Origin of the sequence: Prescottella equi (genome assembly GCF_002094305.1) — a bacterium.
In the GTDB taxonomy this organism is placed as follows: domain Bacteria; phylum Actinomycetota; class Actinomycetes; order Mycobacteriales; family Mycobacteriaceae; genus Prescottella; species Prescottella equi.
Window position 1 is genome coordinate 1 of record NZ_LWTX01000015.1, and the last position, 57671, is coordinate 57671.

At 68.5% G+C, this 57671-nt stretch carries 35 protein-coding genes (1 of these 35 running past the window's edge); 29 read left to right on the forward strand and 6 right to left on the reverse strand.

Features of this window, described 5'->3' with window-relative positions; all coding sequences use genetic code 11:
• The 10 genes from A6I89_RS23220 to A6I89_RS23265 form a co-directional block, all read left to right on the forward strand.
• The coding region (locus tag A6I89_RS23220; RefSeq protein ID WP_139811877.1) for an Ig-like domain-containing protein at nucleotides 1–2344 on the forward strand (2344 nt) is incomplete at its 5' end.
• A gap of 182 nt (nucleotides 2345–2526) precedes the next feature.
• Complete coding sequence (locus tag A6I89_RS23225) at nucleotides 2527–4833, forward strand: Ig-like domain-containing protein (RefSeq protein WP_162149951.1); 2307 nt, start codon at nucleotides 2527–2529, stop codon at nucleotides 4831–4833.
• 62 nt (nucleotides 4834–4895) lie between these two features.
• Nucleotides 4896–6923 (forward strand): Ig-like domain-containing protein, encoded by a 2028-nt coding sequence (locus A6I89_RS23230; RefSeq protein ID WP_044990283.1) that lies wholly within the window; start codon nucleotides 4896–4898, stop codon nucleotides 6921–6923.
• A 234-nt stretch (nucleotides 6924–7157) separates the two neighbouring features.
• On the forward strand, nucleotides 7158–8399 hold the full coding sequence (locus tag A6I89_RS23235; RefSeq protein WP_022593341.1) for an Ig-like domain repeat protein: 1242 nt from the start codon (nucleotides 7158–7160) through the stop codon (nucleotides 8397–8399).
• 311 nt (nucleotides 8400–8710) lie between these two features.
• A complete protein-coding gene (locus A6I89_RS23240) occupies nucleotides 8711–10153 on the forward strand; it encodes an Ig-like domain-containing protein (protein ID WP_022593343.1) in 1443 nt (480 codons plus the stop codon).
• A gap of 112 nt (nucleotides 10154–10265) precedes the next feature.
• On the forward strand, nucleotides 10266–12245 hold the full coding sequence (locus tag A6I89_RS23245; protein WP_044990266.1) for an Ig-like domain-containing protein: 1980 nt from the start codon (nucleotides 10266–10268) through the stop codon (nucleotides 12243–12245).
• Nucleotides 12246–12387: 142 nt separating this feature from the next.
• On the forward strand, nucleotides 12388–15540 hold the full coding sequence (locus tag A6I89_RS23250; protein ID WP_044990268.1) for a beta strand repeat-containing protein: 3153 nt from the start codon (nucleotides 12388–12390) through the stop codon (nucleotides 15538–15540).
• 273 nt (nucleotides 15541–15813) lie between these two features.
• Complete coding sequence (locus A6I89_RS23255; RefSeq protein WP_022593349.1) at nucleotides 15814–17349, forward strand: Ig-like domain-containing protein; 1536 nt, start codon at nucleotides 15814–15816, stop codon at nucleotides 17347–17349.
• 119 nt (nucleotides 17350–17468) lie between these two features.
• Nucleotides 17469–18227, forward strand: coding sequence for a lysophospholipid acyltransferase family protein (locus tag A6I89_RS23260; protein ID WP_022593351.1), 759 nt, complete (start codon nucleotides 17469–17471; stop codon nucleotides 18225–18227).
• Nucleotides 18228–18308: 81 nt separating this feature from the next.
• The gene (locus tag A6I89_RS23265) at nucleotides 18309–19133 is read left to right on the forward strand and encodes a Cof-type HAD-IIB family hydrolase (RefSeq protein WP_013414504.1); all 825 of its coding nucleotides are present in this window, start codon (nucleotides 18309–18311) and stop codon (nucleotides 19131–19133) included.
• 76 nt (nucleotides 19134–19209) lie between these two features.
• On the opposite strand, the gene A6I89_RS23270 is transcribed toward A6I89_RS23265, so the two are convergent.
• A complete protein-coding gene (locus tag A6I89_RS23270) occupies nucleotides 19210–21255 on the reverse strand; it encodes an N-acetylmuramoyl-L-alanine amidase (RefSeq protein WP_022593353.1) in 2046 nt (681 codons plus the stop codon).
• A 373-nt stretch (nucleotides 21256–21628) separates the two neighbouring features.
• Here A6I89_RS23270 and A6I89_RS23275 point away from each other — a divergent pair, with 373 nt between their 5' ends.
• The 15 genes from A6I89_RS23275 (at nucleotide 21629) to A6I89_RS23345 (ending at nucleotide 45551) form a co-directional block, all read left to right on the forward strand.
• A complete protein-coding gene (locus tag A6I89_RS23275) occupies nucleotides 21629–23347 on the forward strand; it encodes a SpoIID/LytB domain-containing protein (protein WP_044990273.1) in 1719 nt (572 codons plus the stop codon).
• Nucleotides 23348–23490: 143 nt separating this feature from the next.
• Nucleotides 23491–24249 (forward strand): MerR family transcriptional regulator, encoded by a 759-nt coding sequence (locus A6I89_RS23280; protein WP_022593357.1) that lies wholly within the window; start codon nucleotides 23491–23493, stop codon nucleotides 24247–24249.
• A gap of 82 nt (nucleotides 24250–24331) precedes the next feature.
• Nucleotides 24332–25549 (forward strand): UDP-galactopyranose mutase, encoded by a 1218-nt coding sequence (gene glf / locus A6I89_RS23285; protein ID WP_005516324.1) that lies wholly within the window; start codon nucleotides 24332–24334, stop codon nucleotides 25547–25549.
• A complete protein-coding gene (locus A6I89_RS23290; RefSeq protein ID WP_013414509.1) occupies nucleotides 25546–27396 on the forward strand; it encodes a glycosyltransferase in 1851 nt (616 codons plus the stop codon). The genes glf and A6I89_RS23290 overlap by 4 nt, the downstream gene beginning before the upstream one ends.
• On the forward strand, nucleotides 27380–27895 hold the full coding sequence (locus tag A6I89_RS23295; protein WP_022593358.1) for a phosphatase PAP2 family protein: 516 nt from the start codon (nucleotides 27380–27382) through the stop codon (nucleotides 27893–27895). Before A6I89_RS23290 ends, A6I89_RS23295 begins: the two co-directional genes overlap by 17 nt.
• A complete protein-coding gene (locus A6I89_RS23300; RefSeq protein WP_005516321.1) occupies nucleotides 27892–28797 on the forward strand; it encodes a decaprenyl-phosphate phosphoribosyltransferase in 906 nt (301 codons plus the stop codon). The genes A6I89_RS23295 and A6I89_RS23300 overlap by 4 nt, the downstream gene beginning before the upstream one ends.
• The gene (locus A6I89_RS23305; RefSeq protein WP_022593360.1) at nucleotides 28775–30691 is read left to right on the forward strand and encodes an arabinofuranosyltransferase AftB family protein; all 1917 of its coding nucleotides are present in this window, start codon (nucleotides 28775–28777) and stop codon (nucleotides 30689–30691) included. The genes A6I89_RS23300 and A6I89_RS23305 overlap by 23 nt, the downstream gene beginning before the upstream one ends.
• 291 nt (nucleotides 30692–30982) lie before the next feature.
• Entirely contained in the window at nucleotides 30983–31981 is a 999-nt protein-coding gene (locus tag A6I89_RS23310; protein WP_005516318.1) for an alpha/beta hydrolase, read from the forward strand.
• Nucleotides 31982–32196: 215 nt separating this feature from the next.
• Nucleotides 32197–34086, forward strand: a complete 1890-nt coding sequence (locus A6I89_RS23315) for an alpha/beta hydrolase-fold protein (RefSeq protein ID WP_013414512.1) — start codon at nucleotides 32197–32199, stop codon at nucleotides 34084–34086.
• 115 nt (nucleotides 34087–34201) lie between these two features.
• On the forward strand, nucleotides 34202–34759 hold the full coding sequence (locus tag A6I89_RS23320) for a DUF732 domain-containing protein (protein ID WP_013414513.1): 558 nt from the start codon (nucleotides 34202–34204) through the stop codon (nucleotides 34757–34759).
• A 6-nt stretch (nucleotides 34760–34765) separates the two neighbouring features.
• Complete coding sequence (locus A6I89_RS23325) at nucleotides 34766–35752, forward strand: cutinase family protein (protein ID WP_172504551.1); 987 nt, start codon at nucleotides 34766–34768, stop codon at nucleotides 35750–35752.
• A gap of 162 nt (nucleotides 35753–35914) precedes the next feature.
• The gene (locus tag A6I89_RS23330; RefSeq protein WP_005516313.1) at nucleotides 35915–36916 is read left to right on the forward strand and encodes an LLM class F420-dependent oxidoreductase; all 1002 of its coding nucleotides are present in this window, start codon (nucleotides 35915–35917) and stop codon (nucleotides 36914–36916) included.
• Nucleotides 36917–37153: 237 nt separating this feature from the next.
• A complete protein-coding gene (fadD32, locus tag A6I89_RS23335) occupies nucleotides 37154–39049 on the forward strand; it encodes a long-chain-fatty-acid--AMP ligase FadD32 (protein ID WP_005516312.1) in 1896 nt (631 codons plus the stop codon).
• A gap of 31 nt (nucleotides 39050–39080) precedes the next feature.
• Complete coding sequence (gene pks13, locus A6I89_RS23340; RefSeq protein ID WP_022593366.1) at nucleotides 39081–44006, forward strand: polyketide synthase Pks13; 4926 nt, start codon at nucleotides 39081–39083, stop codon at nucleotides 44004–44006.
• Nucleotides 44007–45551 (forward strand): acyl-CoA carboxylase subunit beta, encoded by a 1545-nt coding sequence (locus A6I89_RS23345; protein ID WP_022593368.1) that lies wholly within the window; start codon nucleotides 44007–44009, stop codon nucleotides 45549–45551.
• A gap of 67 nt (nucleotides 45552–45618) precedes the next feature.
• Here A6I89_RS23345 and A6I89_RS23350 read toward each other — a convergent pair whose 3' ends face one another.
• From A6I89_RS23350 to A6I89_RS23365, 4 genes are all read right to left on the reverse strand, one after another.
• The gene (locus A6I89_RS23350) at nucleotides 45619–46587 is read right to left on the reverse strand and encodes a hypothetical protein (protein WP_044990275.1); all 969 of its coding nucleotides are present in this window, start codon (nucleotides 46585–46587) and stop codon (nucleotides 45619–45621) included.
• A gap of 154 nt (nucleotides 46588–46741) precedes the next feature.
• Complete coding sequence (locus A6I89_RS23355; protein WP_022593372.1) at nucleotides 46742–50062, reverse strand: arabinosyltransferase domain-containing protein; 3321 nt, start codon at nucleotides 50060–50062, stop codon at nucleotides 46742–46744.
• A 73-nt stretch (nucleotides 50063–50135) separates the two neighbouring features.
• Entirely contained in the window at nucleotides 50136–53459 is a 3324-nt protein-coding gene (locus A6I89_RS23360; protein WP_044990277.1) for an arabinosyltransferase domain-containing protein, read from the reverse strand.
• 28 nt (nucleotides 53460–53487) lie between these two features.
• Nucleotides 53488–55293 carry a glycosyltransferase family protein gene (locus A6I89_RS23365; protein WP_022593375.1) on the reverse strand — a complete coding sequence of 602 codons (1806 nt, stop codon included), beginning with the start codon at nucleotides 55291–55293 and terminating at the stop codon, nucleotides 53488–53490.
• 254 nt (nucleotides 55294–55547) lie between these two features.
• Between A6I89_RS23365 and A6I89_RS23370 the strand changes: the two genes are divergently transcribed.
• The gene (locus tag A6I89_RS23370) at nucleotides 55548–55997 is read left to right on the forward strand and encodes an SRPBCC family protein (protein ID WP_005516305.1); all 450 of its coding nucleotides are present in this window, start codon (nucleotides 55548–55550) and stop codon (nucleotides 55995–55997) included.
• On the forward strand, nucleotides 55984–56319 hold the full coding sequence (locus A6I89_RS23375) for an ArsR/SmtB family transcription factor (protein ID WP_022593377.1): 336 nt from the start codon (nucleotides 55984–55986) through the stop codon (nucleotides 56317–56319). The genes A6I89_RS23370 and A6I89_RS23375 overlap by 14 nt, the downstream gene beginning before the upstream one ends.
• Here the strand turns inward: A6I89_RS23375 and A6I89_RS23380 are convergent.
• A complete protein-coding gene (locus tag A6I89_RS23380) occupies nucleotides 56285–56566 on the reverse strand; it encodes a helix-turn-helix domain-containing protein (RefSeq protein WP_005516303.1) in 282 nt (93 codons plus the stop codon). The two genes, A6I89_RS23375 and A6I89_RS23380, sit on opposite strands and share 35 nt — an antisense overlap.
• 47 nt (nucleotides 56567–56613) lie before the next feature.
• Between A6I89_RS23380 and map the strand changes: the two genes are divergently transcribed.
• The gene (map, locus tag A6I89_RS23385; protein WP_022593379.1) at nucleotides 56614–57384 is read left to right on the forward strand and encodes a type I methionyl aminopeptidase; all 771 of its coding nucleotides are present in this window, start codon (nucleotides 56614–56616) and stop codon (nucleotides 57382–57384) included.
• 9 nt (nucleotides 57385–57393) lie between these two features.
• Nucleotides 57394–57671: the 5' portion of an FAD-binding and (Fe-S)-binding domain-containing protein gene (locus tag A6I89_RS23390; RefSeq protein ID WP_022593381.1), read on the forward strand. The gene runs 2530 nt beyond the window's last position; only the first 278 of its 2808 coding nucleotides appear in the window; its start codon is at nucleotides 57394–57396; the stop codon falls past the right edge of the window.

Here is a 57671-nt window from a genome sequence, read left to right on the forward strand (position 1 = left end):
GTCGGCGACGACGGGTAGCTCGGTGGATTTGTCGGCGACGGTGAACCCGTCGAACGCGGTCGGCACTGTTCAGTTCACGGACAACGGTGCGCCGATCGGGTCTCCGGTTGCGGTGGTGAGTGGTGTTGCGACGCTGTCGCATACGTTCACGTCGGCTGGTGCGCACAGTGTCGGTGCTGATTTCGTTGCGGGCGCGGGTTTCACGAATTCTTCGGCTGCCGCGCAGTCGGTGACGGTGGCTGATCCGGATGTGGAGACGTCGCTGACGGTGTCTGCTCCGGCTTCTGCGACAACTGGTGAGTCGGTGAGCTTGTCGGCTCAGGTGTCTCCGGTGGCCGCTCAGGGTTCTGTGCAGTTCAAGGTGAACGGGAGCCCGGCGGGCGCAGCGGTTCCGGTATCCGGTGGTGAGGCTGTGCTGCCGTACACGTTCAATGCTGCTGGTTCGTTCGCGGTGACCGCGGAGTTCACGGGCGGTGCCGGGTTCACGAACTCGAGTGCGTCGGCGCAGAACGTGGTGGTCAGCGATCCGAACGTGTCCACGTCGTTGTCGGTCACTGCTCCCGAGTCGGCGACGACGGGTAGCTCGGTGGATTTGTCGGCGACGGTGAACCCGTCGAACGCGGTCGGCACTGTTCAGTTCACGGACAACGGTGCGCCGATCGGGTCTCCGGTTGCGGTGGTGAGTGGTGTTGCGACGCTGTCGCATACGTTCACGTCGGCTGGTGCGCACAGTGTCGGTGCTGATTTCGTTGCGGGCGCGGGTTTCACGAATTCTTCGGCTGCCGCGCAGTCGGTGACGGTGGCTGATCCGGATGTGGAGACGTCGCTGACGGTGTCTGCTCCGGCTTCTGCGACAACTGGTGAGTCGGTGAGCTTGTCGGCTCAGGTGTCTCCGGTGGCCGCTCAGGGTTCTGTGCAGTTCAAGGTGAACGGTTCTCCGGTGGGGTCTCCGGTTCCGGTGACTGCGGGTGCGGCGACTCTGCCGCACACGTTCGCCGCTGCCGGTTCGTTCGCGGTCACGGCCGAGTTCACCGGCGCCGCCGGCTTCACGAACTCGACTGCGTTGGAGAAGAGCGTGACGGTCTCCGATCCGGATGTGACCACGTCGCTGGCGGTGACTGTTCCGGGTTCGGCCACGACCGGTGAGTCGGTGAGCTTGTCGGCTCAGGTAACACCGGCGACCGCTCAGGGTTCTGTGCAGTTCAAGGTGAACGGTTCTCCGGTGGGGCCTCCGGTTCCGGTGACCGCGGGTGCAGCGACTCTGCCGCACACGTTCGACGCTGCCGGCTCGTTCGCGGTCACGGCCGAGTTCACCGGCGCCGCCGGCTTCACGAGCTCGTCTGCGCAGGCGCAGAACGTGACGGTTTCCGTTCCGGTTGTTCCCGATGAGGACACCACCATCACGGTGACCGCTCCATCGACTGCGGAGACAGGCCAGCAGGTGACCCTGTCGGTGGCGGTGTCACCGGTTCCCACCGGCGGAACGGTCCAGTTCTCGGTGGCCGGCACCGATGTGGGGGCTCCGGTCTCCCTAAACGGCAGCGGTCAGGCGAGCATGCCGTACACCTTCGGTGCGGCCGGTTCTTTCTCAGTGGCGGCCGTGTATTCCGGCACAACAGGTTTCGCTGGTTCGACCGCCGCGGCCCACACCGTCGTGGTGAGCGACCCGGCACCGGTCGATGTTGCAACGGCGACGCTGGTCGGAGTTCCGGAATCGGCGATAACGGGTGCGCCGACGACGCTGTCGGTGACGGTGCAGGCGCAGTCGGGTTCGGCGGTGCCGACGGGTTCGGTGCAGTTCCGTGACAACGGCAACCCGATCGGATCCCCCGTGGTTCTGGAAAACGGCTCCGCCACTGTCACTCACAACTTCGGCTCTGCCGGGACACACCAGATCACAGCCGAGTACCTGCCCGGTGCCGGATTCCTCGCGTCGACCTCGACGCAGTATCCGGTGGCGGTGTCGGCTCCGAATCCGTCGGATGTGGTGTCGTCGATCTTGATGTCCTCGGCTCAGTCGACCACGGTCGGAACCGCCTTCACCCTCGAGGCTCAGGTGACCGGTGCGCAGACGTTGCCTGGGACAGTGCAGTTCTTCGACGGTGGCGTCGAGATCGGCTCGCCCGTGGCTGTGGTGGACGGTGTCGCCACAATCGTGCACACATTCACGTCGACCGGGCCGCACCATGTTCATGCCGTGTACTCGGGTGGCACGGGTGTGGCCGGTTCGACGTCACCGGTCCAGGTGCTCGACGTGAGCGAGGCCGGCGGCGGCACCGGTGGTGCTGGGTCACTGGACTTCGGATCGCTGGGGAGTTCGAACGGGTTCCGCTTCGGCTTCTGATCCATTGACCGACGGGTGGCCCCTGCCGTGGAGGCAGGGGCCGCCCCTCGTTTGGGGGGCGTCACACTCAACTGGACATTTGTCCGGCAAAACTGACACGCGTTGCAGTTTTCCGGTCTATGGTGACTCACTCGGAGCGCTGTATCCATAGCGCCGGTCAAACCGTTGTTTCAGGGAGTCAGATGAGTTCCTCGTTACGGAGGCGCTGCACCGTGGCGTTCACCGGGTCCGCGTTGATCGCCGGATCGTTCTTGGTTGCCCAACCGGCCACGGCCGCGACGACGACGGTCGACTTCACGACGACATGCCGTGCGTCCGCGACGATCAACGTCACCAAGACCCCCGCCGCGTCGGTGACCGTCGCTGCTCCCGACACGGTGGCCCCGGGGGAGACCTTCACGTTCCGGATGCAGACGAACGCGCAGTCGTTCCCCGACTCCGATTCGGGCGCGAGCACGACGAACCTGTCGAGGCTGAAGAACGACTTCGAGATCCCGTCGAACGCGACCTTCGTCAGCGCGGTGATCGTGCCGGGTTCCTCGGCGAACCTGAGTGGGGTCGCGCCGAGCGTCATCCGCGTCAACGACAACGGAACCGCCGACGCCAGCGGCACGATTCTCCGGATCTCGGGCAACAACGAGGTGATCGGCAACGGAGCGTTCACCAGCACCAGTAGCGAAGGCGGCATCGTCGCGCCCAAGCTGAAGAAGAACATCGACGGTAGCAACAACGGGAGCGGTGATTCCTGGTTCCGGCTGCCGGCGATCGACGTGACGATGGTGGCCGGCGAGTCCGGTGTCATCCAGCCGAGGATCCGAACGAGCGGAGCGGCGGGCAACTTCAACAACGACAAGAACTTCAGCACGCAGCTCGCGAAAGCCTCATTCCTGGGCGTGCAGTGGGCGCCCACGCGCTGCAGTCCGCGCAACTCCGAGAGCGCCGCCCTCAATGCCGGCGCGGGCCCGCTGGCGACCGTCCGGATCGCAGTACCGGACACCGTCACCTCGACGACGCTGAGCGTGCCCGACTCTGCGGCGACCGGCACTGCCGTGCAACTCGCCGCGACCGTGGCGCCCGCAGGGGCGTCGGGCACGGTGCAGTTCAGGGACGGTGGCGCGAACATCGGTGCTCCGGTCCCCGTGGTCGACGGGTCCGCAAGCCTGTCGTATGCGTTCGGATCGCTCGGCGCCCACAGCATCACGGCGGTGTACTCGGGAGGGGCGGGATTCGCGTCGTCCACGTCGGAGGCACGGACTGTGACGGTGACGCCGCCGGTCGTGGCCACGTCGACGACGGTCACGGTACCGCCGACCGCCACGACGGATCTCGCAGTGGACCTGGTCGCCGCCGTGACCCCCGTCGGCGCCAGCGGCACGGTGCAGTTCAAAGACGGTGCTTCCGAGATCGGTGCACCGGTTCCCGTCACCGGCGGAGTCGCGACGCTCCCGCACGCCTTCACGACAACTGGCGCCCACAGCGTCACCGCGGTCTACTCGGGCGGCGCGGGTTTCGGGCCGTCCACCTCGAGTGCGCGGACGGTGACCGTGTCCGAGCCCATGCCCGACGCCGTTGCCACCGTCACCACGTTGACGGTCCCCGGCACCGCAGAGGTCGGAAGCCCGGTCACCCTCTCGGCCACGGTGTCTCCGACACCGGTCGACGGCACCGTTCAGTTCCGGGACGGAGCGACGAATCTCGGTTCTCCGGTGCTCGTTTCGGGCGGAGTCGCAAGCCTGTCCCATACCTTCACCCGGGGTGGCTCGCACGTGATCAGCGCGGTCTTCAGCGGTGGATTGGGAACGCTCGGTTCCTCGGCTGCGCCGGTGACCGTAGCCGTCATCGCGTCGAACATCGGTACCGCCACCCTGTTGAACGTGCCCGGTGAGGCGAAGTCCGGCCGGCCGGTCGACCTCTGGGCGAGCGTGTTCGACTCGGTCGACGGTGTCCCGGTGCCGGCCGGTGGAACCGTGCAGTTCCGCGACGGCGCCTCGGCGATCGGCAACCCGGTAGCCGTGATCGACGGTTTCGCCAAGCTGACACACGTTTTCGATGCGACCGGTGCGCACTCGATAACGGCCACGTTCCACGGAACGGGCGCCTATACGGCGTCGAACTCCGACGCCCAGGACGTCAACGTGGCGCTCGCTTCGGTCACGGACCTCGCGACGGCCACCGAGTTGGTGCTGCCCGGTGGTGCAGTTCCGGGAACGCCGGTCAGCCTCTCGGCGCGCGTGGTCGCCCCACGGACCCCGCACGGCACCCTGCAGTTCTTCGACGGCGACAAGCCGATCGGCGAGGCAGTCGATCTCGTCGACGGGCGGGCGAGTCTTACGCATTCCTTCAGTGGAACGGGGTCGCACACGATCGTCGCGAAGTACAGCGGTGCAGAGGGATTCATCGAATCTTCCTCGATCGCGGGAGTGCTCGTGATCGCTGAACCCGGCGGACCGACGGGCGCCGGCACCGGCAGCCTCTCCTTCGGTTCGTGAGGGCGGGAACGACCATGCGACAGCGAAACGCCGACATGGCGAGAGAAGAATGGACGATCAGCATGACGAGCAGGACGGGGCGGAGATTGGCCGCCGCTGCGGGGGTGGCCGCGTTGACGGTGGGCCTCGTCGGAGCCGGCGCAGGATTGGCCGGTGCCGCTGCGGATTCGACGATGTGGCAGGACGGAAGCAGCAAGTTCACTCGAACCGTCAGCGACACCACCCCGAATGAGGGCGACGTCGTCACTGTGTCGACGAAGTTCGAGCGAACCGCCATTCCTGGCGAGTACATCTACACGGTCAAGGACGTCCATCCGACGTGTCTGACGTATGTGGACGGTTCCGCGAAGGTCAACGGCTCCACACGGGCCTTGGAGAGCCAAGGCGCCGACTTCGCGCGCGTCAAGGGAACTGTGACGGAGTGGCCGGTGGGCGCTCTGATCGGTGGAAAGCCACACACATTCGAGTTCTCGTACCGGGTCGGCGCGGACTGTGCGCGAGGCGTGGCGTTGCCGACGACGATGCACTACACGAGCAGTCTCGGGAGCGGCACCTATTCCGACAAGGGACCGGCTCTCACGGTCGGCAAGAACGTGTCGTCGACTTCGTTGGCGGCGGTGCCGGCTGCACAGGTCGGCAAACCGGTGACGCTCAGCGCGACGGTGACCGGCGGCAAGCAGGACGATCCGGTCGACTTCTACGACGGCTCGACGAAGATCGGCACGGGTCGACTGAATGCATCAGGTGCGGCCACGTCCTCGTGGACACCCACGACGGCGGGTACGCGGTCGGTGCAGGCGCGGTTCGCGGCCACGGCGTTCGCCAACGGATCGGATTCCGCGGTGCAGTCGGTCCAGGTGGCGGAGGCCGACGTGGTCACGTCGCTGACGCTGCAGGCGCCCCAGTCCGCGCTCACCGGAACACCGGTGACGCTGTCCGCCACCGTCGACCCGAGCTCGGCGTCGGGCACGGTGCAGTTCAGGGACGGGAACACGAACCTCGGTGCGCCTGTTGCCGTCTCGAATGGTGTGGCCATGTTCCCGCACACGTTCACGACGGCAGGTGCGCACTCGATCTCGGCGGTGTTCACGGGTCCGGGCTTCGTCTCGTCCACGGCGCCTGCGCAGACGGTGACCGTCTCGGTTCCGGACCTGGCCACGGTCACCACGGTCGACGCGTCCGTGACGGCGCAGACCGGAGCGCCGGTGACGCTCTCCGCGTCGGTCACCCCGGCGCCGAACGGTGGAACAGTCCAGTTCAAGGACGGCGTCGCCGCGATCGGCGGAGCGGTCGAGGTCGTCAACGGAACAGCCACACTCGAGCACACGTTCTCATCCGTCGGCAGTCACTCCATCACCGCGACATACTCTGGTGCAGCAGGATTCGAACCTTCGACTTCATCGGTCCGGTCCGTGTCCGTCACCGATCCGGTGGTGACGCCGCGTGGCACGGTGACTCTGCTGAGCGTCCCCGGTGAGGCCAAGACCGGTGCAACCACCGACCTCTGGGTGACCGTGCGCGACTTCTCCGGAGCTGCGGTCGACGGCGGTACCGTCCAGTTCCGCGACGGCGGGCAGGATATCGGCGACCCGGTCGCGGTGAGCTCGGGTGTCGCGCGGCTTCCGCACACCTTCACAGTGGCGGGAACGCACGCCGTCTCTGCGGTCTTCTCGGGAGTCCCTGCGTTGGACGGCTCGGTGGCAGCTACCCGGAACGTGAACGTGACGGTTGCGGCCCCGACCGACGTCGAGACCGCGACGGCGCTGACTGTGCCCGCCTCGGCGACCAGTGGCACCGAGGTGACGTTGTGGGCATCGGTGGTGTCGTCGGGTCCGGTTCGCGGGACGATCCAGTTCTTCGACGGCGCCACCCCTATCGGTGAGGCTGTGGAACTGGTCGACGGTGCTGCGACGCTGCAGTACTCGTTCGTCACACCCGGTGCGCACCCGATCACCGCGGTCTACTCGGGAGCGGAAGGATTGAGTGGATCCACCTCCGAGGCTCGGACCGTCCAGGTCGCAAGCGTCGACTCGACGCCGGGTGGTGGCACGGGAACCGGAAGCCTCAGCGGACTGCCCTTCGGTTCCTGACGGGTCGGGGCGGGCGCGCAAGCGGCCGCCCCGGATCCGCTGTAGCGAAAACCGTCCGAAGTTGGACGTTTGTTCTATAAAGTCCGAAAGGCTCGGTGCGCCGTGATCGTGGGACGCCGGGCCCTGTCGAACAACCGGAGTCGGGCCGGATGCCGACAGGAACGCACAAGCATGCGTACTGCGCTGTGTCGGTGGGACGTCCATCGGTACACGAACGCTTTGGAAGGAGTCGGAATGGCCCGATCGGTCATGCGGCGAGCTGTGTCGAAGGTACTCGTGGGCGCGATGGCTGTCGCCGCGCTCGGAGTCGGGCAGGCCGTTCTCGGTAGCGGCGTCGCGTCCGCGGCGCCGGTGTCCCAAACGGTGACGACGTCGAATATCAGCGCCACCAAAACCGTCGACAACGCAAACCCTTTTCCCGGAGACACCGTGGTGTCGACTGTGACGTTGAGTGCCAGCGGAGTCGACCGCTACATGCAGACCTTCACCGATCTTCCGCCGACGAATTACGTACTCCAGAGCGTCAACGCCGACGTGTGGCGCGGTGACGGTGTATCGGGCGGCCGCAACAAGTCCGGGCCGTTCGACGGCACCGCGTCACAGGATCCGGTTTCGGGCGCCGTGCGGCTCGACTGGAAAGGTTCGGGCAACTGTGTCGCCGCGTGGTGCCGGCTGGGCCTTCTGAACAAGAACGCAACGCTGACGTTCACCTACAAGGTCGCGGCCAGCGCCCAGCCCGGACCGCGAAGCACCGGTATGGAATTCGACATCTACTCCTTCCAGACGACGCAGCGTTGGAACCCACTTGGTGAGCTGAGCCTGTCCGTCCAGCAGGCGTCTACGGCCACCAGCACCACGGTGACGGTGCCGCCGAGTGCGAAGACGGGTGAGTCGATCCAGCTTTCGGCCTCGATCTCACCGGTGAACGCGACCGGCACCGTGCAGTTCAAGGACGGAACTGCGAACATCGGGGCGCCGATTCCGGTGGTCAACGGAATCGCGTCGACTTCGCACACCTTCGCGACTGCGGGGCCCAAGCCGATCACCGCGACGTTCGCCGGCAGTGGGGGATTCTCCAACTCGACCTCGCCCGGACGCATCGTGGACGTATCTGTCCGTGGGCAGGACGACGTGGAGTCCAACACGATCATGACGGCGCCCCAATCCGCGACGGTCGGGGTGGCGGTGCGCCTGTCTGCGCAGGTCTCGTCGACTGCACTCACCCTGCCCGGCACGGTGCAGTTCTACGACCGTGGCTCACCGATCGGACCGCGGTTGCCCGTCGCGAACGGTGTCGTCGCGCTCGACTACGTCTTCGACAGCGCGGGTGCGCACGAAATCAGCGCTGCCTACACCGGTGGCGTGGGAGTCGACGGGTCGGCGTCCCTTGCCCAGACCATCCAGGTTGTCGATGCCCCGACGGTCCCGGGTCCGGCCGGCAGCCTGGGTAACGGAAGTGCGATGTTCGGTTCCTGATCGGCAGTCGAATCGAGGCTCTCATGTCCCGCGTGAGGGCCTCGATTTACGTTTGCGCCATTTTCGATCCGACTTGGACGCACGTCCGATACAGTGAGTCGCGTTTCGCTCGATGCACGCCGTCGAGGCGAAACGACCAGGTGATGGAGTCGGGCCGCCACCTGTGCGTAGACCCGTGCGACCGGTGGGCAGGTGGGCCGGAACCGCGGGACCGTGCTCTGGAGGGAGTCGGAACATGGCCCGATACACGACGCCATCGGCGACATCTTTCGGATCGGCATTCATCGAAGGTCGGCGTCGAGAGGAATTGCATGTCTGACAGGAACATCCGTCGGGTCGTCGGGGGACTCAGCGCATTCGCGGTGGCAGCCGGATTCGCGGTCACAGCCGGTGTGGGGATCGCAGGTGCGGCGCCGGGTTCGGTGACGTGGACCGACGGCAGCAGCAAGTACACGCGGACGGTCAGCAACACCACTCCGAACGAGGGTGACATCATCACGGTGTCGACGAAATTCGAGCGGACCGGGATTCCCGTCGAGTACATCTACGCGGTCAAGGATGTGCATCCCACCTGCCTCACCTACGTCGAGGGATCGGCTAAGGTGGACGGGTCGCCGCGCGGCCTCCAGAGCAAGGGGGCCGACTTCGCGCGGATCGAGGGATCGTCGATCGATTGGCCGGTGTACCCGAACATCAATCCGAAGTCCCACACGTTCGAGTTCTCTTACCGCGTCGGCGCGGATTGCGCTCGAGGTACGGCGCTTTCGACAACGATGCATTACTCGGGGAGCCTGGGGAGCGGCACCTACTCGAACAAGGGGCCGTCGATCACCGTAGGTAAGAACGTGACGTCGACGATCCTGGCCCAGGTCACGAGCGCACAGGTCGGTCAGGTCACGAACCTGGTGGCGACGGTGACAGGCGGCGCGCAGGGCGACACGGTCGAGTTCTTCGACGGCGGCGCCAAGATCGGATCCGGCACTCTCAACGCCAACGGCACCGCGACGTACGCGTGGACGCCGGGGACCCGTGGCGCGCACACCCTCATGGCGAAGTTCCCGGGAACCACGCGGGCCAACGCTTCTCAGTCCGGCCAGCAGACCATCGACGTCGCTCAGGTCGACACGGTGTCGAGCACCACGATCGGCGCGGTCGCAGGTGCCCAGGTGGGGCGTGCTTCCACTCTCGAGGCCACCGTGTCGCCTGCAGGCGCCGGCGGAACCGTCGTGTTCAAGGACGGCTCCGAGGTGCTGGCCCAGGTTCCCGTCGACGGCGCCGGCAAGGCCACGTACCAGTGGACGCCGACGAGCGAGGGCAGCCGTACGCTCGTCGCGGTCTTCTCCGGTCGTGACGGCGTGGCCGGGTCGACCGGCACCGCGACCGTCACGGTGGCGGCCAAGCCCGTCGGCAACATCGAGTCGGCCACGGCGATCGCGAACGTCGTCGGAGCGAAGGTCGGTTCGCCGCAGAGCATCTCCGCACAGGTGACCCCGGGCAACGCCGGCGGAACCGTGACGTTCAAGGACGGCGACACTGTCGTCGGAGCGGCGACGGTCGACGGCAGTGGCGTCGCCACGGTCAGCTGGACTCCTGCGGTCGAGGGGCAGCGGGTGATCCGCGCCGAGTACTCGGGGGCCGGCAACGTCAATGCGTCGTCCGATGCCCTTTCCGTCAGCGTCGCACCCGCCTCCACCGGCGGTGGTGACGGTGGCACGGGCGGGGGCACCGGAAGCCTCGCGTCCCTCGGCGGCTAGTCCTCTTCGAAGTCTCGCCCCTCGTCCGGCCCGTCACTGACCTCGCGGCCGGACGAGGGGTCCACCAGTCGATCGCAGAACGGCCGGCCACGCCCGCCGTCGGAGGGAACCTATGTCTGACAGAAGAGTTCGCTGGATGGCGGCAGGCGCGACGGCCGCAGTCGCCGCCGGGTTCGTGGTGGCGCTGGGGACGGGCTCGGCCGGCGCGGCGTCGGGTTCGGTGACGTGGGAGGACGGGAACAGCAAGTTCACTCGGACGGTGAGCAACACGACGCCGAACGAGGGCGACATCGTCACGGTGTCGACGAAGTTCGAGCGCACGGGAATTCCGGTGGAGTGGATCCAGGCGGTGAAGGATCTTCACCCACCGTGTCTGACCTATGTCAGCAGTAGTCGGTCGGGCCCGGAAATCGCTTCCGATTATGTTCGGGTGACCGGCAATTGGCCGGTGTATCCGAACATCGATCCGAAGTCGCAGACATTCGAATTCTCGTACCGGGTAGGTGCCGATTGTGCCCGTGGTGTGCCGTTGACGACGACGATGCATTACAGCGGTTCACTCGGCAGCGGCACGTATGCGGACAAGGGACCGGCGATCACCGTCGCCAAGAACGCCACCACGACGACACTGGCGCCCGTATCGGCTCCGGTGACGGCGGGCCAGTCGGTCACCCTCGCCGCGACGGTGACCGGTGGTGCGCAGGGTGATGCGGTCGACTTCTACGACGGCACGACCAAGGTGGGAACCGGAACCCTGAGTGCTTCCGGTGTCGCGACGCTCGCGTGGACACCCACCACAGCGGGAACGCACCCATTGCAGGCGAAGTACCTGAGCACCACGAAGGCGAACCCGTCGGATTCGGCGCCGCAATCGGTTTCGGTTGTCGTTCCGACGTCGATGACGGTGTCGGCGCCGTCGACAGCTCTGACAGGTACCGCGGTGACGTTGTCGGCGACGGTGACACCGTCGAATGCGGTGGGCACCGTGCAGTTCAAGGACAACGGGACGAACGTCGGGTCGCCGGTGCCGGTGTCGAACGGCGCGGCGACGATGCAGTACGTCTTCACGACGGCAGGCAACCGCAACATCACGGCGACCTTCACTTCCGGTTCCGGCTTCGCGGAGACGACGTCGGCGCCCCAGCCCGTGGCCGTCAGTGCTCCCGCCGTGCAGACGACGATCGCGATGCAGGTGCCTCCCACCGCCGAAACCGGGACGGCGGTGACGTTGACTGCCAATCTCACCCCGGTCGATGCCTCCGGAAAGGTGCAGTTCAAGGACGGCAACGCCGACATCGGCTCGTTGGTCACCGTGTCGAACGGGAAGGCGCAGCTCAGTCACACCTTCACCAACCCCGGAAATCACTCCATCTCCGCCGTCTTCACCGGTGACCCGGGCTTCCTCGGATCGACGGCGACAGCGAAACCGGTGATCGCGACCGACCCACAGGTTCCCGATGTCCAGACCACCACGGCGTTGACGGCCCCGACGACCGCCCAGACCGGGGTGGCGGTGGCGCTGACCGCGAATCTCACCCCGGCCGATGCCTCCGGAAAGGTGCAGTTCAAGGACGGCGACGATCCGATCGGCTCGCCGGTCGACGTGGCGAACGGTGTCGCCGCTATCCAACACACCTTCCAGGCGTCCGGGGTGCATTCGATCACCGCCGTCTTCACCGCCGGTACGGGCTTCGTCGGTTCCACTTCGTCGCCGCAGTCGGTCCAGGTGTCCGACCCGGCGCCCGGTGACGTGGTGACGTCGACGGCATTGACGGTTCCGGGCAACGCCACGGTCGGGCAGCAGGCCACCCTGTCGGCGCGGGTCACGGGCAACGGATCACTGACCGGCACGGTCCAGTTCTACGACGGGGCAATCCCTCTCGGTTCCGGCGTGGCGCTCCAGAACGGTGTGGCGACACTTCCGCACACCTTCACGTCGGCAGGCCCGCACGAGATCACTGCGGTCTACTCCGGTGGCGCGGGATCCCAGGCGTCGACTTCGGCGCCGCAGACCGTCCAGGTTGCCGCCGCAGGGGGTGGCAACGAGGGAGGCGCGGGTCCACTCGGCTCGCTGAGCGGGTTCGGTTCCTGAACCGCAGTCGTTCATTCAGTTCGAAACTCCCGCGCTCGGGGTCGGGCCGGCGTGGGAGGTGTCATCCGAGGCGATCACTCGAACGGTCGGGAATCTTTGAATCCGATGGGCCGCAGAGTGCTCTGGAGAAGGGGAAAGCGAAATGGCCCGATCGAGAACGCGGACAATCGTGGCGGCGGGCGCCGCAGCCGCAGTTGCCGCGGGGTTCGTGGTGACGCTGGGCGCGAGTCCGGCTGGTGCGGCACCGGGATCGGTGACGTGGAGCGACGGCAACAGCAAGTTCACTCGGACGGTGAGTAACACGACGCCGAACGAGGGCGACATCGTCACGGTGTCGACGAAGTTCGAGCGCACCGGCGGCGTGGTGGAGTGGCTGCAGGCCGTCAAGGATCTGCATCCGCCATGCCTGACCTACGTGGGTGGTGCCCGGGCGACTCCGGAGATCGCTGCTGACTACGCGCGCGTCACGGGTTCGTGGCCGGTGTACCCGAACATCGATCCGAAGTCGCAGACCTTTGACTTCCAGTATCGGGTGGGAGCGGATTGCGTGCGTGGTGTGCCGTTGACGACGACGATGCACTACAGCGGAACCCTCGGCAGCGGTACGTATGTGGACAAGGGCCCGACGGTCACGGTCGCCAAGAACACGACGACCACGACACTGGCAGCGGTGGCGGGTCCGGTCACTGCGGGTCAGTCGGTCACCCTCACCGCGACGGTGACCGGTGGTTCGCAGGGTGATCCGGTCGACTTCTACGACGGCACGACGAAACTGGGTTCCGGAACCCTGAATGCTTCCGGTGTCGCGACGTTCACGTGGACGTCCACAACGCAGGGTTCGCACTCGCTGCAGGCCAGGTACTTGGGCACCGCGAAGGCGAATCCGTCGGATTCGGCGCCGCAATCGGTTTCGGTGGTCGTTCCGACGTCGATGACGGTGTCGGCGCCGTCGACAGCTCTGACAGGTACCGCGGCGACGTTGTCGGCCACGGTGACACCGTCGAATGCCGTGGGCACCGTGCAGTTCAAGGACAACGGCGCGAACATCGGTTCGCCGCAGTCGGTGTCGAACGGGACAGCGACGTTGCAACACACGTTCGCCACGGCCGGTAGCCACAGCATCACCGCGGAGTTCAGCGGCGCCGGCTTCGTGAACTCGTCCGCCGCGCCGAAGACGGTGACGGTCGGTGTCCCTGACCAGGCGACCACGACGACCCTGACCGTTCCGCCGACCGCGGAAACGGGTCAGCAGATCACCCTCACCGCCAACCTCGATCCCACGAACGCCTCCGGGACCGTGCAGTTCAAGGACAACGGCGCGAACATCGGTTCGCCGCAGTCGGTGTCGAACGGGACAGCGACGTTGCAACACACGTTCGCCACGGCCGGTAGCCACAGCATCACCGCGGAGTTCAGCGGCGCCGGCTTCGTCAGCTCGTCGGCCCCCGCGCAGACGATCACGGTCAGCGTCCCCGACCTGGCGACCACGACCACGCTGACCGTCCCGCAGACTGCACGGACCGGCACCGAGGTGACCCTGTCGGCCGACGTCGCGCCGAACCCGGGCAGCGGCACGGTCCAGTTCAAGGACAACGGGGCGGAGATCGGCGCACCGGTCGCGATCTCGAACGGCACCGCGCAACTGCCACACACCTTCTCGTCCGCGGGCCAGCACAGCATCACGGCCGTGTTCTCCGGTGCGCCCGGCTTCACGGCCTCGAGCGCTGCCGCGCAGCCGGTGACCGTGAGCGTCCCGGACCAGGCGACCACGACCACGCTGACCGTCCCGCCGACCGCGGAGACGAATCAACAGGTCACCCTTACGGCGAACCTCGATCCGACCAACGCTTCCGGCACGGTGCAGTTCAAGGACAACGGGACGAACATCGGCTCCGCGGTAGCCGTGGCCAATGGTGTCGCCGCCTTGCAGTACTCTTTCGCGACGGCCGGAAACCACAGCATCACGGCAGCTTTCGCCGGCAACGCCGGCTTCTCGAACTCCTCGGCGGCGGCGCAATCCGTCACCGTGACCACCCCGGTGGTCCCGGACGCCCCGACCACCACGACGCTCACCGTGCCTGCAACCACGGTCAAGGGCACGGCGACCACACTCACCGCCACCGTCACCCCCGCCAACGCGTCCGGCAGCGTCCAGTTCCTGGACGGCCAGACACCGATCGGCGGGCCGGCCACAGTCACGAACGGAACCGCTTCCGTGCAGCACTCGTTCGCGACGTCCGGTAACCACAGCATCGGTGCCGTGTTCACCGCCGGCGCGGGCTTCCTGGGTTCGACGGCGACGGCCAAGTCGATCATGGTGACCGATCCGGTGGTCGTCGACGTCACGACCACCACCACGCTCACCGTCCCGCCGACCGCGGAGACCGGCCAGCAGATCACGTTGACGGCGAATCTGGATCCGTCCAACGCCGCCGGCTCGGTGCAGTTCAAGGACGGCGCCACCAACATCGGTGGACCGGTGGCCGTAGTGAACGGTACGGCGACCGCGCAGACCTCGTTCACGACAGCGGGCAGCCACAGCATCACCGCGGTCTTCACCGGAAGCACCGGCTTCAAGAGCTCGACGTCGTCGGCGCAGACGGTGACCGTCAGCGCACCGGTGGTCCAGACGTCGCTGACGCTGTCGGCGCCGTCGGACGCACAGACCGGGTCCGCGATCACCTTCACCGCGGCGGTGACGCCCGCCAACGCGGCCGGCACCGTGCAATTCACGGTCGACGGCAACAACATCGGGGGAGGCGTCACCGTCTCGAACGGTGTTGCCACGCTGCCGTACACGTTCTCCGCTGCGGGTGTGCACAGCGTCGGCGCCTCGTTCGCCGGCGCGGCGGGCTTCACGAACTCGTCGGCCACGTCGCGGACGGTCCAGGTGTCCGTCCCGACCCCGGCGGACATCGTCACGACGACGGCCGTGACCGTGCCGTCGACGGCCACCGTGGGACAGCCGGTGACGCTGTCGGCGGAGGTGTCGGGCGGCACGAATCTGCCTGGCACGGTGCAGTTCTTCGACGGTGACGTCCCGATCAGCGGCAACGTCGACCTCGTCGACGGTGTCGCGACGGCTCAGCACACCTTCGCTACCGACGGCGCGCACGCGATCACCGCGCGCTACTCGGGTGGCCAGGGTGCCAAGGCGTCGGCCTCACCGGTGCAGTCCGTCCAGGTGTCCCCGGTCGACAACGGCGGCGACGGTGGCGGCACCGGCAGCCTGGGCTCGCTCGGGAACCTCTCCGGTTCCCTGAGTGGCGTGGGGCGTTCGGGCTTCGGGTCCTGATCGGCGACCCGAGTCGACAGCCGACGAGACCCCCGACCGTCAGGTCGGGGGTCTCGTGCGTGTTGTGCCGGATCGAACGGTTTTCCCACCTCGTCCCGGCTCGCGTCGATACAGTGTGAGCGCACATCACTCGTCGGGGCAGTCGGGGTGAAGCGTGGCAGGCGCGTTCGCAGTCGGGATGCGTCGGCCGAGTTCGGCAAACGTGTTCTCCTGAGCGCGGTTCCGGCACGCGTCATCCCCGGTCCGCACTCTCCTGCGAAGAGAGGAGTGCCAGTGACCCGATCCTTCACGCGACGACTGGTGTCGACAGTCGTGGCAGGGGCTTTGGCCGCCAGCGCCGTAGCCGCCGGCCAGGTCCTGTGGGGAGCCGGAAGCGCCTCGGCCGCAACGGTGTCGCAAACCGTCACGACCGACAACATCATCGCCACCAAGACGGTGAGCCCTGCCGTCGCGCATCCTGGTGAGACCGTCACGTCCACCATCACGTTCAAGACGTCGTCCGGGTTGTTGAGCGTGGACCGGTATCTGGAGAACCTGACCGACTTCCCGCCCGCCGGCTACGTGTTCCAGGGCGTGAGCGGCAACGTGTGGCGGGGCGCCGGGGCGAACCTGAACGGTCCGTCCCTGTACGACGGTGCCGCCGTGCAGAATCCGGCCAACGGTTCCGTGACGATCAAGTGGACGGACGCCACCCTCGCACTGGGCCTCATCCCGGGGCAGGGCAACGGCAGCAAGAACCCGACGCTCACGTTCACCTACAAGGTCGCGGACAACGCTCAACCCGGACCGCGCTCCACCGGAATGGGCTTCGACATCTTCGCGTTCTCGAGCTATCAAGCCTTCAACCCGATGTCGAACCTGGCCGTCTCGGTCGAGCCGGTCGTCACGTCGACCACAGTGACAGCTCCGGCCACTGCGGTCGCCGGAACGCCGGTGACGCTGACTGCCGGCGCGACACCGCCGACCGCCACCGGTTCCGTCCAGTTCCGCGACAACGGGACCAACATCGGCGCCCCGGTCCAGGTGTCCGGTGGACAGGCCCAGATGTCGTACAGCTTCCCGGCTGCCGGCTCGCGCAACGTCACGGCGGTGTTCACCGGCACAACGACTTTCGCGAACTCGACATCGCAGCCACGAACGGTCTCGGTGACAGGGGCGGATGTCCAGACCACGACGACGCTCACCGCGCCGAGCGACGCCAAGACCGATACGTCGGTGCTGCTGTCCGCAACGGTCGCACCGTTGAATGCGGCGGGAACGGTGCAGTTCCGCGACAACGGCGCCGACATCGGTGGACCGGTCCCGGTGTCCGGGGGTGTCGCGAGTCTGCAACACACCTTCCCGACGGTGGGCTCGCACAGCGTCGTCGCGGTTTTCACCGCCGCAAGCGGCTTCGTCGGGTCGACGTCGCCCGCACGCACCGTCGTCGTGACTGCACCGACACCCGACGACGTCGCGACATCGACGACGCTCTCCGTGCCGACATCCGCAACGGTCGGCCTGCCGGTGCAACTGTCGGCGCAGGTCTCGGGACCCGCGACGTTGCCGGGCACGGTGCAGTTCTACGACGGGGCGACGCCGATCGGGACTCCGCAGACAGTGTCGGGCGGCGCCGCCGCGTTGACCTACACCTTCCCGACGCCGGGAGTGCGCGACGTCAGGGCCGTCTACTCCGGGGGCCCCGGAGTGATCGGGTCCTCGTCGGCGCCCCAGACGATCCAGGTGACCGGGTCGGACACCGGTGGGGGCGACGGCGGTACCGGCAGTGCCGGATCGCTCGGCGGCGGCGCACCGATGTTCGGGTCCTGATCCGCTGATCGCGACCACGGTCCCCCGCCGCACCACGGTGGGGGACCGCGGTCGTGTCCGGGCCGTGGCCGACGACGCGAAGTGCGCCCGGCCACACCGCGCCGACTACGCTGCACACTGTGGAACCCTTCTACCGAACGATCATCGGCGTCGCCCGCACAGTGTTCGCAGGCCAGGGACTGAAATTCACCGTCACCGGCGAGCAGCACATCCCCGCGACCGGGGGCGCGGTGATCGCGATCAACCACACCGGCTACATGGACTTCACCTACGCCGGGCTGCCCGCCCGCGCCGTCAAGCGGTACATCCGCTTCATGGCGAAGAACGAGGTGTTCGTCAACAAGGTGTCCGGCCCGATGATGCGGGCCATGAAGCACATTCCCGTGGACCGGGCCGCCGGTGCCGACTCGTACCGCGCAGCCGTGCAGGCGCTGCGGGACGGCGAACTCGTCGGCGTGTTCCCGGAGGCGACGATCAGCCGCAGCTTCGAGCTCAAGGAGTTCAAGTCCGGCGCGGCGCGCATGGCACTCGAGTCCGGCACCCCCATCGTGCCGATGGTGATCTGGGGTTCGCAGCGGGTGTGGACGAAGGGCTTCCCGAAGCGTCTGGGCCGGACGAACACCCCCATCTCGATCGCGGTCGGCGAGCCGATCGCGCCGTTCGAACCTGCGTCGGAGATGACGGCGTTGCTGCATTCGCGGATGGGGGAACTGCTCCGCGGCGTGCAGGCGAACTACGAGCACCCGGCCGGTGAGTACTGGGTGCCCGCCCGGCTCGGCGGCGGCGCCCCGACGCTCGAGGAGGCCAACCGGATGGATGCGGAGGAGGCCGAGGCCAAGGCTGCGGCCCGCCGCGCCAAGGAGTCCGGCGGGGCGTAGATCGGCGGCCGGCCCGGTGAGTTAGGGCTCACCGGGCGTACGGAGGGGCCGATTGTCACCGGAACGGGGCAGAATGGCCCGGTGTCCACCGAACTGCCCAGCCTCGTCGCCAGCGATGTCGACGGCACCCTGATCGACGACGACGAACGCGTGACCGCGCGCACCCGCGCCGCCGTACGGGCCGTCGTCGAGTCCGGAACGCCTTTCGTCCTGGCCACCGGACGACCGCCGCGCTGGCTCGCCCCGGTGGTCGACGGGCTTGGGTTCGCTCCCCTCGCGGTGTGCGCGAACGGCGCGGTGCTCTACGACGCCGCCACCGACCGGGTCCTCAGTGCGTCGACCCTGTCGGTGGAGACCCTCGCGTGGCTGGCCGATCTCGTCGACTACGAACTGCCCCGGGCCGGGCTCGCGGCCGAACGCATCGGTACCAGCGCGCACGACACGGCCACCGCGCAGTTCGTCAGCGCGCCGGGCTACGAACATGCCTGGCTCAACCCCGAGCACACGGAGATGGCCCCCGAGGATCTGCTGTCCGCGCCGGCCGTGAAGATGCTCATCCGCCTGCCCGGAGCGAGCAGCGCCGACATGGCCGCCAAGCTGCGTCCGTTGGTGGGGGAGAGGGCCGATCTCACCTACTCGACGAACAACGGCCTGATCGAGGTGTCGGCGCCGGGGGTGACCAAGGCGTCGGGACTGAAACTGATGGCGCAGCACGTCGACGTGCTCCACGACCGCATCGTCGCGTTCGGCGACATGCCCAACGACATCCCGATGCTGGCGATGGCCGGTCACGGCGTCGCGGTCGAGAACGCACACCCCGAGGCGAAGGCGGCGGCCGACGAGGTCACCGCCACGAACTCGGACGACGGCGTCGCCCGGGTGCTCGAAAGGCTTTGGCGGAGCTGAGTTCCCGCTCCCCGCGAGAACGAAAAAGGCCTGCCCTCCACGAATCCGTGGAGGGCAGACCTTTTGCGTGGGACGGTCAGTTGATAGCGACCGGAGCCTCGGACACCGCGTCCGCCGGAGCGGGGGCCGCAGCCGGAGCTGCCGCGTCGTTCATGATCGTGGTGACCTGGCCGGTGACCTCGTCGAAGATCATCGAGCCGCGCTCGAAGTCGGAGCGCTTGCCGCCGTCCACCGAGTACTCGTCGCTGATCGGCAGGCCGATGTCGCTCATCACGCCCCCGGCTGCGGTCCACTGCTCGAAGATCTTGCCGATCATCGTGACCACGCCGCCCAGCGGCGAAGTGAAGATGCCGCCGTTCTGGAAGAACGCGTAGAGCTGGCCGGTGGCCGTGGTCAGCAGACCGGTGATCGCGTCACCGACCATGCTGCGGTTACCGCCCATCGCGAGCCACTGGCGCGCGATCGGGTTGGAGTCGGCGATCGACAGGATGCCGTTCACCACTGCCGGGATCTGCGCATTGAGGTCGAGCGACCCGACCGGGTTGGCGCCACCGTTGTTGCCGCCGCCGTTGCTGGGGTTGGTCGGCGGCGTGCTGCCGCCACCACCGGTGTTGCCGCCGTAGTTGGCTGCGGCGATGTTTCGGATCTGGTCCATCTGGGCGTACGCGGCGCTACCGGGGCACTCGGTGTAGCCGACATCGCGGTGGGCGAAGATCGTCGGCAGGACCACACGCTGCCCCAGCGGGTACTTCGAGTACTGCGTGCCCTCGGAGTACATGGTGACCTGGCCCTTGGGGTTCAGGTTCGCGAGCTTGAGCCGCCAGCCCAGGTACTTGCCGACCGACTCGATCGTCGCCGCCGGCGCCGGCTCGTTCACGAAGTTGCCCATCATGGCGATACCGACGGTGTTCTCGTTGAAGCCACCGGCGTGCGCGCCCTGGACGGGACGGTCGAGGCCTCCGAAGCGACCCTCGAAGATCTGACCGAAGCGGTCGACCAGCACGTTGTAGCCGATGTCGCACCAGCCGAGCGACTGCGCGTGGTAGGCGTAGATGCCGCGCACGATGCCCGCGGACTGCTCACGCGTGTAGTTGTTGGTCTCGGCGGTGTGGTGCACCGTGGCGCCACCGGTGGAGTCGTCGTAGGTCGGGTTCTGGCAGCGGATGCCCTCGTTCGCGCCCCACGCCTTGCGGGAGATGATGTTGACGCCGTTCACCGAGGTCGGGGTGGCGATGTCGGCGAGGTTCGCATCCTGCGGTCCGCTACCCGGATTGATCAGCACAGCCGCGACGTCGTTCGCGGTGAGCGTCGCCTGTCGCAGCGGCTTCGACACCGCGGCCGGGGTGTAACCGAGCGGCTGGGTTGCGTCGGATTCCTCCTGCGGTGCAGGCGCTTCGGCGGCCGGCGCTTCCGGAGCCTCGGCAGCACCCGGAGCGCGGAGTGCCGGATCGGTGGGATCCGTACCGGCGGGCGCCTCGGCGGTGCCTGCAGCGCCCGCCGCGCCGTCCTTCGGGGTCACGAGGATCTGCACGGCGTTCGTGTCGCCGACGAAAACCGGCTCGGTGCCCTGCTTGCCGTTGCTGCTGCCGTCGATGAGATCCGGCGTGATCCACTCGCCCCACGAGCCGTCTGCGAGCTTCGCGCGCAGCTGGGTGACCGACGACTGGAGATCGGCAGCGGTGACGCCGACCATCGAGAACGGCGTGTCCTGCGTGACCTCCTTGACCGTCGCACCGAGGGTCTCCGGGGAGACCTCGCCCGGGACGGGGGCAGCGATGTCGCCGGGAGCGGTCGACGGCGCCGTGGGCGGTGCCAGCGGCGTCAGCGACGGAAGCGTGAGCGTCCCACCACCCGGCAGGGGGATCTCGTGCGGGAGCGGCAGGTCACCGAGGCGCAGGTCGGGCAGGTCCAGGCCCGTCAGTTCCTTCAGCGGGATGACGATGTCCGGAACGGACGCGAGAACGACTTCCGCGATCTGCGTCTCGATCGTCGGGGCCGAATCGCTCGCCGAGAGGACGTCCGAAGGCTCGCTGTTCAGTGCCTGGACAGCGAACGGGGTGGCGACGGCGACTGCTGCGACTGCGGCCAGGACTATCGAGTTCTTCGGTCGACGGTGCGGCAAGGCGAATCTCCTCGTGGTAATGCGCGGGGTGTCTTCGTGCGCTGCGAGCGACCTCTCGGCCGGCCGATTCCGGGCGGTTCGGTTTCGGACTGAATCCTGGGGGCTCCCCCGGGAGGAAGTCCACAGTTCATCCGAGGATGTCTGCAACTTGTGATGCAGATGTTACTGCTGTGACTGAAGTTACTTCAGTGGCGGATGTTGCCAACAGCAGTCACAGTTGCCACACTAGTCGCAACATCCATAACGCTCAACCTTAGCTTGAGCCTTTTGATGACTGTGCAGGTCGGGGCTGCTTCGCTCCCGTTCCATCGCCCGTTCCGGACTTCGCACAGGCCCGCACGACCCCCAGAACCCAGTGATGAGGAGCGAGCCTATGGCGACCCCCCGCCTTCGCATTTCCGCAGATCGTGTCCTGCGTCGTCGACGTCCGGGCAGGCACCCGTCGCGTTCCGTGGGGCGCCTCGCCGCCCTCGGCCTGGTGCCGGCCCTCGCCGTGGGCGCCGCGGTCGCGCTGACGGTCGTCGATCGCGGCCCGGACTCGGAGATCGCGCCCGCCGTCGCCGCCGATACGCCCGTCACCCTGTACGGGCACGGCTACGGGCACGGCCGCGGCATGGGGCAGTACGGCGCCTACGGCTACGCGAAGAACTTCGGGTGGACCGCCGAACGCATCGTCGGGCACTACTACGGCAACACCCAGCTCGGTCAGGTGGCGGATCCCTTCGTCGCGGTACGTCTGATCGGCCGTGACGACAAGCGCCTCGACGTCTACGCGCAGGCCGGTCTCAACGTCGCGGGCCGGTACTTCGGGCCGAACTCGGCCGCGCACCTCGTCCCGACGCCCGGCGGTGCCGACGTCACCGTCACCGAAGGGTGCACCGGCCGGGAAATCTGGCGGGGCTCCACCAACCATCCCTGGGTCGACCCGGTCAACCTCGGCGCCAACCGTCCGGCCAACGAGCATCTGCGCCTGTGCGACGGCAACGTCCCGTATCGCGGCGCGATGAACGCCACCCGGGACGGCAACGGCGCCTGGCGCACCGTGAACCGTGTGCTGATGGAGGACTATCTCTACAGTGTCGTTCCCTCCGAGTCGATCCCGTCGTGGGCCGACTCCGGTGGCAGGGAGGCGCTGCGGGCGCAGGCCATCGCGGCGCGCTCGTACGCCGCGGCCGAGCGCCGCTACGGCTACGCGCAGACCTGCGACACCCAGTCCTGCCAGGTCTACCGCGGATCGTCCAACGAGGACTGGCGGACCACCGAAGCCGTCCGCACCACGAGCGGAACCGTCATCAAGCGCGGCAACCAGATCATGGCGGCCGAGTTCTCGTCGTCGTCGGGCGGATTCACCGCCGGCGGCGTCTTCCCGGCCGTCGTCGACGAGGGTGACGTCGTCTCACCGAACCGCAACTGGCAGCAGACCGTCACCGCCGGAGCCATCGCGAACGCGTACGGCGTCGGCGAGCTGATCTCCTTCGACGTCATCGGTCGCAACAACCTCGGCGCCGACGGCGGTCGCGTCACCCGCGTCAAGGTGGTGGGAACGGCCCGCACCGTCGAGGGTTCGGGCGACGAGGCCAGGTGGAAGCTCGGGCTCAAGTCGGACTGGTTCACCGTCGGCGGCCCCGGCGCGCCCGGGCCGATTCCGGGCCTGCCGCTCCCGCCGGGCTCGCTCGAGTCGCTGCCGCTGCCGGAGTTGCCGCCGCTGCCCGAGATCACCCCGGGGTCGGTGGAGTCGCTCCTGCCGCCGCTGCCCCCGTTGCCCCCGCTGCCGCCGGGCTCGGCCGCACCCCTCCCGTTCGCTGCTGCAGCGGGTGACGCGATCGCCGAACCCATCGCTGCTCCCATGGACCAAGCTGCCGCCCCGGCGGAGGAGTCGCCCATCGACGCCAAGTACCGGGAACTCGGCGGCGCGGCCGGCACGCTGGGTGAACCGACGGGACCCGAGCTGATGCTGGTCGACGAATCGGGCAAGTTCCGGACCTACGCGGGCGGCACCATCGTGTGGACGCCCACGCTCGGCACGCGGGTCGTCGACTCGAGTGTCGTCGTGCAGCCGGCGCCGGCGGAAACGGACATCGTCGCCGGATAGGAAATCCGCAGGACCCGAGAAGGGGCAGGGCCACCGCACAGCGCGGTGGCCCTGCCCCTTTTCTCGTCGAGCGGGGAATTCCCCTTGACCTTGACGCTGCGTCAACCTGCAGGCTGGTGGTACCGACGCACCGAGGAGGCGACATGAAGCGGACCGGAGAGTGGTCGATCCAGCAGCTCGCGCGGATCACCGGGACCACGAGCCGGACGCTGCGGCACTACGACAGCATCGGTCTGCTCGCCCCCAGCCGGATCGGGGCGGGCGGCTACCGCCACTACGACCAGGCGGCGCTGGTGCGACTGCAGCGGATCCTGCTGCTCCGCGATCTGGGGCTGGGGCTGACCGCGATCGCCGAGGTGCTGGCAGGAGACACGGACACCCTGTCCGCGCTCACGACGCACCTGGAACTGCTCGAGGAGGAGCAGGAGCGACTGCGGCGTCGCATCGCGTCGGTGCGAACCACGCTGGACAGGACGAGAAGAGGAGAGCCACTGATGGCCGAGGAGATGTTCGACGGATTCGACCACACGCGCTACGAGGAAGAAGTGGTCGAACGGTGGGGCCGGGACGCCTACGACCGCGGCGACCGCTGGTGGCGGACCCTGTCGGATGCCGACAAGACCGGCTTCCAGCAGGACCAACTGGACATCGCCGCCGAGTTCGGGCGAGCGCACGCGGCCGGCCTCGCACCCGACTCACCCGAGGTGCTGGCGATCACCCGACGGCACTACGAGTGGGTCGCGGCAGGCTGGCAGGACCGGCGTCCCACCGCCGACGCCTTCGCGGGCCTGGGGGAGATGTACGTGTCCGATCCGCGGTTCGCGAAGCACTACGACCGGCACGGCCCGGGCACCGCCGAGTTCGTACGGGACGCGATGCTCGCGTTCGCGGTGGCCCTGTAGGCGCTCCGCGCCCGTGCGCCTTTTCGGTGGTTCGCGCCACCGGAAAGGCGCACAGGCGACGGAGTCGCCTACCCTGTTTTCCGTGACTGCCCAAAACGCGCCCCAGCCGTCCGCAGGTCAGTACGACCTCATCATCGTCGGATCCGGATTCTTCGGACTGACGATCGCCGAAAGGGCCGCGACGCAGCTCGGTAAGCGCGTGCTCGTGGTCGAGCGCCGGCACCACCTCGGCGGCAACGCCTACTCCGAGGCGGAGCCCGAGACCGGCATCGAGATCCACAAGTACGGCGCCCACCTGTTCCACACGTCCAACAAGCGGGTGTGGGACTACGTGAACCAGTTCACCGAGTTCACCGGCTACCAGCACCGCGTCTTCGCGATGCACAAGGGCCAGGCCTACCAGTTCCCGCTGGGTCTGGGCCTGGTCTCGCAGTTCTTCGGCCGGTACTTCAGCCCGGACGAGGCCCGAGCGCTCATCGCCGAGCAGGCCGCCGAGTTCGACGTCAAGGAAGCGGCGAACCTCGAAGAGAAGGGGATCGCGCTGATCGGCCGCCCCCTGTACGAGGCGTTCGTGCGCGACTACACGGCCAAGCAGTGGCAGACCGATCCGAAGAACCTGCCCGCCGGCAACATCAGCCGCCTGCCCGTCCGGTACACGTTCGACAACCGCTACTTCAACGACACCTACGAGGGTCTGCCCGTCGACGGCTACACCGCGTGGCTCGAGAACATGGCGAAGGACGACAAGATCGAGGTCCGGCTGGACACCGACTGGTTCGACGTCCGCGACGACATCCGCGCCGCCAGCCCCGACGCCCCGGTCGTGTACACCGGACCGTTGGACCGCTACTTCGACTACGCCGAGGGCGAGCTGGGCTGGCGCACCCTCGACTTCGAGACCGAGGTCCTGCCGACCGGCGACTTCCAGGGCACCCCGGTCATGAACTACAACGACGCCGACGTGCCGTTCACCCGCATCCACGAGTTCCGCCACTTCCACCCGGAGCGGGACTACCCCACGGACAAGACGGTCATCATGCGCGAGTTCTCCCGGTTCGCGGAGAACGGCGACGAGCCGTACTACCCGATCAACACCCCCGAGGACCGGGCCAAGCTCGAGGCCTACCGGGTGCGCGCCAAGGCCGAGGCCGCGGAGTCGAAGGTCCTGTTCGGCGGACGCCTGGGCACCTACCAGTACCTCGACATGCACATGGCCATCGCCAGCGCGCTGTCGATGTTCGACAACACGCTGCGGCCGCACCTCGAGTCCGGCGCGCCGCTGGCCGGAGAGCTCGCGTGAGTGCGCTGCTCCAGCGGGTCCTGCTGCCCAGGCCCGGCGAGCCGCTCGACGTCCGCAGCCTCTACGCCGAGGAGTCGACGACCAATGCCCGGCGGGCGCACGCGACGTCGCGCACGTCGCTGTCGATCGGTGCCGAGTCCGAGGTGTCGTTCTGCAGCTACTTCAATGCGTTCCCGGCCAGCTACTGGCGTCGGTGGACGGTGCTCGAGTCCGTCCTGCTGCGGCTGGAGCTGAACGGGCACTGCCGCGTCGACGTCTACCGCTCCAAGGCGGACGGCTCGCGAATCCACGTGGAGGGCAAGGAGTTCCGCGAAGGCACGCTCGAGTTCGAGGTGGATCTGGGCCCGTTCGAGGACGGCGGTTGGATCTGGTTCGACATCACCACCGACACCGAGGTGGAACTGATCGGCGCCGGTTGGCACGCACCGGTGGACGCTCCCGGTGAGGGGCGCGTCGCCGTCGGTATCCCCACGTTCAACCGCCCCACCGACGCCGTCAAGGCGCTCGCCGCGCTGGCGTCCGACCCGCTCGTGCTCGACGTGATCGACGCCGTCATCATGCCGGACCAGGGCACCCGCAAGGTGCGCGACGAACCCGGTTTCGCGGAGGCCGCGGCGATCCTCGGGGACCGCCTGGCCATCCACGACCAGGGCAACCTCGGCGGTTCCGGTGGCTACAGCCGCATCATGTACGAGGCGCTGAAGACGACCGACAGCCCGTACATCCTGTTCATGGACGACGACATCGAGATCGAGCCGGATTCGATCCTGCGCGCGCTCGCGATGTCGCGGTTCGCGAAGAGCCCGATGCTCGTCGGCGGTCAGATGCTCAACCTGCAGGAGCGCAGCCACCTGCACACCATGGGCGAGGTCATCGACCGCTCCGTCACGATGTGGGCCGGAGCGCCGAACGCCGAGTACGACCACGACTTCTCCCGGTATCCGCTCAGCGACCGCGAGCACTCGAAGAACCTGCACCGCCGGATCGATGTCGACGGCAACGGCTGGTGGATGTGCATGATTCCGCGCGTGTGCGCGGAGGAGATCGGGCTCCCGATGCCGCTCTTCATCAAGTGGGACGACTGGGAGTACGCGCTGCGCGCCCATCGCGCCGGCTACCCCACGGTCACGGTGCCCGGCATCGCGATCTGGCACATGGCGTGGAGCGACAAGGACGACGCCATCGACTGGCAGGCGTACTTCCACCTCCGGAACCGCCTCGTCGTCGCCGCGCTGCACATGCCGGACAGCATCACCGGCCTGGTCCGCCACACGGTCAAGGCCACCGTCAAGCATCTGATGTGCCTCGAGTACTCGACGGTCGCGATCCAGAACCTCGCGATCGAGGACTTCCTCGCCGGGCCCGAGCACGTTGCCGACCTGCTGCCCACCGCGCTTGGCACCGTCCACGCGCTCCGCAAGCAGTACCCCGACGCCGTGGTGCTGCCGTCGTCGACCAGCCTGCCCGAGCCCTCGCGCGCCGACGTCGGCGACGTCGGCCTGCCCACGGGCAAGGTGGCCATCGCCACCCGCCTGGTCAAGGGTTTGGTCCACAACGTCAAGAAGACCAAGCGTGAGCACCTCGACACGCCGCAGCTGAACGTCCCGACGCTCGACGCCCGCTGGTTCCTGCTGTCGCAGGTCGACGGTGTCACCGTCACGACGGCCGACGGTCGTGGCGTCGTCTACCGCAAGCGAGACCCCAAGGTTGCCGCGCGCCTGTTCAAGGAGGCGCTGCGCCTGCGCCGGGAACTGGCCGAGCGGTTCCCCGAGCTCGCCCGTGAGTACCGTGCCGCAGCGCCGGACCTGACCAGCAAGGAAAGGTGGGAACGTGTCTTCGGCATCTGAGGTCCGGATCCTGCAGACCGTCCAGGGCACCATCGGCGCCGCGCCGGCGGTCGTCAAGGCCGCGCGGGGCATGTCGCACTTCGGTGAGCACGCCCTCGGCTGGGTCGCCGTCGCCGGTGTCGGCGCCGCGCTCGACAAGCCGCGCCGCCGCCGCTGGGCAGGTGTCGCCGTCGGCGCCCTCGGTGCGCACGCGGCGTCGATCGTCATCAAGCGCGTCGTCCGTCGTCCCCGCCCGAACGACCCGTCCGTCCAGGTCAACGTGTCGACGCCGAGCAAGCTGAGCTTCCCGTCGTCGCACGCCACGTCCACGACCGCGGCGGCAGTGCTGCTCGGCCGGCTCACCGGGCTACCCTTGCCTGCGGTACTGATCCCGCCGATGCTGCTCTCACGCCTCGTTCTCGGAGTGCACTACCCGACCGACGTGCTCGCGGGGTCGGCACTCGGCGCCGTGTCCGCGGCTGCCGTGCTGCGGGCCGAGCAGAAGTTTGGAGTGAAATGAGCGAGGAGCCTGCAGTCGTCACCGGGCCCCCGAAGACCCTGGCCGGCGGCATCGTCAAAGCCGTCCGCCCGCGTCAGTGGGTCAAGAACGTGCTCGTCCTCGCCGCGCCTCTCGCGGCCGGGTCCGTCACCGAAGCCGACGTGCTGTTGCCGGTCGCGCTCGCGTTCGTCGTGTTCTGCATGGCCGCGTCCGGCATCTATCTCGTCAACGACGCAATGGACGTCGAGGCCGACCGCGCGCACCCGACCAAGCGTTACCGGCCCATCGCGGCCGGTGTGCTGCCGGTCAACATGGCGTACGCCATGGCGGTCGTGCTGCTCGCCGGCTCGATCCTGCTGTCGTTCGTCGCGAACTGGCAGTTGGCCGTGGTCATGGCCGTGTACATCGGGATCCAGCTGGCGTACTGCTTCGGGCTCAAGCACCAGGCCGTGCTCGACATCTGCATCGTCTCGTCCGGCTTCCTGCTGCGCGCGATCGCCGGTGGCGTCGCCGCCGAGATCCCGCTGTCGCAGTGGTTCCTGCTGATCATGGCGTTCGGTTCGCTGTTCATGGCGGCCGGCAAGCGGTACGCCGAGCTGCAGCTCGCGGAGCGCACCGGTGCGAAGATCCGCAAGTCGCTCGAGTACTACACCGGCACCTACCTGCGGTTCGTGTGGACGTTGTCCGCGACCGCGGTCGTGATCTGCTACGGCCTGTGGGCGTTCGAGCAGGATCGCGCCAACGACACCAACTGGTTCGCCATCTCGATGGTGCCCTTCACGATCGCGATCCTCCGCTACGCGGTCGACGTCGACGGTGGCGAGGCGGGCGAACCGGAAGAAATTGCACTGGGTGACCGGGTGCTCCAGTTCCTCGCGATTGCCTGGATCGGAGTAGTAGGTGTCGCTGTCTACCTCGTCTGAGCCGACTTCTGCCGCCGACGAGACCGACACCGAGTCGCGCCCCCTGGGGGAGCGGATCTCGCGTGCGGTCTTCGTCGGCGGTGTCGCGCTGACGGCGCTCCTCTTCGCGTGGGGGGCGTGGCAGCGACGGTGGATCGCCGACGACGGGCTGATCGTGCTGCGCACGGTCCGCAATCTGCTGGCCGGCAACGGCCCCGTGTTCAACGCGGGCGAGCGGGTCGAGGCGAACACCAGCACGTTGTGGACGTACCTCGTCTACGTCGTCGGATGGGTGACCCAGGCTCGGCTCGAATACGTGGTGCTCGGCATCGCGCTCGTGCTCTCCACATCGGCGATCGTGCTGGCGATGGTCACGGCGCGGCTGCTCTACCGGGGCAGGATGTCCGGCCCCACCGTGCTGCTGCCTGCCGGCGCGCTGGTCTACATCGCGCTGGTCCCCGCGCGTGACTTCGCAACCTCCGGGCTGGAAACCTGCCTGGTCATCTTCTGGATCGCCCTGCTGTCGCTGCTGCTGTTGCGGTGGGCGCAGGCGTCCGCGCCGTCGACGTCGTCGATCCTGGTGCTGGCCTTCGTCGCCGGACTGGCACCGCTGGTTCGGCCGGAGATGGCGTTGCTCGGTGCCGGCGCGCTCCTGATGGTGCTACTGGCCCCCGGCATGAGCCCACGGCTCAGGGGGGCCGTGATCGCCGTCGCCGGTGCGGTGCCGGTGGCGTACCAGATCTTCCGCATGGGCTACTACGGGCTGCCCTACCCGAACACCGCGGTGACGAAGGAAGCCGGCGGCTCCAAGTGGGGCAAGGGCTTCGAATACCTGCAGAACCTGGTCGACCCCTACAAGCTGTGGGTCCCGATCCTGCTCCTGTGCGTCGCCGGGCTCGTCGTCTGGCTCCTGCGCCGTCCGGTCCCCTCCCCGGAGCCCGCAGCCCCCGATTCTGCGCACTCCTCGCGCGTGCACCGGTTCCGGACCTGGCTGCGCAGTCCCGGTGCCGCGGTGGCTTTCATGCTCGGCAGTGGGATCGTGTCCGCGGCGTACTCGATTCGCGTCGGCGGCGACTTCATGCACGGCCGGACGCTGCTGCCCGCCCTCTTCTGCCTACTGCTCCCCGTTGCCGTCGTGCCGGTGCGACTCCCGACCCGCCGCGATCGGGAGGACCGCCGCGCGATGATCGTCGGTGTCGTGTCGCTGGCGACGTGGGCGGGCGTCGTCGGATGGGCGCTGTGGGCGGCGAACTCCGACGGGATGCCGAACGGCACCGTCGTGGGCCGCAACGGAATCGTCGACGAGCGGGCGTTCTACTCGCTCGAAACCGGCCACGCGCACCCCATCCGCGCCGAGGACTACCTCGACTTCCCGCGGGTCCGGGCCATCGCCGAGTCGATCGCCGCCAGCCCCAACGGCGGCGTCGTCATCTCCGCCGGCAACCACGACTTCATGTACGTCGTTCCGCCCCCGGGTGTGCCGCCGGAGGGCGGCGCCGGGCACACCGTCTTCTTCCCGATGCTGGGGATGGCGTCGATGAACACCTCGCTCGACGTGCGGGTTCTCGACAACATCGGCCTGGCGAACCCGATTGCGGCGCACACCGATCGAATCGAGGACGGGCGCATCGGTCACGACAAGGATCTCGCGCCGGACTGGATCGTCGCCGACGCCGGCATGGTCGGACTGCACCCGTGGATCCCGCCGTTCATGGACGAGCGCTGGGTGGCCGACGCCCGGGTGGCACTGACCTGCCCGCAGACCCAGGACCTGCTCGCCTCGTACCGGGCGGACCTGACGTGGGCGCGATTCAAGCAGAACCTCCGCCGGTCGTTCGAGTTCGCCGACTACCGGATCGACCGGGTGCCGGCCTACGAGATCCAGCGGTGCGGTCTCGAGGTTCCGCAGCCCTGATCGCTGCCGACCGTCGTCTCGGACCAGCGGATTTGTCTCTTTTGTGTAACGCCGAGCCCACCGGAGTCGATGATCATCCAGTGGCGCGACGGCGGCATCGGATGCCGCCGTTGTCGTTTCGAGGGCATTTGTCTATGTGCACCGCGTGACATAAAGTCCTCCGAGCGCAGTGTGACCTGAAACAGGATCGTTATCTCCCTTGCGGTGGTGCGGCCCTGCTTCCCCGACGGAATCGGGTCGGCACGCTCCTCGAGCGGTGCCGCGGACGAAGACGAAGAGAGAGCAGTATCCATGCGTTTTGATCGACAGAGGCTTACCCGGCGCCTCAAGCAGCGCCTGCTCGGTGTGTCCGCCGCAGCGCTGGTCCTGCCGGTGGTTGCCGGAATCGCCGGCACGGCCGTCGCAACGGCAGCGCCTGCCGTGCACCGTGCCCCGGCCGGCGGATACGAGGAAGTCTTCGTCGACTCGAGCATGGGCCCGATCAAGGTTCAGATCCAGTGGGCCGCACGGGGTGGCGACGCTGCCCTCTACCTGCTCGACGGCCTGCGGGCCCGTGACGACGCGAACGCGTGGACCTTCGAGACCAACGCGCTCGAGCAGTACCGCCTCGACAACCTCACTCTCGTGATGCCGGTCGGCGGCCAGTCGAGCTTCTACACGGACTGGTACGCGCCCAGCAACTTCAACGGGCAGAAGATCACCTACAAGTGGGAGACGTTCCTGACCGAGGAACTTCCCGCCTACCTCGAGACCCGTGGCGTCTCGCGGACCAACAACGGCGTCCTCGGACTCTCGATGGGTGGCTCGGCGGCCCTCACTCTCGCTGCGTACCACCGCGATCAGTTCAAGTTCGCCGGCTCGCTCTCCGGTTACCTGCACATCTCGGCGCCCGGCATGCGTGAGGCGATCCGCATCGCGATGCTCGACGCGGGCCGCTACAACGTCGACTCGATGTGGGGTCCGCCGTGGAGCCCGAACTGGCTGCGCAACGACCCGTTCGTGTTCGCGCCCAAGCTCGAGGGCCTGTCGATGTACATCTCGGCCGCCAGTGGCCTGCCGGGCAAGTACGACAACCCGAAGAAGGCGATCGACTACTACAACGCCGCGAACGCGATGGGCCTGGAGGCGCTGTCGCTGGTCAACACTCGCGCCTTCCAGCTCAAGCTCGCCTCGCTGAAGATCCCCGCGACCTACAGCTTCCCGGCTAACGGCACCCACGCGTGGGGCTACTGGTCCGAGGAACTGTGGAAGGCCCGCGGCCAGATCCTGAACACTCTGAACGCGTGGTGACATCCCATGACGTGACGTGAGACGCCTTCCCCCGCACAGCTCGTGCGGGGGAAGGCGTCCCGCGTTCGGGCGCAGGTGACTGCGCCCGGCCCGGATCGAAAAATTCACTTACCGCCCCAGCGAGGCAACCCCGCATCGTCCCTTCCGCCGTGTAGTAAGGAAGCGACGTTCTCGGCCCCGAGGGGCGCCCGCCACGACGAAGGAGAGTTGTCCCCATGCGATCAGGTCTCGAGCGGTCGTCGTACCGCGCCGGCACCGAAGGTAGGTGGCGAAGGAGGGCGCTCAGCGTCGCCGCAGCCGCGCTTGTCATGCCGATCGCGGCGGGCATCACCTCGGTCGGTACCGCCGGTGCACAGTCCCTCGGCACCCCCGGTGGCACCGCCACCGTGCAGGCGGGTGCGCCGGGAACCATCAGCAAGGTCGACTGGCTCACCGACCGTCGCGTCGCGGTGTGGGTGAACTCGCCGTCGATGGGTGTCCCGATCCAGGTGCAGCTGCTCCTCGCGCGCGACTGGAACGCCAAGCCCGACGCCAAGTTCCCCGCCGTCTACATGCTCGACGGCATGCGAGCGCGGGACGACGAGAACGGCTGGACGCTCGAGACCGACGCCGAGGCCTTCTACGCGGACAAGAACGTCAATGTCGTGATGCCGATCGGCGGCCAGTCCAGCTTCTACGCCGACTGGCTCGACCAGAACAACGGCCACAACTACCAGTGGGAGACGTTCCTCACCAAGGAACTTCCGCCGATCCTCGAGAACGAGTGGCGCACCACGCAGACGCGTGGCGTCGTCGGTCTGTCGATGGGCGGCACGTCCGCGATGATGCTGTCGGCACGCAACCCCGGCTTCTTCAAGTTCGCGGGCTCGCTGTCGGGCATCCTCACGACCACCACGCTCGGCATGCCGCAGGCCATCTCCTACGCGATGAGCGACGCCGGCGGCTACGACGCCGACGCGATGTGGGGCAACCCCACCAACGACGCGTGGGCCGCACACGATCCGTACCTGCTGGCCGACAAGCTGAAGGGCATGAGCCTCTACGTTTCCAGCGGCAGCGGCACCACCGGCCCGTACGACCAGCCGTCCGGCATCCCGGGCATCAGCACCAACTACGCGGGTATGGGTCTCGAGATCCTGTCGCGTCTGACGTCGCAGACGTTCACCACCAAGCTGCGCAAGCTGAACATCCCCGCGACGGTCAACTACCGTCCGTCGGGCACGCATTCGTGGCCGTACTGGGAGTTCGAGCTGCACCAGCTGTGGCCCCAGCTCGCCCAGGCGATCGGCGTCGACGCCGACAAGCCGGGCTGCGGCGTGGGCGGTGCGATCGCGCCGGTCGCGAACGGCAACAACTGGCTCGGCGACTGCCTCACCGGCGAGTACTCGGTGCCCGGCGGCGTCGCGCAGGACTTCCGCTTCGGACGCATCTTCTTCTCGCAGGGCTCGGGCGCACAGCCCGTCGCGGGACGTATCGGCGGCGCCTACCAGGGCGCGAACGGGCCGGGCGGCGCACTCGGGTTCCCGACCACCCCGGAGAACGGCACCCCCGACGGCCGCGGCCGCTTCAACCACTTCCAGAAGGGCTCGATCTACTGGACGCCGCAGACCGGCGCCCACGCGGTGAGCGGCCCGATCAGGGACGAGTGGGTCAAGCAGGGCTACGAGACGGGCCCGCTCGGTTACCCGAGGGCCGACCAGAAGAAGCTGCAGGGCAAGGACGGCCTGGTCCAGGACTTCGAGATCGGTTCGATGTACTGGAGCGAGCCGACGGGCACGCACTCGGTCCAGGGACTGATCATCAAGAAGTACGGCGAACTCGGCTGGGAGGGCGGCTGGCTCGGTCTGCCGCTGACCAATGAGATCGGTATCCGGGACTTCGGCGCCTTCAACCGCTTCCAGGGCGGCAACATCTACTGGAGCCCGGCGAGCGGTGCCTGGTCGGTGAAGAACGGCCCGATCTTCGACGCCTGGGCGAAGGAGAATTACGAGAACGGACGACTGGGCTACCCGATCAGCGACCAGTTCGACGTTCCGGGCGGCGTGCAGCAGAAGTTCCAGCACGGCGTCATCACCGTCAAGGACGGAAAGGCGACCATCGCCTGACGATGGTCCGACTACGCGCGGGGCGGTGACCGGATCGGAGGATCCGGGCGCCGCCCCGCATCGTATGTAGCCTGTTTCAAGACATTGTTTCGACACAGCAAACTCGAGGACTGACATGTCGCACTTCTCCCGTACCCGTTCCGCGCTCGCACGCACCGTCGTGACGAGCGCGCTCGTAGTCGCCGCCGGCGGGCTGCTGGTCGCCTGCGGCGACGACGATTCGTCGGCCACGGGGGAGCCGTCGACCACGTCCGCCGTCGCGTCCACCACCACCAAGGCGCCGTCGAGCAAGACGACGGGTGACGCCGCTACGCCCGCTCCCTCCGGCGGCGGCAGCCAGGCCACCACCGACGCCGTCGAGCAGCAGCAGCCTGTGCCGAGCGGTTTCCCCGGCCCCACCGAGGTGCCGATCGACCCGCGCGGTCAGGCATTCCTGGACGGTCTGAAGAAGGAGGGCATCACGCCCGCCGGTGACGGCCAGATCGCCGTCTCGACCGCCGACTACATCTGTGCCGCGAAGGAACAGGGCAGCTCCAACGAGGAGATCTCCACGTTCGTCACGGCCGCCGTCGGCAGCGAGGCGACCGCGTCGGGCCAGGACATCACGCCCGAGCAGGCCGGCAAGAACGCGGGGATCTACATTCAGGTCGCCCAGGCCGAGTACTGCCGGTAGTCGCGCGTGAGTGTGAGCGGCCGCGGAACGCGGAAGGTCGGGAAGAACCGGGGGCGTAGGCGCTTCGGGATCGTCGCAGTGTTCGCGACGATCCTGGTGCTCGTCGTCGTGGCGGTGTGGTACCTGCTGGCCGGCCGAGTGCCCGAGCCGGGGCCGCCGACACCGCCGGGTCCGACGCCGCCGGCAGCCCAGCCGGCGGACTGCCCCGACGTCCAGGTGATCTCGGTGCCCGGCACGTGGGAGTCCAACGCTGCCGACGACCCGTACAACCCGACGGCCAATCCCGCGTCGCTCATGCTCAACGTGACCCGGCCGCTGCAGGAGCGCTTCTCGCCGGACCGCGCCGACGTCTACACGGTCCCGTACGTCGCGCAGTTCTCCAATCCGATCGCGCTCCCGCCGGACGGCCAGGAGTCGTACAACAATTCGCGTGCGGCCGGGACCGCGGCGACGATCGACCTCATCGAGCGCCGGCACGCGGAGTGCCCGCTCACGACGTATCTGTTGACGGGCTTCTCGCAGGGCGCCGTGATCGCGGGCGATGTCGCGGCGCGGATCGGCGTCGGGGACGGCCCGGTGTCGCCGGATCTGGTGCTGGGCGTCGGCGTGATCGCCGACGGCAGGCGTGATCCCGCCGCCGCGCCGACGATCGGGCCGCCGGTCGCCGGTGTCGGTGCGGAGCTGTCGCTCGCGGGGCTGAAGCTGCCCGGGATCACGATGACCGGTGTGCGGCCGGGAGGCTTCGGAGCGCTGGCGGATCGCGCGGTCCAGATCTGTGCCCCCAGCGACGGAATCTGCGACGCACCCGCAGAGGCGCTCAAGGTCGGCAACTGGCTCAGCAGCGCGTCGAGGTTGACCGAGTACTACAACAATCCGATCCATGCGATGTACAACACATTCGTCGTGGACGGCAACGGCACGACCGCCACGCAATGGATCACGAACTGGGCCGCGGACAAGATCGACGCAGCTCCAGCGCCTGCGCACGAGTGATCCGCCGAAAGTCGTAGGCCGAACCGACTCCTCAGTAGCCTCACGAGCGGTAATGTCCGTGCTCGCGACCCGATCACGGGTCAAGGGGGTGGATCCCTATGCTTGATTGGTTGTGCCGGAACAGGCAGGGGGCTGCATGCGTGAACGAGGAAGAAGGCTTTGATGGGTTCCACCGACGTCTCGGACGTCTGCGCGCCGCGCAAGTTCCGGTTCGCGGCCGGCGGCGAGGGTAATGCCGAAGAGGGTGGTGCTCGTCGATTTCTCAAGCTCGCGCAGAAGGCCGAGGAGCTCGGCTACGACAGCTTCATGATCCCCGATCACCTGGGCAACCAGGTGGGGCCGATCGCGGCACTCGGCGCGCTCGCCGTCGCGACGGACAGGATCCGACTGGGCACCGCCGTTCTCGCGAACGGGTTCCGGCATCCCGCGGTGCTCGCCAAGGATGCCGCCACGATCGACGTCCTCTCGGGCGGCCGTCTGGAACTCGGCATCGGTGCCGGATGGATGAAGGAAGAGTTCGACAAGGGCGGCATCGAGTACGAACGTCCCGGTGTCCGAATTGCGAAACTCGAGGAGTCCCTGCAGATTCTCGACACGCTGCTGCGTGGCCAGGAGTGCAACTTCGAGGGCGAGCACTACCGGATCAGCGGCCTCAAGGGCAGTCCCCGTCCGCGGCAGGGCCCGCGTCCGCCGATCGCGGTCGGTGGCGGAGGCCCCAGGATGCTGGCCCTGGCGGCCAAGTACGCCGACATCATCTCGGTGGCCACACCCACCAGTAAGGACGGTCGTCTTCTGCTGTCGGGTATCACGATGGAGAAGACCATCGAGCGGGTCGAACGGATCCGCGACGCCGCCGGCGACCGGTTCGACGACATCGAGTTGAACTGGACCATCACCACGATCATGGTCACCGACGACCGGGAGCAGGCCGCCGAGATGGCGCTGGCCGCACTCGACCAGGGTTTCCCGCCGAACATCGAGGTCGACACCACGTTGTCGGTGCAGGAGCTCCTCGACTCGCCGTACCTGGCGATCGGCACGCACGAAGAGATCGCAGATCAGATCCGTAACGTGCGGGAGAAGACGTCGATGTCATATGTGGGCGTCTTTCCGACTCAGATGGAAGCATTCGCGCCGGTGATCCCATTGCTCCGGGGCGAGTAGACGATGCGCATCTGTAACATGTTGCTGGTTTCGAGTCGATGGACCGACTCGTAGGCGTGTCGTCTACGTCCCGCAAGTTGCGAGTGGCTACAAAGGGAAAGGGTAGTCACGGGCAACGACAAGAAGCAGGCCACGACCGACGAAACAGAGAACTAACGATGAATCCGCGCGGCGAAGGAAGTCTGGGGCGCAACCATGTCGGTTGATGGTTGTGTGATCGCTTCGACAGGAGAAGGAATGAACGCGATGTTCGACGACTACCTCGACGAACACGGCCACATCCGGCTCACGCCGGGGCACACGCTGATCGACTACGTCGACGAGCACACGCGCAACAACGCAGGCGACCTGGTGTACCGCTACGTCGACTACTCGCGCGAGCGTGACGGCGAAGCGCACGAGTTGACCTGGGGCCAGTTCGGTCTGCGTCTTCGTGCTGTCGCCGCCCGTCTGCAGCAGGTCACCGAGTACGGCGACCGCGTCGCGATCCTCGCGCCGCAGGGCCTCGACTACGTGACGTCCTTCTTCGCGGCCATCCACGCCGGTCGCATCGCGGTTCCGCTGTTCGATCCGGACGAGCCCGGCCACACCGACCGCCTGCACGCCGTTCTCGGCGACTGCGAGCCCGCCGCGATCCTGACCGCGACCTCGTCGGCGGCCGGTGTCCGTCAGTTCTTCCGTTCGCTGCCCGCCGCGAAGCGTCCCCGGATCATCGCCGTCGACGCGATCCCGGACAGTGTCGGCGACACCTGGGTCCGTCCCGCGATCGAACTCGACGACATCGCCTACCTGCAGTACACGTCCGGTTCCACCCGGACGCCGGCCGGTGTCGAGATCACGCATCGCGGTGTCGCCACCAACGTGCTCCAGATGGTCGATTCGCTCGGCCTGAGCGAGCACTCGCGCGGTGTCACCTGGCTGCCGCTCTACCACGACATGGGTCTGTTGACCGTGATCCTGCCCGCGCTCGGTGGCCAGTACATCACCATCATGAGCCCGCGCGCGTTCGTCCAGCGTCCCTACCGCTGGATCAAGGAACTCGCGGCGATCGCCGACGGCGCCGGAACGTACGCCGCGGCCCCCAACTTCGCGTTCGAGCACGCGGCGATCCGCGGTCTGCCCAAGGAGGGCGAGCACCTCGACCTGAGCAACGTCATCGGCCTGATCAACGGCAGCGAGCCGGTCACGGTGTCGTCGATGCGCAAGTTCAACGAGGCGTTCGCGCCGTACGGCCTGCCCAAGACGGCGATCAAGCCGTCGTACGGCATGGCGGAGGCCACGCTGTTCGTCTCGACCACGCACCCGTCGGACGAGGCCAAGGTCATGTACGTCGACCGCGACGAGCTCAACGCGGGCCGCATGGTCCAGGTCGACCAGGACGCCCCGGGCGCGGTCGCGCAGGTGGCGTGCGGCGCCGTCTCGCGTAGCCAGTGGGCCACGATCGTCGATCCCGAGACCGCCGCCGAGCGTCCCGACGGCTACGTCGGCGAGATCTGGCTGCACGGCGACAACATCGGGCAGGGTTACTGGGGTCGCGAGCAGGAGACCGCCGAGACGTTCCACAACAAGCTGCTCCAGCGCCTGCCCGCGGACTCGCACGCCGAGGGCGCGCCGGACGACGCGAACTGGCTGCGCACCGGCGACTACGGCGTGTTCGTCGACGGCGAGCTCTACATCACCGGCCGCGTCAAGGATCTGGTGATCGTCGACGGCCGTAACCACTACCCGCAGGATCTCGAGTACTCGGCGCAGGAGGCCAGCTCGGCGCTGCGCCCCGGATTCGTCGCCGCGTTCGCCTGCCCGGCGAACCAGCTGCCGCCCCAGGTGTTCGAGAACTCGCATTCCGGACTGGTCTTCGACCAGGACGACGCGTCCGAGCAGCTGGTCATCGTCGCGGAGCGTGCGCCGGGTGCCGGCAAGGCCGACCCGCAGCCGATCGCGGACGCCGTTCGCGCCGCGATCTCGGCGCGGCACGGTGTCACTGCGCGCGACGTGCTGCTGGTTCCGGCCGGCTCGATTCCTCGTACGTCCAGCGGCAAGCTTGCCCGCCGCGCGTGCAAGGCGGCGTACGTCGAGGGGACGCTGCGTGGCGGCCACACCCAGACCGCGTTCCCGGACGCCGTTTCCGACTAGATCCTTTTCTGACGGATAGCTTGGTGAGTTGATGGCTGAACACGAGATGACGGTCGCGCAGTTGCGCGAGTGGATGCGCAACTGGATCGCTGAGGCCACCGGGCAACCGGCGGCGGCGATATCCGACGATCGCCCGTTGGAGGAGTTCGGTCTCTCCTCCCGCGACGCGGTCGCGCTGTCGGGGGAGATCGAGGATCTCGTGGGCGTCACGCTCTCGGCCACGGTCGTCTACCAGCATCCGACCATCGCCTCGTTGGCCACCCGCATCATCGAGGGTGAGCCGGAGCTGCCCGCGGACGGCGACGACGCCGCGTACTACCGCGGGGGCGTCCCGGGCGGGCAGTCGCACGACATCGCGATCGTCGGCCTCGCGACGCGCTTCCCGGGCGCCGGGCACACGCCGCAGGAGATGTGGAAGCTGCTGATCGAGGGCCGTGACGCGGTCACCGATCTGCCCGAGGGCCGCTGGGCGGAGTTCACCGCCGATCCGTATGTCGCGGCCGCCGTCGAGAAGGCCGCCACCAAGGGTGGTTACCTCGACGACGTGCACGGCTTCGACGCCGAGTTCTTCGCGATGTCGCCGCTCGAGGTCCAGAACGTGGACCCGCAGCAGCGGCTGGCGCTGGAGCTGACGTGGGAGGCGCTCGAGCACGCCCACATTCCGGCGAGCGCGCTCAAGGGCCGTGACGTCGGTGTGTTCCTCGGCTCGTCGGCCAACGACTACCAGCTGCTCGCGGTGAGCGATCCGGCGTCGGCGCACCCGTACGCCCTGACGGGCACGTCCACGGCGATCGTCGCGAACCGTGTCTCGTACTTCTACGACTTCCGCGGCCCGTCGATCGCGCTGGACACGGCGTGCTCGTCGTCGCTCGTCGCGGTGCACCAGGCGGTCCGCAGCCTGCGCTCGGGCGAGTCCGAGATCGCGGTGGCCGGTGGCGTGAACATGCTGCTCGCTCCGCCCGCGACGCTCGGCTTCGACGAGGGCGGCGTCCTCACCGAGGACGGCAAGATCAAGGCCTTCTCGTCCGACGCGAGCGGAATCGTCCGCGCCGAGGGCGGCGGCATCGTCGTGCTCAAGCGGCTCGAGGACGCCGAGCGCGACGGTGACACGATCCTCGCGGTCGTCGCGGGTTCCGCGGTCAACCAGGACGGCCGCTCCAACGGCCTGCTCGCGCCGAACCCGGACGCGCAGGCCGACTGCCTCCGCCACGCCTACCGCGACGCGGGCATCGCCCCGTCCGGTGTCGACTACATCGAGGCGCACGGCACCGGCACCATCCTCGGCGACCCGATCGAGGCGGACGCGCTCGGCCGCGTCGTCGGCCGCGGCCGTGACGACGACAAGCCGGCGCTGCTCGGATCCGCGAAGACCAACTTCGGTCACCTCGAGGCCGCCGCGGGCGCTGCAGGCCTGATCAAGGTCGTGCTCGCGCTGCAGGAGGACGTCATCCCGGCGTCGCTCAACTACGCGGGCCCCAACCCGTACATCCAGTTCGACAAGGCGCACCTGCAGGTGATCCCGGAGGCGACGGCGTGGCCGCGCTACACGGGTCAGGCCGTCGCGGGCGTGTCCGGCTTCGGTTTCGGTGGCACCAACGCGCACGTCGTGGTCCGTGAGTACACGGGCTCCGCGAAGACCGACGAGGTCGCGGCGGAGCCGATCGACCTCGACAACGAGAACACCACCATCGAGGCCGAGGCAGAGCGGATGCTCGCGGAGGCTGCCGAGTCGGTCGGGCTCGATGCGGCGTCGGACGCCGTGGAGGTCGCGGAGACCGCGGTCCTGCTGGCGGTGTCGGCGTCGATGCCGTCGCGCCGTCGTCGTGCCGCCGAGGACCTGGCCAACTGGCTCGAGACCGAGGAGGGCAGCCGCACGCCGCTCGCCGACGTCGCGCGCACCCTCGCCAAGCGCAACCACGGCCGCTCCCGCGCCGTCGTGATAGCGAAGAACCGCGCCGAGGCCGTCACCGGCCTGCGCGCCGTCGCCGCCGGCAAGCCCGCCCCGGGCGTGCTGACCGCCGACGCGCCCGCCGCGAAGGGCCCGGTCTGGGTGTTCTCGGGCTACGGCTCGCAGCACCGCAAGATGGCCAAGCAGCTGTACATCGAGAACTCGGTGTTCCGCGCGGCCGTCGACGAGGTCGACGCGCTGATCGAGGACGAGGCCGGCTACTCCATGAAGGAGAAGTTCCTCGACGACTCGATCGACTACGACGTCGAGACGTCGCAGGTCGGCATCTTCACCATTCAGGTCGCGCTCGCAAAGACGCTGCGCCACCACGGCGCCGAGCCGGCCGCGTTGGTCGGACATTCGATGGGTGAGGCCGCCGCCGCATACGTGTCGGGCGGCCTGTCGCTCGAGGACGCGGTCCGCGTCATCTGCTCGCGGTCGCGGTTGATGGGCGAGGCCGAGGGCCTGCTCGAGGGCGACGACATCCGCCTGATGGCGCTCGTCGAGTACAGCTCCGAGGAGATCGAGAAGGTTCTGCCGGACTTCCCGAACCTCGAGGTGTGCGTCTACGCGGCCCCCACCCACACTGTCATCGGTGGCCCCGAGCCCGAGGTGAACGCGATCGTCGCGCGCGCCGAGGCCGAGGAGAAGCTCGCCCGGGTCCTGCAGACCAAGGGCGCGAGCCACACGTCGCAGGTCGATCCGCTGCTCGGTGAGCTGGCGGCCGAGTTGGCCGGCATCGAGCCGTACAAGCTGAAGGTCGGGCAGTACTCGTCCGTCGATCAGGACTCGTACTACCCGGCGGGCCACGCCCCGATCCACCCGGTCGAGTACTGGACCAAGGGTCTGCGGCACAGCGTCTACTTCACCAACGCGGTGAAGGCCGCCGTCGACGCCGGACACACCACGTTCGTCGAGCTGGCGCCCAACCCGGTGACGCTGATGTCGGTCGCCGCGACCGCGTGGGCCGCCGGCGTGGCCGACACCCAGCTGATCCAGACGCTCAAGCGCAAGGAGGACGAGCCGCTCGGCGTGCTCACCGCCCTCGCGCAGCTGTATGTCCACGGCCACTCCGTCGACCTGCCGTCGCTGCTCCCGGCCGGCGCCTTCGCCGACCTGCCGCGCACCGCGTTCCTGCGCAGGCGGCACTGGATCGAGGCGCGGGTCTCCACGTCGGGCAACACCCGCGTCCCGGGTGCGCACGTCGCGCTGCCCGACGGCCGGCACGCGTGGGAGGTGCAGGCCTCCGCCGTCACCGATCTCGGTGCACTCGTCACCGCGGCCGCGGAACAGTTGTTCGCGGACGTCGCGCTGACCGGCGCCGTTGCGCACGGCGACGTGCCGGCGGCCGGGACCCTGACCACCACGCTGGTGCCGCATCTCGGTGGCGCGTCGGTGCAGGTGCACGCGAAGTCCGATGCCGGGTTCGCGCTGGTGTACGACGCGGTCGTGTCGTCCGGTGAGGCGCTGCCCGAGCCGGTGGTCGCCGCGGCCGTGACCGAGCCCGCGGTGTCCGACGAGGTGTCGACCGAGTCCGCGGAATCGTTCGGCGATCGTTGGGATCCGGAGAGCTCGCAGTCGCTCGAGGACCGGCTGACGATCATCGTCGCGGAGTCGATGGGCTATGCGCCGGAGGATCTGCCGGGCGAGATCCCGCTGATCGAGCTGGGTCTGGACTCGCTGATGGCGGTCCGGATCAAGAACCGCGTCGAGTACGAGTTCGACATCCCGCAGCTGCAGCTGGCCGCGGTGAAGGACGCGAGTCTGCACGACGTCGCGAAGTACCTGCGCTACGCGGTGGAGAACCGCGAGGAGGTCGCGGCGATGGCCGCGCAGCAGCAGGCGGACAAGGACGCCGGCGAGACGGTCGATGCTGTCGCGGCCCCGGTCGCCGAGCAGCAGACGGCGAAGGCTCCGGCCGAGTCCGGCGAGGTCGACGTCCCGCCGCGGGACGCGGCCGAGCGTCTGACGTTCGCGTCGTGGGCCGTCGTGACCGGCAAGTCGGCGCCGGGCATCTTCGGCACGCTGCCGATCCTGGGCGACGAGGACGCGGAGAAGCTGGCGGCTCGTCTCACCGAGCGGTCGGGCGGCGAGATCACCGTCGACGACGTGCTCGACGCCGAGACCATCGAGCAGCTCGCCGAGACGGTACGTCAGCACCTCGAGGACGGCCTGAAGATCGACGGACTGGTGCGCACGCTGCGTCCGCGCGCCGAGGGCTCGGACGCCGTGCCGGTGTTCGTGTTCCATCCGGCCGGTGGGTCGACGGTGGCGTACGAGCCGCTGCTCAAGCGCCTGCCCGCGCACACCCCGATGTTCGGTCTCGAGCGGGTCGAGGGCCCGATCGACGAGCGCGCCGCGGCGTACGTGCCGCTGCTGCGGGAGATCCAGGGTGACGGCCCGTACGTGCTGGCCGGGTGGTCGCTCGGCGGCGTGCTCGCCTATGCGGTGGCGCGGCAGCTGCGTGAGCAGGGCGCCGACGTCCGCGTCGTCGGCCTGATCGACACCGTCATGGCCGGTGAGAAGGTCGAGGACACCCCGGACGAGATCCGGGCCCGCTGGCAGCGCTACGCGAAGTTCGCGAAGAAGACGTACGGTGTCGATGCACCCCTGCCGTTCGATCGGCTCGCGGAGGCGGGTAGCGACGAGGAGCAGATCGGGATCCTGATGGATCTGCTGAAGCTCAGCGGCGCGAAGATCCCCGGCGGCATCATCGAGCACCAGCGGACGTCGTGGCTCGACAACCGGGCCATCCAGACGGCGGATCCGCAGCCGTACGACGGCGACGTCGTGCTGTACATGGCGGACAGCTACCACGAGGACGCGATCAATCTCGAGCCCTCGTTCGGGACTCGACAGCCCGACGGCGGCTGGGGTGACGTGGCGAAGAACCTGGAGGTCGTCTACATCGGTGGCGACCACATCCAGATCGTCGACGAGCCCTACATCTCCAAGGTCGGCGCGGACCTGTCGAACAAGCTGGCCGAGATCGAGAAGCGGAGCAACTGAGTGAGCACCACCACCGCAGAAAAGCTTGCGGAACTGCACGAAAAGCTCGAGCTGTCGAAGGCCCCGGGTAACCCCAGAGCGATTCAGAAGCGCAAGGACAAGGGTCTGCCGACGCCGCGCGAGCGGATCGAGATGCTGCTCGACCCGGGCACGTTCGTCGAGATGGGTCAGTTGGCCCGTCAGCCCGGCGACGACTCCAATCCCTACGGCGACGGCGTCGTCACCGGCCACGGCCTGGTCGACGGGCGGCCGGTCGCGGTGTTCGCGCACGACCAGACGGTCTTCGGCGGCGCGGCCGGCGAGATCTTCGGCCGCAAGGTCGCCGCGGTGAACGACTTCGCCATCAAGATCGGCTGCCCGGTCGTCGGTATCAACGAGTCCGCCGGCGCCCGCATCCAGGACGCGGTGACCTCGCTCGCGTGGTACGCCGAGATGGGCCGGCGCCAGGAGCCGCTGTCGGGCATGTGCCCGCAGATCTCGATCATCCTCGGCAAGTGCGCCGGCGGCGCCGTGTACGCGCCCATCAACACCGACATCGTGATCGCGACCGAAGAGTCGTACATGTTCGTCACCGGGCCGGACGTCATCAAGTCGGTCACCGGCGAGGACGTCAGTCTCGACGAGCTCGGCGGCGCGCGGAACCAGGCCGAGTACGGCAACATCCACCACGTCGCGCCCGACGAGAAGGCGGCGTTCGAGTACGCGCGCCAGTACCTCAGCTACATGCCGTCGAGCTGCACCGAGAAGCCCCCGATCATCAACCCGGGCCTCGAGCCGGAGATCACCGAGGACGACCGGTCGCTCGACGCGTTCATGCCCGACGCCGACAACGCCGGCTACGACATGCACGACGTCCTCCTCAAGATCTTCGACGACGGGGAGTTCCTCGAGGTTCGGAGCCAGTCGGCGCAGAACCTCATCACCGGCTTCGCGCGGGTCGACGGCCGCCCGGTGGGTGTGGTCGCGAATCAGCCGATGCAGCTGTCCGGTGCGCTCGACGCGGCGGCTTCCGACAAGGGCGCTCACTTCGTACGCGTCTGCAACGCCTACGACATCCCGCTGGTGTTCGTCGTCGACACTCCGGGCTTCCTGGTCGGCGTGGAGCAGGAGAAGGTCGGTGTCATCAAGCGCGGCGGCCGCTTCCTGTTCGCGTACGTCGAGGCGACGGTCCCCAAGGTGACCGTCGTGGTGCGCAAGGCGTACGGCGGCGCATACGCGGTGATGGGCTCCAAGCAGCTCGGCGCCGACATCAACCTCGCCTGGCCCACCGCACGCATCGCGGTCATGGGCGCCGAGGGCGCGGTGAACCTCATCGGCCGCAAGCAGATCGAGGCCGCCGGCGACAACGCCCCCGCGGTTCGCGCGCAGCTCATCAACTTCTACAACGAGCACGTCGCGACGCCGTACATCGCGGCCGAGCGCGGCTACATCGACGCCGTCATCGAACCGTCGACCACCCGCCTCGAGATCCGCAAGGCACTCACCCTGCTCCGCGACAAGAAGGTGTTCAAGAACCCGCGCAAGCATCATCTGCTTCCGTTCTGACCTCTTCGTCTCCAAGCTGAAGGGACCCTTTGTGCGCTCGCAGCGCATGAATGGTCCCTTCAGCTCTTCAGTGGGTCGGCCGGGGCCGCATGCGGAGCGGTGGCCGCGGTCTGGACCGCGCCAGTTCGTAGTGCGCGCGCAGGTCTGCCAGCGCGCGTTCCGGGGAGTCCCGCAACTGCCGTGGGATGACGGCGAGCACGATGATGCCCTCGCTTTGCATGCGTGCCCGCCGTGCGAGCGTGGCGTCGTACTCGTCGGGTGACAGATGCCAGTCGAGTGAGTCGATTTCCCACGCGAGGGCGACGTCGTCGATCCAACCGTCGGGTCGTGCCACGAATGTGCCCGCCCTCGTCTCGATCTCGCGGTTGAAGTACATCGGCGGAAGACCGCTTCGGAGCCACAACTGTCGGGCGTCGGCCTCGGCCACGGAATGGATGTCGGCGCTGACCTCGCGCAGAATTTTCCTGGGTAGTGCCGATCCACGATTGCTGCCCGACTCGAGTTCGTCTGCGAGCGTGGCGGGCGAGACATCGCCACGCTGCACTGCCTCCGCAAGTAGCGCCCGTGCTGCAGAGGTTGTGGTGCATCGTCTGGCGGCATCGAGCAGCGCTCGGGGTAGCGGGCTGCAGGCGAGTCCACTCCGATCCACCGGCGTCGGTAGCCGGGTCGTCCGCTCCACGACGAGGAAGCCTGTCGACTGCATCCGCCGCGAATGGTCGAGGAGCACATGCACGTCGGAGAACGATTCGGATGATCGGTATCCGTGTTCGGCCAGCGCCGCGCGCCCGGTCAGCATCGAGCCGGTTCCGCAGTAGAGCAACGCCGCGGTGCGCCGCTCGCGCTGACTCGGTACGCCGTTGTGCATGAGCACGAGGCCGGGCAGTATTCGTTGCCACGGCCCCTCGGGCCTGCATCGAAAGCTGATCGCCGAACCGGACATCCCGGCTTCGAGAAGGTCTCGCACCCGCACGATGCCGCTGACCGCGAAGCGGCGGAGCTCGCGAAGTGCGTCCGCGCTCCAATGTCGTCGTCCCATGCGCACAGCTTGGTGGACGGTCCGGTGGGTCAGAGCTGACGAGCGACGCGGATGCGCCCGCCTGTGGATGAACGTGCGGCTGTGGATAAAGCTGAAGGGACCCTTCATACGCTGGGAGCGCATGAAGGGACCCTTCAGCTGAGAAGAAACCAGCCTACGGCTCGTACACCCGCATGGTGCCTGGCGACCAGAAGCCGGATCGGGTGACTTCGCGAGTCTCGACGGTGGTGGGCTGGGCGTCGGGGTAGTGCCGGTCGTACCGTTCGAGCGAGCCCCAGTCGCGGCCCCAGTCGTGGTTCAGGTAGGTCGGGATGGTGGTGGCGCTGGAGAGCATTTCGGTCCAGCCGAGGGGGCCGCCGTTCTCGAGGGACTGCCAGGTGTCGGTGGAGCTGACCGCGAGGGGCCGGTCCGGCAGGATCCGGTACTCGGGCATCTCGGCGACGCCGTTGAGGTGGTCGAACGGGCGCTGGCAGGGGAACTGCAGTCCGACGGCCCAGTCCAGTAGGACGGGTCGTTCGTTGCCGACGACGGTGCCGAGCGATTGGAGCTTCGGGACGCGGGGCGGCGTGAATGCGAGCCACTGGTCGCCGGTGAGGTTGGGGTCGCTGGCGTTGATCCGCACGACGTCGGTGTCGGCGGGTAGTTCGTCGATCGGGACGCGCAGGTTGCGCCACGACGGGGCGGGGCCGATGTCGCGGGGCACGTAGGTGCCTTGGACGTCGACGGTGCCGTCGGCCTGCCGCTTGCCGTATTCGACGACGAGGGACTGGCCGTAGTTGGTCTGTCCGCTGATCTGGTCGACGGAGAAGATGCGGCCGGCGGCGGACAGCACGACGAGCGGGGAGTCGTCGCTGCGTTCGGGCAGCTGGTACCAGCTGGACACGACGGACGCCGACTGCTGGATGCCGTCCTGGTAGCTGCCGAGGACGGGGGTGCGGGCCGGGTCGAGTCCGAAGGGCAGTTTGACGGTGCTGCCGTTGACGCCGAGCGCGCCGACGCCGCCGGTGGTGCCGGAGCCGGAGCCGGTCTCGAAGCTCGGTCCGATGCTCTGGCCGTCGGTGTTGCCCATGCCGGCCTTGACCTCGACGTAGTCGGCGGTCAGGTCGTCAGGCACACCGTTGGGGGTGAAGCCGACGGGCTTACTGCCGGCGAGCGGATCGCTCGGGTCGGCGAGTGGGTTGGCGGGGTCTGCGATGGGGGTGAGCGCGCCGTCGTTGGGGTCCGATTCCACCAGCACGTCCTCGGCGAGACCACAGGTCTTGCCGGCGAGGGCCTCGACGTTGGAGCGGCCGAGCGAGTACGCGGGGTACTGCGATACGGCGCCCTTGAGCATCGACAGGACCTCGAACAGCACCATGGCGCCGGCGACGACGGTGAGCGGTGCGGCCGCGAACTTGCGGATCCGTCGGCCCTTGGCGGTGCCGGGCTTCGCCGGCGGCGGCGCGTAGCCCTCGCGCAGGTACTGCCATGCGACGAGTGCGACGGACAGGCCGAACAGCACCAGGAACAGGGTGCTCGATTCGCGGCCGCTGAGCTGCACGGTCTTGTCGAACCACGGGACGCCGTAGCTGGAGACGTACCAGTAGCCGTTGATGCCGGAGAACGACAGCGCCAGCACGAACAACAGTCCGGCGAGGAACATCGTGCGGTTGCGCCGCGAGCGCAGTGCGCTGGCGGACACGACGACGGCGGTGAGCGCGGCCAGTGAGCCGGCGATGCCCGCGTACGCCCCGAAGTGGTGGGTCCACTTCGTGGGGTTGAACATCATGAAGAACATCGTTCCGAAGACGATGCCCATCAGACGCCACGACGGACCGGCGGCGACGCCGGGGATCCGCTTGCGGCGCAGGAACACGAACAGCACCGTGAACAGGCACAGCAGCATCGTCAGGAACGCGAAGCGGCGGGCGAGCGAGCCGTCGGTGGTCTGGACGAACAGGAAGTAGTAGCGCTGGTAGTCCTGGAACCACTCCAGGTTCGGGCCGATGATCGTGCGGACCCGGGTGGCTTCCATGACGGTGGAGAACGTCTGGTCGGCGAAGACGACGACCAGGACCAGCGTGCCGGCCGCGGCGAGCGGCAGCAGCTGCGAGAAGGTGCCCACCTGGTGGCGCCGTCGGACGATGAGCCGGGTGATGGGGCGCAGACCGGCCAGCAGCGCGGCGATACACATCAGTCCGGTGGGGGCCGCGGCCAGCGTGAACGCGCCGACGAGGGCGGCGATCGCGGCGGGCAGCAGGCGTCGGGTGCCGATGGCACGTTCGATCGAGCACCAGGTCAGCAGCGCGCCGACGGCGACGATCGGTTCGGGGCGCAGACCGTTGTTGTAGGGCAGCCAGAACGCGAGGAACACCAGGCCCGCGGTCCACAGCGCGACACGGTTGTGGCGTACCGCCCGTCCGAGGCGCGGGATCACCTCGCGGCTGATGACCATCCAGCACAGGATCGCCGCGAGGAGCGCGGGCAGACGCATCCACGGGCTCGCGGTGGAGATCTTCGCCATGAGGGCGAGGACGTCGTAGTACCAGCCGAACGGGGCCTCGGGGACGCCGAACCAGCGGAAGTAGTTGGCCATGTAGCCCGAGTGCTCGGACGCGCGGGCCATCGTGAGCAGGTAGCCGTCGTCGGCGGTGTTGGCGCCGAAGAAGTGCCAGCCGACGAGGGTGCCGACGACGACGCCGTCGACCGCGGTGAGCTTCCACCAGCGGGACGGCAGGAAGCGGCGGGCCCGACGACCGTCCGCGCCGTCGAGGCGGTGCAGGGCGACGAGCGAGATCAGGGTGGCGAGGATCGCGCCGATCATCGCGATCAGCTTGACCGCGGTGGGGCTCGACGAGAACCGGGAGTCGATGTCCATCGAGAACTGCAGACCCGGGACGCTCTTGCCGGCGAGGTCGGTGAAGATGCCGACGACCTGCGGCCGGTAGTCGAACATCATCTCGCCGACGAGCGGCTTGCCGTCGTCGTCAGTGAGGCCGACGAATTCGGCGGTGGTGCCGTTGACGTCGGAGGCGATGGAGATCTCGCTGCAGCCGGATTCGACGTCTTCGCGCGGCGCGGTGGCGATGACGACGTTCCGGTTGAGGACGTCGACGGACTCGCTGGACACGCGCACGAACATCGCGTTGACGGGCGCGTCCTCACCCTGGGCGGGCGCGGTGGCGAGCAGGATGCCGCCGGCCTCGGGCATCTCGGCGACGGCCCGGCAGGGGATCGTCGCGGACAGCGACGTCGGTACCTGCGACATCAGCGGCGCCTCGACGTTGGCGGCGACGCCGTTCTCGGGCCACGACACGCTCGCTGCGGTCTGGGTGACCGGCAGGAACGGCGTCGCCAGCGCCAGCAGTAGGCCGACCAGGCCGGTGACGACGGCGATCAGCCGAGCGTTGCGGAGATCCGCTTTTCGGGGTCGGGAAGCCGGCGGCGGTGAGCCTGCTTCGGGTCCGGGAGCGGGGACTGTCACAACGTCGGGCACGGTGTTCGATCGTAGGCGAGATGTTTTCGTTATCCGAACGAGGTCACCGGCTCTCAGTTACTTCACAGGCTGGTCAAGCGGGTGGGGTCTCCCGGATCGGGCCCGGCGACCACAGGCCCGACCGGGTGATCTGCTCGACATCCACCTGCGCGGGCTGCGCCGATTCGACGATCGGGGTGAATCGTTCGAGGGAACCCCAGTCCCGCCGCCAGTCGCCGTCCAGGTAGGTCGGGATGGTCTCGGCGTTCAGCAGCAACGGCGTCCAGCCGAGCGGTCCGCCACCGATCGCGTCCTGCCACGCGTTGGTGGCCTGGGCGCCCACCCGGTCGGGCAGGATGCGGTACTCGGGGATCTCGGCGACGCCGTCCCGGTGCGCGAACGGGCGCTGGCACGGGAACGCCAGGCCCACCGACCAGTCGAGCAGCACGGGTGCGCTGCTGCCGACGACGGTCTGCAGGGTCTGCATGCGCGGTACGCGCGGCGGGGTGACGGCCAGCCACTGGTCGGGGGCGAGACCGGTGTCGGACGCGACGAGCCGGACGGCGTTCGCGCCGGCGGGCAGCTGGTCGAGCGGCACCCGCAGGTTCCGCCACGACGGTGCCGGTCCGATGTCGATGGGTGCGATGCGGCCGAGGGCCTCGACGCTGCCGTCCGCCTGCCGTGTGCCGTACTCGACGTCGAGTAGCTGGCCGTCGGTGACGATGCCGTCGGGATCGACGGAGTGGATGCGTCCGGCCGCCGCGATCGTCAGGATCGGGGCGTCGTCGCTGCGGTCGGGGAGGCCGTACCAGCCGGTGACCAGTTCGGCGGACTCTTGGGCGCCGGACTGGTAGCTGCCGAGCACCGGGGTGGTGGCCGGGGACAGCCCGAACGGCAGGGACACGGAGCTGCCGTTGACGCCGGTGGACGCCTCGGTACCGCCGCCCGTGCCGGCGCCGGTGCCGGTGGTGCTCTGACCCGAATCGGAGTCGGCGTCGACGGAGTTGGCGCCGCCGGTCGCGACGGTCTCCTTGTCGGCGGTGAGGTCGCGGGCGACACCGTCCGCGGTGAAGCCGGTCGCCGCGGTGGCCCCGAAGGCGCCGGCGCCCGCGAGATCGGTCGGCTGGTCCAGCAGTCGCAGCACGGAGGCGTTCGTGTCGTCCTCGACGAGGACGTAGTCGGCGAGCGCGCACGAGTTTCCGGCTGCGGAGCGCAGGTTCGCGTGCGCGATCGAGTACGACGGGTACTGCGCGACGGCGCCCTTGAGGAGCGAGAGCACCTCGAACAGCACGACGGCGGCTGCGGCCAGCGTCAGTGGCGCGGGCGACCACCGGCGGATGCGGGCGAGCCGGCCGTTGCCGTTCGGTGCGGCGGTCCCGGCATTCTTCGCGTCCCTGGCGCGCTCGTACGGTTCGCGGATGTGGAACCAGGCCGCGAGCAACAGCGCGAGGACCGTCAGCCCGAGCAGTGCGGTCGAGAAGCCCTTGCCGCCGATGGACGGCGGCTTGTCCCACCACGGCACGCCGTAGCTGGACACGTACCACCAGCCGTTGGGGCCGGTGAACGACATCGTCAGGATGAACAGCACCGCCGCGGCGAACAGGGTGCGGTTGCGCTTGGAGCGCAGGCTGGCGCCGGCGACCGCGACGGCGGCGAGCGCGGCGACGGATCCGGCCAGGCCCGCGTACACGCCGAAGTGGTGGGTCCACTTGGTCGGTGTGAAGCTCATCAGCAGCAGTGACGCGAAGATGATGCCGAGGATGCGGCGGGACGGGCCGATCGCGGTGCCGGGGATCTTCCCGCCGCGGCGCAGCAGCATCAGGATGCACACGATCAGGCACAGCAGCATCGCGAAGACCGCGAAGCGGCGCGCCAGCGAGCCGTCGGGGGAGACGTTGAGCAGGGCGTCCCAGCGGACCCGCTCGTCGAACCAGGCGACGTTCGGGCCGACGGCGGTGCGCACGCGCGTCGCCTCGAGCACCGAGGCGAGGGTCTGGTCGGCGAACACGGCGACGAGTACGACGGTGCCGGACGCGAGAATCGGCGCGATCTGGCCGACTACGCCGACCTTCCGTCCGCGCCGGACGGCGATCTGCACGATCGACCGGGCGCCGGCGATGAGTGCGGCGATCGCGATGAGCCCGGACGGTCCGGCGGCGAGGGAGAACGCGGCGATCAGCACCGCGACGGCGGCGGGCAGCATGCGTCCGGTTGCGATCGCGCGTTCGATCGAGCACCACGTGAGCAGCGCGCCGAGGGCGATGATCGGTTCGGGCCGCAGTCCGTTGTTGAACGGTAGCCAGAACGCGAGGAACACCAGGCCCGCGGTCCACATCGCGACGCTGTTGCGGCGGACGGTGCGGCCGAGGCGGGGGATCACCTCGCGGCTGATGATCATCCAGCAGAGGATTCCGGCGATCAGCGCCGGCAGGCGCATCCACATGCTGGCGGTGCTCACCTTCGTGAACAGCACGAGGACGTCGTAGTACCAGCCGAACGGCGCTTCGGGGACGCCGAACCAGCGGAAGTAGTTGGCCATGTAGCCGGCATGCTCGGAGACGCGAGCCATGTTGAGCAGGTAACCGTCGTCGGACGTGTTGGCGCCGATCACGTGCCACAGCAGCAGTCCACCGATGACGACCGCGTCGATGCCGGTGAACCGCCACCACCGGGCCGGGAGGAAGCGGCGGGTGCGGCGGCCGTCGATGCCGTCGAGGCGGTGCAGGGCGACCAGCGAGACGATCGTGGCGAGCACTGCACCGATCATCGCCACCAGTTTGATCAGCGTGGGGCTCGACGAGAAGCGCGAGTCGAGGTCGGCGCGGACGTCCAGCCCGGCCGGCGGGGTGCCCTGCAGATCGGTGAAGACGCCGACCATCTGTGGACGGACGTCGCCGTCGACGACGGTCGCCTCCTGGTCGGGGATACCGGCGACGGCGGCGGTGGTGCCCTGCGAGTCGGACGTCACGACGATCTCGGTGCAGCCGCGCAGGTCGTCGAGGGGCAGCGAGAGCAGCGCGGTGTCGCGCAGGATCGCTCGCAGCCGGGCGGGTTCACCGTCGGACGCGGCGTCCACCTTGATCACGAGGCCGTCGGCCTCGGCGCGTCCGGCGGACGTCGGGACCGTCGAGACGAGAGCGCCGCCCTTCTCGGTCAGCTGGCCGACGGCGGTGCACGGGATGCTCACGTGCAGTTGCTGCGGTGTGTAGGAGACGAGCGGCGCCTCGACGTTCGTGAGGCTGCCGTTCTGCGGCCAGCTGATCGACGCCGCATCCTGCTGCACCGGCAGGAACGGGGTGGCGAGCGCGAGGATCGCGCCGAGCAGACCGGTGACGATCGCGACTAGGCGGGCGGTTCGAACCCCGCTCGCCTTGCGGCTCGAGTCGACCTGGGCGGGGGCTGTCACGTCGTCTGGCACGAGACTCGACTCTAGGGGAGCGCGCGGGTCACGTCAGATTCCGCACGTCCCAGGCCCAGACGCCGTCCACCCAGCGGCCGTCGACGCCGAGGAGTCGTTCGATGGTGGTGTGCAGCGCCTGCTGGTTCTTCCCGGGCGGCAGCACGACGACGTCGGCGTTCCAGAACCGCAGGTCGTCGAGTGCGGTGGCGCGGGTGGCGTCGTCGACGGGCGGCACCACGCCGGTGCCCTGCGCCTTGGCGAGCAGCAGCGCGGTCGGGCGGTCGTCGGGGCCGTACTTGCCCTTGTCCTCGGGGCCGGCGGGGCCGACGAAGTAGCCGCCGGCGATGGGGTACCCGAACTTCTGCCCGACCTGCCATTGCAAAGCCTTGGCATCCTCGGGCCGGGGGAGCGGAACCGTGACGACGGATCCGTCGGAGACGTAGGAGCGCCACGTGCCGTCGGCGAAGAACGCCGGAGTGGGGGCCCGGTGCGCCACTTCCAGTGGGGCCGGCGCGAGCGGCAGCAGCGAGACGGCGAGCCAGCCGAGCCACAACAGGGTCGTGGAGCGCTGGCCGACGCGTCCGGCGGCGATCGCGCGGTCGGTGCCGAGCGCGAGCAGGATCGCGATGGCCGGGATGCAGCCCATCGCGAAGCGGGATTCGAGGACGGATTCGAGCAGCGGCAGTTTCGCGAACCAGGCCCACGGCAGCGTGATCCCGGTGTCGGTGTGCGCGACGGTCAGTTCCACGCCGAGCGAGAGGACGCCCATCGCCGCCACGGTCGCGGCGGCGGCACGGGCCATCGGCACCCGCCACAACCACACTGCGGTCATCGCGACCAGCAGCAGCAGTGGCCAACCGAAGAACGCGTTCTCCTCGGTCGCGTTCATCGACAGTCCGGCCGCGGACCCGGGATCGCCCGCGAGGGACTGGGTCGGGAAGCGGGTGAAGGCGTTGACGTCGTTGCCGACCGGGCCGTGTTCGATCGAGTGGTAGCTCTGCGGTCCGAGGAACTGCCACCACAGCGGGACCGCGACGATCGCGAGCGTGACGACGCCGGCCACGCACAGCCCTTTGACGCCGCGCCTGGCCGCCGCGATCGCTTCCCCGGGTCGCGACGCGCCGTAGGCGATGCCGAAGACGACGAACGCGATCGAATAGATCAGGAGCGGCTCTTCGCCGAGGAAGATCTGGTACGCGACGGCGAGGCCGAGCATCACACCGTTGCGGATCGGTCGTTCACCGCTCGCGAGCCGGATGACCAGCAGGGCGATGAACGGCAGCAGGAACAGCGCGACGAAGTTCGGGTGGCCGTTGGTGTGCGAGATCATCGCGGGCGCGAAGCCGCAGAAGACGCCGCCCACAGCGGCCGCGAACCGGGACTGCACGACGTGCCGTGACAGCACCCAGTACCAGGCCGTCGCGGTCCCGGCGAGGCCGAGTGTGAGTGCGAGCGTGAACGTCACGGTGGGACCGAAGACGAGCGTGATGGGGGCGAGCGGGACGCTGACACCGAACATCGCGGTGTTGGCCATCAGGTTCACGCCGAGCGGATAGTTCTGCAGCGTGCTCGACAGCGGGTTCTCGAAGTTCGCGAGGGAGTGCGCGGTGACCGCGAAGAACCATTCCCACATCGTCTGGTCCTGGCCGCTGCGGATCAGATAGCCGTCGCCGAGGTGCTTCCACTGACGTCCGAGGACGAACACGGCCAGAGCGAGGAACGATGCGGTGGCGACGAAGTCGGCCGGTGCGATCCGGATCCGCCCGGCGCGGGTGGTGGCCGGTCGGGTCGTCGTGGTCGTCGTCGCCGGGGACGACGCGCTCCCGTCTGACAGTTGCAGAATCTCGCTCACATCGCCCCTTTCCGTAATGCTGGACGGTGGGGCGTGGCGCCGCGCAGCCGTCGGTTGGCCGGAGGCGAGAATACCGCAGCTACCTGGGTCCTACCTGTGAGAAGTGGTGGGCCGCGGGGGCGTAACGGGCATAGGGGATAGGTCGGTCGGAGCTTTCGGTGCCGTCGAATTGATGCAACCGGAGGGTTGCACTGGGCCAGTGTAGGTGCAACCCTGAAGTTGCAGGTATTCGCCGAACCGGAGGGATGGGACCGATGGACGCACTGGACCGAATCGAACGAACCGTGGAGATCGACGCCCCGGCGTCGCGGGTGTGGAAGCTGATCAGCGAACCCGGCTGGTACATCAACGACGAACGGATCGTGGAGCACCGGATCGAGCGTCGCGGTGAGCTGGACGTCGTGCACGACCCCGTGCACGGCGAATTCGCCTTCGCGACCGTGCACCTGGACGAACCTCGTTACGCGGCCTTCCGCTGGCTCGCCGACCCCGCCGTAGCCGACAGTCCGTCGACGCTCGTGGAGTTCACGATCGCGGAGGTGGCGCCGGGGCGGGTGACGCTGACGGTGGTCGAGACGGGATTCGCGGCGCTGCCGGGCACCGAACTGGAGCGTCGCGAGAAGTACGACGGAAACGTCGAGGGCTGGGCGATCGAGATGGCGCTCGCGAAGAGTCACCTGGAGGCCGTGGATGCCGTCGGGTGACCCCTCCGCTGCTCCCGTGGTGTTCGCGGCCCTCGCCGACGACACCCGGTGGGCCATCCTGCTGCGGCTCGGACGGCATCCGGCGTCCGCGTCGGCGCTGGCCCGGGAGTTGCCGGTGTCGCGGCAGGCGATCGCCAAGCATCTCGCGGTGCTGCAGGACGTCGGTCTGGTCGTGCCCGAGCGGGACGGCCGGGAGGTGCGGTTCGTCGCGGTCGGTGCGCGGCTGAGCGAGGCGGCCGCTCAGCTCGAGCGGATCGCGTCCGGTTGGGACCGTCGCCTCGCGCGGATCAAGATGCGCGCCGAGGCGCCCGATCGGGACTGACCGCGTCGGGGTCGAGGGCGGCGGCGATGTCGTCGAGGGAGATGTCGAGGACGCGCGCGACGGCGGTGATGGTGAAGAACGCCGGCGTCGCGATGCGCCCGGTCTCGATCTTGCGCAGCGTCTCCACGGAGATCCCGGCGTCCAGCGCCACCTGCACCATGCTCGTCTCGCCTCGCGCGGATCGCAGCAGCTCACCGAGCCTCTGTCCACGTTCGAGTTCCTCCGCCGTCAACGGCACACGCACCATGTTGCATATAGTAATACCGGTATAGTTATTCGAACCGGAGGTGTGTGGTGGTCGAACTCAAGACCGAATCCGAGATCCAGGGGATGCGAGCGGCGGGCCGCGTGGTCGCGGACGCGCTCGCGGCGGCGCGTGCTCACGCGCGGGTGGGGGTGAGTCTGCGCGAACTCGACGCCGTGGCCGCCCGCGTCGTCGCCGATGCCGGCGCGGAGCCGCTCTTTCTGAACTACCGGCCGAACTGGGCCGCCACCCCGTTCCCGGGGGTGCTCTGCACGTCCGTGAACGATGCTGTGGTGCACGGTATCCCGTCGGGCTACCGGCTTCGCGACGGTGACCTGGTGAGCATCGACGGCGGCGCGAGGCTGAACGGCTGGTGCGGCGACTCGGCGATCAGTTTCGTCGTCGGCGCCGCGAACCCCGCCGACGAGGCGTTGGTCGCGGCCACGGACGAGGCCCTTCGTCGCGGGATCGAGGCCGCGCGAGTCGGGAACCGTCTCGGCGACATCGGCGCCGCGATCGGTACGTTCGCCCGCAGTCGCGGTTTCGGGCTGCTCGCCGACCACGGTGGCCACGGCATCGGCCGGGTCATGCACGAGAGCCCGGACGTGCCCAACGAGGCCCGCGCCGGACGGGGCATGCGGCTGCGCGCCGGTCTGGTCCTCGCGATCGAGCCGATGCTCATCGCCGACGGGTCCGACGACTACCGGCACGACGCCGACGGTTGGACGTTGCGAACCGTCACCGGGGCCCGCGCCGCGCACAGCGAGCACACCGTCGCGATCACCGACGACGGCCCGGTGGTGCTCACGGCGCGGCACTAGGCTGCACCTATGCCGGACTGGACGCCGATCTCCGACGCGCTGCGCCGCGCGGGGGTGCGGGACGTTCGCGCCGACGGCACCACCCGGGCGATGTACTCGTCGGACGCGTCGCTGTACCGGGTGCCGCCCACGACGGTGGTCTTCCCCCGCGCGGTCGACGAGGTCGCGGCGGTGCTCGACGTCTGCCGCGCCGAGGGGGTGCCGCTCACTGCGCGCGGCGCGGGTACGTCGGTCGCGGGCAACGCGGTCGGCCCGGGCGTGGTCCTCGATTTCAGCCGGCACCTGGG

Coding starts and splice junctions, on each gene's coding strand:
- A6I89_RS23230 (WP_044990283.1), top strand. CDS start 4,896: ATGACGAGCAGGACGGGGCGGAGATTGGCCGCCGCTGCGGGGGTGGCC.
- A6I89_RS23320 (WP_013414513.1), top strand. CDS start 34,202: ATGTCGCACTTCTCCCGTACCCGTTCCGCGCTCGCACGCACCGTCGTG.
- A6I89_RS23310 (WP_005516318.1), top strand. CDS start 30,983: ATGCGTTTTGATCGACAGAGGCTTACCCGGCGCCTCAAGCAGCGCCTG.
- A6I89_RS23380 (WP_005516303.1), bottom strand. CDS start 56,566: ATGGTGCGTGTGCCGTTGACGGCGGAGGAACTCGAACGTGGACAGAGG.
- fadD32 (WP_005516312.1), top strand. CDS start 37,154: ATGAACGCGATGTTCGACGACTACCTCGACGAACACGGCCACATCCGG.
- A6I89_RS23280 (WP_022593357.1), top strand. CDS start 23,491: ATGAAGCGGACCGGAGAGTGGTCGATCCAGCAGCTCGCGCGGATCACC.
- A6I89_RS23300 (WP_005516321.1), top strand. CDS start 27,892: ATGAGCGAGGAGCCTGCAGTCGTCACCGGGCCCCCGAAGACCCTGGCC.
- A6I89_RS23375 (WP_022593377.1), top strand. CDS start 55,984: ATGCCGTCGGGTGACCCCTCCGCTGCTCCCGTGGTGTTCGCGGCCCTC.
- A6I89_RS23315 (WP_013414512.1), top strand. CDS start 32,197: ATGCGATCAGGTCTCGAGCGGTCGTCGTACCGCGCCGGCACCGAAGGT.
- A6I89_RS23235 (WP_022593341.1), top strand. CDS start 7,158: ATGGCCCGATCGGTCATGCGGCGAGCTGTGTCGAAGGTACTCGTGGGC.
- A6I89_RS23370 (WP_005516305.1), top strand. CDS start 55,548: ATGGACGCACTGGACCGAATCGAACGAACCGTGGAGATCGACGCCCCG.
- A6I89_RS23275 (WP_044990273.1), top strand. CDS start 21,629: ATGGCGACCCCCCGCCTTCGCATTTCCGCAGATCGTGTCCTGCGTCGT.
- A6I89_RS23250 (WP_044990268.1), top strand. CDS start 12,388: ATGGCCCGATCGAGAACGCGGACAATCGTGGCGGCGGGCGCCGCAGCC.
- A6I89_RS23225 (WP_162149951.1), top strand. CDS start 2,527: ATGAGTTCCTCGTTACGGAGGCGCTGCACCGTGGCGTTCACCGGGTCC.
- A6I89_RS23245 (WP_044990266.1), top strand. CDS start 10,266: ATGTCTGACAGAAGAGTTCGCTGGATGGCGGCAGGCGCGACGGCCGCA.
- pks13 (WP_022593366.1), top strand. CDS start 39,081: ATGGCTGAACACGAGATGACGGTCGCGCAGTTGCGCGAGTGGATGCGC.
- A6I89_RS23330 (WP_005516313.1), top strand. CDS start 35,915: ATGGGTTCCACCGACGTCTCGGACGTCTGCGCGCCGCGCAAGTTCCGG.
- A6I89_RS23350 (WP_044990275.1), bottom strand. CDS start 46,587: ATGGGACGACGACATTGGAGCGCGGACGCACTTCGCGAGCTCCGCCGC.
- A6I89_RS23240 (WP_022593343.1), top strand. CDS start 8,711: ATGTCTGACAGGAACATCCGTCGGGTCGTCGGGGGACTCAGCGCATTC.